Consider the following 57,671-nt stretch of genomic DNA (forward strand, 5'->3'; position numbering starts at 1 on the left):
ACCATTTAATTGTGATAAGTAGTTGCTGATAGCTATTTTAGCTTGAGTACGCAATGGTGAAGTTTTAGTTTGCGTTTGAATATCGCCAGTAATAAATGGAGAAGAAACATTTTGTTCGAACATATGATATAACTCTTTGTAAATTAAATAATTGTAAAAAATAAATAATCTTTACTTGGCTACAAACCTGTAAAGCTATCTAAGAATAAGTTAAGGGCGTCAAGCTGTTCACTTTCCGTCTCTAACCCATTAAATTTTGCTCTAAACACTTTGCCTTGGTCCTCAGTAAAAGACTCACTAAACCCCTCGTTTAACGCTGAGAGTGTTTGTATATACCAAGACACATGTTTACGGGCGAATCTCACACCCTTAAAATCACCGTAAAACTGATGCAACTCATTTACATGAGCTAACAAAATGGCACGTACTTCATCCAATGAAGGGGTTTTCAACTTATTGCCCGTTGCTAAGAAATGATTAATTTCTCTAAAAAACCACGGACGACCTTGAGCACCTCGACCAATCATAATGGCATCAGCTTGGGTATGGTTTAGTACCTGTTCGGCTTTTTCAACCGTGGTAATATCACCATTAGCCACCACCGGAATTGAAACTGCCTGCTTAATTGCCTTGATTGTGTCGTATTCCGCATGACCTTTATAAAAGTCATTTCGGGTTCGACCATGTACTGCCAAAGAAGCAATACCGTTATCTTGCGCAATTTTTGCTATTTCAATGCCGTTACGGCTATTTTCGCACCAACCTGTACGAATTTTTAACGTCACCGGTATATCTACCGCTTGCACCACAGACTTAACAATTGCTTCAACCTGTGCTGGCTCTTTTAATAACGCAGAACCCGCTAACTTCTTATTTACCTTTTTTGCTGGGCATCCCATATTAATATCAATAATTTGGGCACCACTTTGTGCATTAACTTTCGCAGCAAAGGCCATTTCTTCAGGACAACTACCCGCTATTTGTACTGAGCGGATGCCTGCCTCTTTGCTATGCACCATACGTTGCTTAGATTTGTCGGTATTCCAAACTTTAGGATTAGACGACATCATTTCTGATACAGCTAAACCTGCACCTAATTGACAACATAATTGTCTAAAAGGTTGATCAGTAATACCCGCCATTGGCGCAAGCATTACCTGACTATTTAATTGATACGGACCTATCTTCACACTGATGCTTTTTTGAGCTACTCGTCAAAAGGGCGCTAAGTTTACGTGTTTTTTTTTCAATTGAAAAGCATAGAATTTGAACAATTTTTAACTTTTTTCCACTTTTTAATATTGACATTTGCCAAACTTTTAAAGTGACCACAAAACGTACAATTACTTTACAAATATGTTGACATTAGTCACAAAAAAGTCTTTCAAGTATTTGCTCGAAATATACGCTGTACTGTGGCAAGGTAAAGGGATTGAGCATTTACAATAACTTAATAAAAAACAATAATATTATGCATACTCCACTACAATTACCCATTACAAATATTTATGGAAAAGGCGACTACAGTGTTGTAGTTCACTTAGGTAGCGAGCAAGCACCCGTTAATTTGCTGCTTGATACTGGCAGTAGCACGCTAGTAGTAAAAGAAGGGGTTTACCAAACAAAGCATGACAAGCAATTAACCCCTTCGGCTATTGCCCAAGAAGTTAACTACGGTATTGGCGGTTGGAATGGCCCAGTTATTAAAAGCGGCATTACCTTAAGTAATTACGATTTAGCCAATAAAAGCAAAGTTGGATCTGAGCAAATCACCTTAACTAAAGGCGATATTGCCGTTGTATCAGGTAAACAACAGGTTGCAACCTTTGGTGATGCCGATGGCATATTAGGCTTAGCGTATCACCACCTTAATAAAGGCTTTAACTTAACAAGTTATTTTACCCAGCAAAACATAAGCCCAGCTACGACCTACCCATGGCCCTTTAGCGATGCAAGCGAAACCTCTCCAACAAGTACCGACTTAAACGCCTTTAAAAAATTTTTATGGCAATATCCAGAACACGATATTGTGCCTTATTTTACTGAACTTGAAGAAGAACACTTAGTTGCCAACAAGTTCGCCTTTTATAGCAAACGCTCCAGCATATTCGTCGATGAAGCCAATAAAGACATTAATATTGCCACTAGTCCAATAGCAGACATAGAACCACTAATGCAACTATCCGAGAACCAAGGCGCATTAATACTTGGTGGTGGTGAAGAACAAACAGATTTATATCAAGGTGAATTTCAAAGCATTCAAGTGGAGCACGATGTTTATTACAACGTTGAACTTGTCTCGGTACAAGTGGGTGATAAGCCAGTTATAAAAGCTGAGCCTTTAGAACAAAGCCATGTAAAAAGCTATTTTACCAATGCCATTATTGATACTGGCGCAGGCGCGATAGTGTTAACTGCTACAATATATGAGCAAGTAATACGCGATTTAATTGCTATCAACCCAAGTTATGAAGCGTTACTAACTCCTTTCAAAGATTATAAAGAACAGTACACAGGAGTCGATGCTAGCTTGATAGAATTAGATAAGTGGCCAACCATTTACTTTAATTTTGTTAGCAATTCCAGCAACGCAAACGGTGAAGGCCACATAGATAATGAAGAAAAGCCAACAATACAGTTAGCTTGTACACCACAAACCTATTGGCAACTGAATTGCCCTACTTTTGGTAGAGCAAGCCTCAAATTATTAAGTCAGTTACCCCAATGGCCAAACCAATCCATTATTGGATTACCGCTATTGAATAACTACTATGTTGTATTTGATCGCAGTGAAGATACAAATGGCGTGATTAAGTTTGCAAAGCAAAAATAAGAAATAAGCTGTGTTAACTTATCACTTTAATAAGAATCTGATAAGTTAGCTCAAAATGAATAACAAATGAAAATAATGGAAAATAAGTATGTCAGGTAATTTAACGTGTGTCGGTACTGGCATGACCTTAGGTGCTCATGTTAGCCCTATCGCATTAAGCCATATTGAACATGCTGATGTGGTTTTCTCATTAATGGCTAATGGTTTCGCACAAAAATGGTTAGAAGGTATTAACGATAACGTGCATAGCCTACAACACTTCTACGAAGAGGGTAAAAACCGCAATATTACCTACAACGAAATGGTTGATACCATTTTAGACGCCGTACGAGAAGGTAAAAAAGTCGTCGCTGCTTTTTATGGTCACCCCGGCGTATTTGCTTGTGTTGCCCATCGCGCCATTAGAAAAGCCAAATTAGAAGAGCTACCTGCCACCATGGAGCCGGGTATATCAGCAGAAGACTGCCTTTATGCTGATTTAGGCATAGATCCTGGCAATACTGGTTGTGCACATTTTGAAACCAGCCAATTCATGTTTTATAAGCGTAAAGTTGATAATTCAGCCCATTTAATTTTATGGCAAGTAGCCTTAGCAGGTGATAAATCCTTAGGCAAGTTCTCAACAGGCAAAGCCTATCGCCAAGTCTTAGTAGACTTGCTACTAGAGCACTACCCTGCTGACCATGAAGTTATATTATATGAAGCTAAAGGCATAGCTATAGATACCATGCGTGCCGACAAAATTGCCTTAACAGAACTGGTTGATGCTGAGTTACACATGCACACCACCATGGTGGTTCCGCCAAGTAGAAAAATGCAGCCTAATGAAGAGGTGCTCGCTAGGTTGGCGCAAATAGATAAAAAAGAAGAGCGCGCTAAAAGTGGGCCTAAACTAACATTAGTGCTATAGCCTACAACGGTATAGATTTAAACTAAGAAAATTATGCATAGTTTTACCACCGAACGATTACTAATTCGTCCTTTCATACCTGATGATGAGGAGCTGTACTGTCAATTATTCACTGATGAAAAAATCATGAGGAACTCTGGCGGTGTTATTAAATTAGAGCAAACTAAGAAGAACTTTGCTAACTCGCTAAAAGCGATTGAAAAAAAGAAAAAAGCAGTACTTAATTGGGCAATAATTGAAAAAGAAAGTCTTGAACCAATAGGCTTTCAAGCCTTGTCATGGCTAAAGCCTAGTCACTCCCCGAAACCCAACAAAGAAGATATAAACCAAGTGGAAATTGGCATTATGTTGCTAACAAAAGCAAACGGAAAGCAATACCCAGAAGAGGCCATGGGGGCTTTAATGGAGTATGCTTTTAATTACCAAAACATTGATAGAATCAACGCATTTTATGCCAACAAGAATCTCGCCACCAAGCGTTTTTTAAAAAAATTACAGTTTACTTTTGAGGACGAACTACAACCCACAACAACTAAAAATAGTTATCAATACTTTGATAAACCCCAATGGCAGCAACGGTTAATCACTAAAGTTTTTGACTAACACTCTATCTATTATTTATAAAAAGTTATTCAAGTGTTGATAACGACATGAAAATTAGTGCTCAGAAAAACACATTGCTAATGCAAGACATAATCTGCTACTTTTAATTCTCTAAAAAATAGTGGCTCAGTTTTGTAACTCTCTAAACTACAAGTTGAAACTTAATAATTAAAATGGAGTAAACCTATGAACAAAGTAATAGAAATTTTAACAGAAATGGCTCAGAATGCATCAGCAGATATAGAACAATTAGCCGCTCAAGTGAGTTCTGAACAGGCTGAAGCAATTATCAATAAAGATATTACGGCACTTGAACGCCAATTAGATATTTGCCCCGATATTAAGTGCTTTCTAATACCTGCTGAAGATGAAGAACCAAGCAAAAAAGAGGAAGAGAAAGAAGAAGAATCTGATGTAAAGTCAGTTGTTAGCTTCTAAATATTAATATGATTTATAGCAATAAGTTCCTCATAATTTTTTTATTTGCATATTTATTGCTCTTCTCAATAACAGGCTTCACTGAAAGCATTTCAATCAAGTTAGAAGAGGCAGATAACGTTAAAAGTAGTAACCCTTCAAAGTTCTCAGAATTGTTAAGCTCATTGGAAGAACAAAAAAAACTCCTAGATAATGAACAAAGGTATTACTTGCGATACCTGCAAGCATATCAACTTGCCTTTTCAGGAAAAACCGAAAAATCTAAAACAATCCTTAAAGAAATATTAGGATCAGAGGCAAGTGAGACAATAAAGTTTAGATCTCGCTTAACACTTATAAATTTTTACGCATATAACAGAAACTGGGCTGATGGTTTATCTAATTTAACTGTACTCCTAGAAGAGCTCCCTAAAATCAATAACGAGCAATATCAAAATGACGGATTAGCTTTAGCTGCAATGTTTTATAATCAAATCGGTCAGTATTCTTTAGGGTTAACTTACGCAAATCAACTAGAAAAACAAACAAAAGATGCACGACAAAATTGTTTAGCTAAAATGTTTAAGTTTGAGTCAATTTTTTACACTACAGACTTAAAAGTTGATCCTATAGAAATTGAATCCGCTATAAATGCTTGTAATAAAGAGCCTATCGCGGCAAATTTACTACGTACATATGTTGCTGAAATGCATATTCAAGATGAGCAGCTTGAACATGCCAACACCTTATTATTAAAGTATATTCATGAAGTTGAATCAGTAAAGTATGTTAGGTTAATTGTAAGGTTTTACTCACTAATTGCTGAGACATACTTTAAACAAAGTGACTTTGAGAAAAGCGCTTATTACTCAAACAAAACCATTGAAAAAGCCGTTAATATTCCGACTACTCAAGGTGTTATCAATTCATATAAATTTCTCTATCATATAGCGAAAAAGCAAAGCGACTTTTCTGCATCACTACTTGCCCATGAAAAATACTCTCAATTAAATCAATCTTATATAGATGAAATAACAGCCAAGCACTTTGCATATCAACTTGCAGAGCATAAATCATTTGAACAACAAAGTAAGATAAGCTTACTTAATGAAAAAAATACTCTATTAGAAACAAAACAAGCTCTATCAGAAGCCGAAGTAGCCAATACCCGTTTAATCATTATGGTGTTGATTATCAGTCTGCTGTTATTCATCTTTTGGGCTGGTCGCTTATACAAAGCACACAAACGTATAAAAGAATTGGCTGAGTTTGACGCCTTAACAGGAATATTCAATCGTGGTCATTTTACCCAAGTGGCAACAAGTACGTTACGTTATTGTAAAAGTGCTGAACAAGATTTGAGTGTGATTATGTTCGATTTAGATTACTTTAAATCAATCAACGATAACTATGGTCACGCTACAGGCGATTGGGCGTTAAAAGAAACCATTAAAGTATGCCAAAATGTGGGACGTAAAAATGATATCTTTGCTCGGTTAGGCGGTGAAGAATTTTGTATTTTATTACCCAGCTGCCATATTCGTAGTGCAGCTTTAGTTGCTGAACATTGTAGAAGCGCCATCGAAGATATTGTTACTGAAGCTTCTGGGCATGACTTTAAAATAACCGCTAGCTTTGGCATCACAGATGCTAAGACCTCAGGGTTTGAGTTAGAAAAACTCCTTGCTGATGCCGATGAAGCTGCATATGATTCAAAAAAATCTGGAAGAAACCGCATTACCGTGTTTACGGTAGAAGAAGAACCAGAACAAAAGCAGCTAGACAGTTCATGGAGTATCACTTAACGCTAATCATCTTTGACCTTAATAAATGAACAGGTTTAACCATTACATACCTTGCTTGAAAAACACATTGCTAATAGCTGCTAATTTCTGCTAATTTAAACCTCCATATAACATTAGTACATTAATGTAACTCGTTAAGCGGTAAGTTAAAATTTAACAATAAAAATCGGAGTAAACCCTATGAGTGAAGCCATTCAAGTGTTAGTTGGCTTAGCAAGCAATGCCACGTTAAATAACCAAGATAATATTACCACTATGCTTGCAGAAGCAGACATTAGCTTAGAGCAAGAGAAAGCTATAAAAGCCAAAGATGCTAAGCGATTACTAGATGCTTCTGATGAGATTTCAAAAATTAAGTTTTTTATTCCAATTGCTCCTGCGGAAGATGACGAGCCTGAGGAAAGCAATGAAGAAGAAACTGAAACCAATAACCTACTAGCAATTATTGGTTAATTATATATAAAATGAAATTTATCAGCATGACCTCATACTGTCTGTGCATATACAGTTGCGTTATGCTGACTTCATTTGCCTTAAGTTTATTCCCCCAAATAACTCATGCTAATGAAGTTACAGAAGTAAGAGTACTCTCAGCCAAAAACATCTCAGATAAACTAAAATTAGCGGAGAAACACAAACGTACTAACCCAACAAAATTCAATGAACTAATTTATGAACTACAAGGCCAACCTAACCTCAAAAATGAACAAAAACAGCATCTCAATTTTTTAATTGCATTCTCCTTTATTTATAGTGGTCAATTTGACAAAGCAGCATCAAAATTACGAGCTCTACAAAAAGAAAAACTGAATAAATTGCTAAGGTACAGAGTTAATTATTCACTTATTGTTGTCGCTACAGCCACCAAAAATTGGTCCGAAGGATTAAAACACATCGCAATAAATAACGAAATTTTGCAATACATCGATGATATAGAGCAATACCAAAACGGTTTACTATCAGTGATAGTATTTTATAGTCAAATGAGGCAGTACCAACTCGCACTAAAATATATTGACAAGCTATCAAATCAAACACTATCACCAACAAATACATGTGCTCTCAAACAATTAAACTTAGAAGCAAGATTTAACCTAAAAGAATTGAAGCTAAACGATACAAACTTCAATGATGCTATTGATGATTGCATTAATGCTAATTTTCTGATTCCTGCACATATTGTGCGTTTACATAAAGCAAAGCTCTATTTGCGAAATGACATGCCCCAAGAAGCACTGGAGTTTTTATTAGGTCATTTGAATGACGCTAAAGCTACCCAATATCCTATGCTAATTGCTGAGATGCATAACGTGCTAGCTAGGTCTTTCATAAAAATAAACGACTTAGAAAGTGCTAAATCACAAGCACAGGCAGCTCTTGCAGTAAATAGTAACGTATCCAATCTGCTACAAGGTGTTGATACTTACCTATTACTTTATGAGATAGCCAAAGCAGAAAATAGCCCTACCTTGGCATTAGAGTATTACGAAAAATACGCAGAAATAGAAAGAGCTAACTTAGAAGGCGAGAAAGCTAAGCACTTAGCATTTCAGTTAGCACAACATAAAACTGCCGAACAAGAAACTCAAATAGCCCTGCTTAACGAAAAGAATGCCTTATTAGAAACCAAACAAGCACTGTCAGAAGCCGAGGTAACAAATACTCGCTTATTCATTACGGTGCTGATTATCAGCCTGTTGTTATTTACCTTCTGGGGTGGTCGCTTATATAAAGCCCATAAACGCATAAAAGAATTGGCCGAATTTGACTCCTTAACAGGTATATTCAATCGTGGTCATTTTACTCAAGTGGCTACTAGTGCATTAAACTATTGTGAAAGTGCAAAACAAGAGTTAAGTGTAATAATTTTCGACTTAGACCACTTTAAATCGGTGAATGACACTTATGGTCATGCCACAGGGGATTGGGCGTTAATCGAAGCTATAAGCGTTTGTAAAGATTTTGGTAGACAAAACGACATATTTGCCCGATTAGGCGGCGAAGAATTCTGTATATTACTACCAAGCTGCGACATACGAACGGCGGCTTTACGTGCAGAGCAGTGTAGACAAGCGATTGAAGGCATTGTCACTGAAGCCTCAGGGCACGATTTTAAGTTAACCGCGAGTTTTGGTGTAACCGACGCTAAAACATCAGGTTTTGTGCTAGAAAAACTACTTGCCGATGCTGACAGTGCAGCTTATGAGTCTAAGCATGCAGGTCGAAACCGTATTACGGTATTTACTATTGAAGAAAAACCTGAACAAAAGCAGCTAGACAGTTCATGGAGTATCACTTAATCTTAAACTAAATATTATTTGCCTAATTGGTCAACTACCGTTTTTGTTGTTTGGAGTGTTACTATTTTTACAAGGTGTAAGGAATATATCCCGACCTCTGTGTGGCTTAGTGTAGTTAGCTTTTTTCTTTTTTATTTTTTTGTACAGAGTACTAAAGTATTAGCTCAGGAGTCACTCAGCGAAGAGGTAATAACGGAACAGTTATCACTAGCAGACAATTCAAGATTAAGCGATCCTAAAAAGTTTAAAGAAACCCTCTATCGTCTCAAAAAACATCAGAAATTCTTTTCTAAAAGTCAAAATGATTTTTTTCAATATCTACAAGGGTACTTTTTTGCTTATTCTGGTGAGCATGTACAAGCGGAAAAAACCCTGACATCAGTATTACCATCAATAACTGATACAAACCTAAAATTTAGAATTAATTACACATTAGTTAACTTGTATGCCATAACCAAAAACTGGGAAGAAGGCTTAGCTTTTATTGAAAAAAATAATGTTTTAATACCTACTATTAAAGAACAAAAACTCATAGTAAGTAGCTTATTAACCGTTGTGATTTTTTATAGCGAAATGAAACAATATGAGTTAACACTTGAGTATATTAATAGACTAAAGAATTATGACGTTTCATTATCAAATCAATGTTTTATTGAACGTTTTCACGCTGAAGCTGCTTATAATATTAATCAATTAACTTCTGATAATGTAACCACAGATAAAGCCTTATCTATTTGCATCAAAGCTAAAAATAAATTAGGTGCTAACTCAGTTAGATTAATTCAAGCGAAACAATTGTTCGAAGCAAATAAACCTCAACAAGTACTCGATTTATTACTACCTCATATAGAAGAAGTAAAATCAACATTATTTCCTATGGGTATTGCCGAAACACATAACAGTATTGCTCAAGCGTATTTAGCATTAGAGATGTTAGCTCTCGCTAAAGAGCATGCTGACCTTGCTAAAAGCATCAATAAAAACAACACAGGTATCGAACGTGCAAGAGCAACCTATAGTTTACTTTATAAAATAGCTGAGCATGAAAACAACCTTGAACTTGCTCATACTTATTTCAAGGTATTTAGCGAACTAGACAAAGCTTACGTAGATGAGATTCACGCAAAGCACATCGCAGTTCAATTAGCACAACATAAAAGTATTGAACAAAAAAATCGTATTGAATTACTCAATGAAACGAATGCGTTACTCACTACAGAACAAACATTAGCTAAAAGTAAAATTACCAATATACAATTAGTGATTGTGGTATTAGTGCTGTCTTTGATTATTTTGTCGCTGTGGGGGATACGGTTATATAAAACTCATCAGGTTATTAAAGTGCTATCAGAATATGATGAGCTCACAGGTATTTATAACCGTCGTCACTTTAATCATGTCGCAAAAATTGCATTAAAATACTGTAAAAGTGCTCACCAAGAGTTAAGCTTTGTTCTATTTGATTTAGATTTGTTTAAGCAAATAAATGATACTTATGGTCATGCTATTGGTGACTGGGCATTACAGGAGTCGATCAAAGTATGCCAAGCAATTGGCCGAAAAAATGATATTTTTGCCAGACTAGGCGGTGAAGAGTTTTGTTTAGTGCTACCTAGTTGTGACATAAATGCCGCAATGGCAAGAGCAGAAGCCTGTAGAAAGGCAATAGAAAATATTAATACTGAAGCCGTAGGTTGCCACTTTACTATTACGGCCAGTTTCGGCGTAACCGATGTAATTCGTTCTGGCTTTGACTTACAAGCACTGTTGAAAGATGCTGATATTGCAACGTATCGCGCAAAAAATAGTGGTAGAAATAAAGTGTGTGCCTTTGAGATTGAGGCACCTCAAGAATAAAAGTAACTGAGAGAAAACGGGTAGTCTCAGTTACTTAATCAGTTAAACTAATTGCTTATTTTCGTTGTCCGTTTAATCTTACCCATTCTTCTTGTACGGTAACGGGCTCCATATCACACCATTGACCATAAATGCCTTGCAGTGTTTCTGCTTGTTCTTCTAATACACCTGACAACGCCAGCAAGCCCTTTTCACCAACGTAGTCCATAATAGTAGGCGCTAACTCACGAAGAGGCCCAGCTAAAATATTTGCCACAACAACATCCGCTTTAAACTTAGGCTGATCTTTTGGTAAAAATAGCTCAAGTCTGTCGGCAACATTGTTTCGTTCTGCATTAGCAAGACTTGCTTGTAGTGCTTGTGGGTCAATATCAATACCGATGACTTTTTTCGCACCAAGCTTTAATGCTGCTAATGATAAAATGCCAGAACCACAACCAAAATCTACTACCGTTTTATCTTTAAGATCTAAGCCGTCTAACCAAGTTAAACACAGCGCTGTGGTTGGGTGTGTCCCTGTACCAAAGGCAAGGCCAGGATCTAACATAACATTAACGGCATCTGGCTCTGGAATATCACGCCAGCTTGGGCAAATCCATAAGCGATTACCAAATTTCATCGGATGGAAGTTATCCATCCACTCGCGTTCCCAGTCTTTATCTTCTAACTGTTCAAGCTTGTATTGCATGTCTTGTTTGTCAGGATGAATACTACGTAAATAATTTAACACTTTGTCCATATCATGACTTGCATCATACAAGCCCATAACCACAGTATTCGCCCAATAAATCACTTCATCACCCGGTAAAGGTTCGTAAATAGGGGTGTCTTGGGCATCAATAAAGGTTACAGCTTGTGCGCCACAGGCAGATAACATATTTGAGTATTTTTCAGCGGTTTCTTCGTTGGCACTTAATCTAAGTTGTATCCAAGGCATGTTCGGTTCTCAGTGTTTATAAATATCAAAGCTAAATAGTAGCCATAAATAAGCTTGATGCTAGTTTACCATTCATTACTGCTAGAGTAGGAGTTAATTCACAACATTATGAGAAAAATGATGACGACACCAATGCTTGATTTACTTCCAGACCTGTTTGATGACCACGCTGATCAATTAACCTTAGTTCAGCCCTTATTTAAAGACTTCGGTAAGAAAAGGATTTTCTTTGGTGAAATTGTCACTGTTTCGTGTTTTAACGATAACTCAAAAGTTAAAGAGCTTGTGGCAACCAATGGTACAGGTAAAGTTATGGTAGTTGATGGCAAAGCGAGTTTAACCAATGCCTTGCTCGGTGATATGCTCGCTGAAAAAGCAGTAACTAATGGTTGGCAAGGCATTGTAATTAATGGCTGTATACGTGATGCAGGCACAATTTCCACCTTAGCTTTAGGTGTTAAAGCTTTAGGGTGTAACCCTATTAAAACTGAGAAGCTAGGCGTTGGTGAAGTGAATGTTCCACTTAACTTTGCTGGCGTTAATTTTATTCCAGGCCAGTTTATTTATGGTGATGACAATGGTTTAGCCGTAAGTGAAAAATTATTAAATAGTCATTTAGTCAAACTAGATTAAGGTTTTTGCTTTTTTCCTATGTTAATGTTTGCTTCATTGTAATAGCAAAGCAAAATTAATTAGGTTTATTAATGAAGTACTTTCCCGTTTTTCTTGATGGCGCGAAAATATCTGCCATGGTTGTTGGTGGTGGCGAAGTTGCAGCGCGTAAAATTGAATTACTACTAAAAACCACCACAAATATTACGATTATGGCGGCTGAAGTTAATGAAGCGGTTGGCCGGTTAATCAATGAAAACGAACTAAATTGGTTACAGCACAATTATGAAGCAGGTAAGTTAAGCGGTATTACCTTAGCGATTGCAGCAACTGATGATAAAGCAGTAAATGAAGCCATTTATCATGAAGCGGTGCAAAGCAATATTTTAGCTAACGTGGTTGACCAACCAGAGCTTTGTACCTATATCACACCTGCCATTATTGATCGTTCACCAATGATTATTGCCTTATCTAGCTCGGGCAGCGCTCCTATACTTATTCGTATGTTAAGAGAGCAAATCGAAAAAATATTACCTGAAGGCTATGGTCGTTTAGCTGACTTTTCATTGAAGTTTAGAGATCACGTAAAAGCGCGCATTAAAGGCTTACGTAACCGCAGAACCTTCTGGGAAAACACACTTCGTGGCAATATTGGTAAAGCCATATTAGCGGGTAATCAACATGATGCTGAGCAGCAATTAATCGCCAGTTTAAAAGAAGAAGTAGCTCCGCCTAAAGGTGAAATTACTTTTATTCACACCAAAGATGGAAACCCTGACAATTTGACCTTGAGTGCTCATAGAGCTATGCAGTTTGCCGATGCAGTATTTTATGATGAAGAGGTAAATATTGGTTTAATTGAATACATTCGTCGAGACGCAGAGAAGTTCCCGCAAAGTATTACCTCCAGTATATTAATTAATTATCGACATGCTTTAGAGCTAGCTGAAAAAGGCCAGCAAGTGATTTACTTACTCGCTGGTAATGAAGAATTACCTGCAAATTCAGCCCTTGAGCATAGTGCTATTTCTACTCAAGCTTTTATTTGTGGCGGCAATTAAGCTCTATTAGATCCTACCGAAATCAAACTTAACCCCCTTTATTCACATTGCTTATAAAGGGGCGCCTCTTCATTGTCAGCATTCTTTACAATTAGAGTATATACTCCACACCTAAAACTAATAAATTCCTTAGTTTTCACGCAAATAACTATTGTGGCGCAAACTATGCAATTAATAACCTGAATGGATTACCGCTTATAGTTGTAGAATTTTAATTAGTCGTACTGTTTTTATATCAGGCAATTCATCCGAAATAACTAATTAAAGGTGTATTTTAGATTTATACTGCAAAGGAGTAAAAAATGAACACGCTTAAAAAGATTTTAGTTACATTCACTTTTTCATTGCTAAGTATTGCTTTTACAAGTAATGCAACGCCGATTACTGCATGGGATTTTATTGTTGATTCAGCATTTACAGGTCCAACAGTTTATACTGCGGGTACTGGTACCCCTACAGAATCAAACACGAATATTTTCTTTGGAGCGCCAACAACGCTTGCATGGGGTGATCAAGTTACCCAAAGTTCTTTAGACATTTCCTCTGGCAACAATGGTAATGTTACAGGCTTTAATTTAGCTAACGGAGATTCAGCTCAAACGGCTCTGTTAGTACATAATAATATTGCTATTCCTGGTGCTTCGAGTGTTTTAGAAAGCACTGTACTTAGTACCGTATTACAAATAACACCGACAGGATTTCCATTTCCTATAACGCCACCGCCAGCAATTGCATTTGATATTTTCTTTAAAGAAACACCAAACGTTGCAGGAATTTGTGGTGGTGTTGCTTGCTCTAATGATATTTTTGTTATTACGATGCCAGCTGGTGTAATTTTCGACCAAGGCGAAGGCACGTTGAATCAACAGTTTGGTATTGGACAATACACTTACAACACTGAGTTAAGATTAATTAGCACAACAAATGGTTCTGGTTTAAGTGTGCTTAACAATACAATTTGTGACCGAGTTCCTGGTGCAACAAATGGCTGTATTGGTTTAACCACGGTTGAAGGTGAGTCTAACGAATTTCAAGTTATGATGAGAATTACTCAGGTTCCTGAGCCTTCTGGAATATTGCTAATGAGTTTAGCTTTATTTGGTATTTTCGCTAGTATGCGAAACAAACACATTTAGCAGTTAATGAGTTTTAATATAATTCATTAATGTGTTCTATAAAATAAAGTACACCTTAATTGAAGTAGAAAAAAAGCAGCGCTAAGCTGCTTTTTTTCTTTTCAATAGTTATCGATGGCCTGTTAATTGGCAATGGTTTAATATAGCGCTTTAACATTAAGCTATGCTCCCGCCCTTCCTATGATAGATGTCACTTTATTATCCCTTTTTATACCGACTTTCTTTTTAGTTAGTATTACGCCAGGTATGTGCATGACTTTAGCAATGACGCTTGGTATGTCAGTAGGTATTCGAAAAACATTGTGGATGATGTATGGCGAGCTACTTGGTGTTGCCATTGTAGCTATTGCAGCAGTTATTGGTGTCTCTGCTATCATGTTAAAATACCCTCAGCTTTTTAATGTTTTAAAGTTTATTGGGGCCGGTTATTTACTCTATGTTGGTGTAAGTATGTGGCAATCAAAAGGCAAACTTGCTTTATCTGCCGCTTCTGAAAAAACTACTCAAGTGATGAACAAGCAATTATTCATCCAAGGCTTTGTTACTGCCATTGCAAACCCTAAGGGTTGGGCATTTATGATATCGCTACTGCCTCCTTTTATTAATACCGAATTAGATCTAGCACCACAATTAAGTCTTTTAATTGCTGTTATTTTGCTGTCTGAGTTTTCTTGCATGATGATTTATGCAACAGGCGGAAAAACCATCGCTAAGTTATTAACTCAAGCTAACAATGTGAAAATACTAAACAAAATTTCAGGTTTGTTAATGATGTTAGTCGCGCTATGGTTAGCTTTGAGCTAGCGGCAAATTAATGCGTCAATAGCTAGTCTATTGCAAACTAATTTTACGCTGTAGTAAGGAAAATAGACTGCTATAAAGCAAGTTGTTATCCCGAGCTGAGATTCAATAATAAGCCATTACTCGAAAATGGCTAAAACGCCATAAACTAATGCGAAGATGGTTAAAACACATTAAAATATACTCCATAATTATTGTGTTTAGTTAAGTGCTAAACACTTCTATTTTTAATATTGTTAGTCGCTTATATGTCTCAAATTAGTATCCCCTCATGTGTTACCCCATATACCCATGATACCTCTGCAGTAATATTGCCCAAGCAATTTACCTATCCCTTTTGCTATAAGCCACATTTACTCGCCGAGATTGCATGTGAAGAGTTACAACAAAAACTTGAAATATTTCATCCATTAAGTTCAAAGCAAAGGGGCAGGATGTATGGTGTATTAGTTGTTAAAACACCAAAAGGAGAGTTAGGTTATTTATCAGCATTGTCAGGTAATACTAATGACTGCAATGCTGATGAAGAAAACAACATAAACTTTGTTCCGGCCATTCATCAAGTTAATGATAAATCGGCAAAAGAGGTAGCAAAGCAAGCACAGATAAATAATATAAATAGCGAAATAGCTCGCTTAGAAGCAAACCCAAAACTAACAGAACTAGCACAATTATTTACCAAGCAAAGCAAGTGTACTCAAGAGCAAATTGAACAACTGCAATCAAAGATGCGAGAGAACAAAAAAAAGCGCAAGGAGAAGCGTTTATGGTTGCAGAGCGCTAATTTAACTGAAAATGAATACCGTAGTATGAGTATTGAGCTTGCAAGACAAAGTGTCACTGATAAAAAAACATTGCTGGCATTGAAAGAAAGTTCAGGACAACAACTTAACGCCATTGAACTCGAATTAACCAAGTTAACCTTGGAAATTAACACGCTGAAAAAAACACGAAAGAAACTGTCTTCAAAATTGCAAAAAGAGTACTTTAAGCAATACCAATTACTTAATATTCAAGGAGATCAGAAAGATTTAGTTGAGTTATTTCGAGACACCATTGTGCAAAAACCTCCAGCAGGTAGTGGTGATTGCGCCGCGCCTAAACTATTGCAATACGCATTTTTGCACAGTTTAACGCCTGTGTGCATGGCTGAATTTTGGTGGGGAGAACAACCAAAATCAGAAATACGCAAGCATCTTCACTTCTACCCTGCATGCCAAGGAAAATGTCAGCCAATTCTTACCCATATGCTTAAGGGGATTGATGTTGAAGATAATCCATTATTAAGAAATCCCGCTGAAGGCAAAAGCTTAGATATTATTTATCGCGATGAACATCTCGTTGTGGTAAATAAACCTGCAGATTTCCTTTCAGTGCCAGGTAAAAGCATTCAAGATTCAGTATATAGTCGAATTAGAGAAATGTTCCCACAGGCAACAGGAAGTTTAGTTTTGCATCGTTTAGATATGGCTACTTCAGGTTTACTGTTACTCGCATTAAATGAACGAGCCCATAAAGACCTACAACATCAGTTTATTGATAAGAAAATCAGTAAGCGCTATGTCGCGATAGTTGATGGCTTACCGACAGAGAAGTCAGGTAAAATTACTTTACCATTGCGCGGTGACATTGATGATAGACCACGACAAATGGTTTGTTATCAATACGGTAAAAAAGCAGAAACACATTGGGAAGTTATTGAACAGGGCAACTCTCAAACCAAACTCTATTTATACCCTATTTCGGGTAGAACACATCAATTAAGGGTACATTGTGCACACCCTCAAGGGCTTAATATGCCTATTGTTGGAGATGGTTTATACGGTAAACATTCAACAAGGCTCCATTTGCATGCGCAACGTTTATCTTTTACACACCCTATTAGTAAAGAATTACTCACATTTGAAGTTGAGGCAGATTTCTAGAACAGTGTCTGCTTTTTTTACATGTGCATATTTTCTAAAAGCACCACTAAATGTAAATAACTGAAATGATTACCAATTATTAAAGAGGCATGTTCTTTGCTCTATCGTGCTCTTTTGTATAATTTGTAAGGGATAACTGTGTTATGAAAGTGTTGAAAGCAGCATTTATAAGTCTTTTTTTAGTGGTAAGTGGCATTGCTAATGCTGGGTTAATGGTTCAATCAGATCAACTTGAGCAAACAGAAGATTTTCAAGATTTTGGTTTTGATTGGGCTATTGATGATTGGATGGCTAATACTGACGCTAATTTAATAATAGAAGTACAAGGTGATCTTGGTTTTTCTAATCTATCGAGTGGTGAGACTTTTGACATTATTGTGGAGTCATTTGACTTAGGCACTCACGGTGCTTTTAGTAATGGATTAAACGGTTGGACAGAGTTAACCGCTAACATGGGCATTAATGCTTGGCATGCATCAAGAACTTTCAATATAACTGCTCTTCAAATGGCCTCTATTTTAAATGATAACTTATTCCAACTAGCAGTGAACTTCAATCAAGGTGTTCATGTAGCTTTTGGTTCATTGAATAATACAGCACCTTTTGTCAAAGCAACTCTTGAGTATACAGCGACTGAGGTTCCTGAGCCTTCTACCATCGCAATGTTCGGTTTAGCTTTACTTGGTTTAGCAGCTAGAAAATCAAAGAAAGCTTAACTTTTAATTATTTACCTAGTTAAAAGGTTAAGTTATCTATAAAAAAAGCACCTTAGTTGGTGCTTTTTTATTGTCTGTTTATGTATACCGCATTTACTTAATCACAAGCGCGACACCACGATGAGCATTACCTTGTTGCGAAGCTGCTTGATATTTCCCATTAACAGTAGAAATTAACTGTAGATCTCCAAACTCTCTCTGTTTCAGAGTGTACCCCTTACCACTTAAGCTGCTTAACGTGGCTTGCTCAATCCCTGCATAGTGTTCAATAACATCTTTAGGCCATAATTGATGGTGAAAGCGCGGTGTATTAACTGCACTCTTAGCACTCATATTAAACTCAATGCTATTAAGAATTGATTGATATACAGAGCTAATAATTGTGGTACCACCTGGGGAGCCCGTTACCATATTAACTTGGTTATTTTTAAGTAAAATCGTTGGAGACATTGAAGAGAGCATTCTTTTATTAGGCTGAATTTCATTTGCAGTACCGCCAAGAGCGCCAAAAACATTTGCTACACCTGCCTTAGCACTAAAGTCATCCATTTCATCGTTAAGAATAAAGCCTGCACCTTCAACAATCACCCCACTTCCAAAGGTGTAATTAATCGTAGTTGTATTGGAAACAGCATTGCCCCATTTATCAACGATAGAAAAATGCGTAGTATCTCGACTTTCTTCTAAACCTGGTGCAACTTGTTCAGAAATAGATATTTTATCTAATGATATTTCTTTGGCTCTTTGGCTTAAGTAGTTTTGATCTAATAATGAGGCTACAGGGACATTTATAAAGTCAGGATCGCCCAAATACTCTGCCCTATCAGCAAAAACCCGCTTTCCTATTTCGGCCAAAGAATGCATGTACTCCAATGAATTATGTTCATAGGTTTTATCACCTTTAACTAAATCATACATAGTTAACCATTGCAGTATAGCAATGCCACCAGAGCTTGGCGGGGGAGCAGTGATAACCGTATAATCACGCCAGTTTTTAACTATAGGTTTACGCCATTTTGACTGATATGAAGCAAGATCATGCTCATTAATAATTCCACCATTATCTTTCATAAATTGGCTAATGATTTTGGCCGTTTGCCCTCGATAAAAACCATCTCTGCCATGAGAAGAAATACGCTTTAGTGTTTCAGCTAGTTCAGGCTGTTTAAAGATCTTACTTGTTTGTGCTGATGAGAAGTATTTAGCAAAATTAACCTTAATTCCTTTGCTATTAAAACTATCAATACGCCAATTAATATTACTTTTCAGCGCAGGGTGAACAATAAACCCTTCTTGCGCTAATTTTATTGCTGGTGCCAGTAAAGATTGCCAGGTTTTAGAGCCATACTTTTTATGGGCTTGCCACATACCATCAACAGTACCCGGAACACCAGATGATAATATGCCATAAAGTGATAAATAAGGTATTACCTCACCATTTTTATCTAGGTACATATCTTTATGCGCTTTTTTGGGGGCTACCTCTCTATAATCTAAAAAATCAGTCTCACCTCCTTTATAAATTGTCATAAAGCCACCGCCACCAATATTACCTGCCTCAGGTAAAGTAACAGCTAGTACAAACTGTGCAGCAATAGCAGCATCAACAGCATTACCGCCACTATTTAACACTTGCTCGCTTACTTGAGCACTGTAGCTATCTGGCATTGCTACTGCAGCCTCAGGTGCGGCTTGTAACTGAAATGAAATACACAAGAATAGCGCTAAAAAGCCGGATAATAATAATTGTTTCATGATGAACTCTTGTTTACTTGAAGGTAAAAAATAAGAGTATGATGAATAAGTCATCGAATATAAACAAAAACCTAAAAATCATATTTTTTACTTGTTATGACACAATCATGTTTTCCCAGAGACTAACTTAATATCTAAATAAGAATGAGCTGATTTCAGATGCATAGAGAATTTGAACAAATGATAGTAAAAAGCCAAGGGCGAATTCGTTATATCGCTTCACGCTATTGTCATGAAGGCGAGTTTGACGATATGTATCAAGAAATATTATTACAGCTATGGCGAAGTTTTGATTCCTTTCAAGGACAAGCTAGCCGCGAAACTTGGGTGTATAAAGTGGCTTTAAATACTGCGTGTACTTTCGTTAAAAAGGCAGTTAAACACAAAGATTTAAAGCAATCTATTTCAAAAGATACCATAAGTGTAACTGAGCCTGCGCAAAACAATTGCCAAGCTGAAATTTTAAACACATTTATGAATCAATTAAATGATACTGACGCCAGCATTTTGATGATGTATTTAGATGGCTTGTCTTCAGACGAATGTGCCGAAGTTATTGGTATTAGTGCCAATGCTGTTCGCTCTCGAATCAAGCGTATTAAAGTTGAATTTGAAAATCAGTATATAGGAGATTAACCATGAAACTTGATGACCTAAAACAAGATTGGCAAGAAACCGTCGAGGCTCCTTTAACAACTGATGATTTTACTAAGGTAATAGCAATGTTAGAGCAACAAACAACCAAAATAGATAAAGAAATAAAACGTCGAGATATACTCGAAATATCCATCGCGGTGTTATTAATACCAGTATGGATTTATGGGTTATTTAATAGTGCAGGTACTTTACAGTCAGCAGGGTTAATAATCGCCGTATTATCGTGCATCTATATTCCATATAGACTACTAAAAGCGAAAAAAATTAATTCACCCAAGAGCACCAATATCAAATCATTTCTAGAGAATGAAAAGCAAAAAGTATCTCAACAAAAGCAACTACTAGAATCTGTCGCTACTTGGTATATTGCACCACTTACGGTCAGTATCATATTCATCACACTCGGTGCTACCGTTGATGAATCAGGCATGCCTCATTTAAATAGCCAGTTAGTAACTTACTACGGCTTTTTAGCTATGCTTGTAGTAGGTGCTTACTTCTTAAATAAACGATCAGCGAAAAAGAAATTCGGCCCACTATTAACCAAAATTGAACAGCGTTTATTAGAACTAGAATCACAGTAGTTTAAATTAACTAGTCAAACTTAGCTGAGCTTAAAATTATATAAAGCTCAGTTTATCCCTAATACCAATCAACAAGTATTTACTTTTCAATGGTTGCTTGCATAAATCAATCATAGAGGAGTTATTTCAAAAATTTAACAATGAGGATGATTATGAAAACTAAACAAAACCGCCATACTGCACTAACAACTATTTTACTGGTATTGTTTATTTGCATCATCAGTGCAGCTAATAGCTATGCGTCATCAAGCAAAGGGAAAATGATTAACATTATTAATCATACATTCAACTTCCCCTTTGGGGGTTAAACCATCACAAAAAATGGTATTCCACTGCGCTTTACGCATATAAACATTAGGCCTACTAGTTAAATTACCTCACCAACCGACGCCAAATAAAACGTTGATTATTAGAAATAATACATTTAGTCATTATCAATTAATCCTTCCAAACCTTTTTTGACAAAATTTGGTAACGCAAAAGAAGCACTATGTAAGGCGGCATTGTAGTAGTCAAAAGTTAATCCACTCGCCTCTACTCGTTCAGCACTAAAATCGTTTGTTGGGTGATGTTTTTTAGTCGCGAAGGTAAAACTCCATAATCCCCCCGGATAGGTTAAATTACTAAAACTGTATAAATAACTTTTTGGGAAAACTGTATTTAAAACCTTTAATAACGATTGCTGAATATCCATGGCATACCAAGAAGACTCGCCTTGCGAAACGACAATGCCATCGTCACTTAAACACTTATAAACATCTTGATAAAATTCTTCTCCAAATAATGGCTGAGCAGGGCCAATAGGATCGGTACTATCAACAATAATCACATCAAATTTTTCATCTGTGCTTTTCACAAATTCAACACCATCGCCAATGATTAAGGTTAATTTTTCATGATCAAGATCTTTAGCCGTCTGTGGAATAAACTCACGGCAAGCATCAACGACCATGCTATCGATTTCAACCATAGTGCATTTATCAACACTGCTATGACGCAATACTTCACGAGCTGTACCGCCGTCTCCACCACCAATAACTAGAACATTTTTCGGCGAAGGATGAGCAAATAAAGGTACATGCGAAATCATATCATGATAAGCAAATTCATCGCGTTCAGTTACCATCACTAAACCATCATTGAGCAACATTTTTCCATGCCCTTTCGTTTCAACGATATCAACCGATTGAAATTCACTCTGACCTGAAAATAGTACTTTTTCGACTTTAAATTTTAGACCTAAAAAATCTTCAAATTTCTCTTCAATCCATAAATTAGAGTTCATGATTTTCTCCTGCTACATCAAACTCAGTGGCTTGCGTAAATTGTTGTGTTGGTAAAATATAGTTAGCAAAATTAACCAAAAAACCGTTTGATAATTTTTGTTGTACCAGAGATTGGCTAACGTAACTTTGTGGCACATTCTTATCGGTGAGTGTTTTGAATTCAGTTTCATTGTAACTCAGCAAATCAAACGACGAAGGTTGCAACACCACTAAAATAATAGGGAGCAATTCAATTAAATTAATGTTTGATTCAAAGCTTACATAACTACTGTCTGCTTGCGGCGTTATATGTATAGTGAGATATTTTTTTCCAAATATAGCATTAACAGAATAACCATAAGGCTTAAAAACAAAGTCATCTATTTGGAAGTTAGGTATAAGTTGTTCAAGTCTTAAAAATTCACGAATATCGTTAGCTTCTAGCCCTTGCCGAGTTAAGTGATTTGAAGCTTCTTCGCTAATTTGATAGGCAAATATTTCATAGGTTTTATCATCAATAGATGCTTTAAAGTCATTATCTTGATGAAAAACAAAATTATGATGGCTGTCCATAGCGCCAAAGCGCATTGCTTTACCTGGCAGGTATTGAGTTAACCGTTTTACATCATCGCCAAAACAACTGGGCTGAGCATGAGCGAAGTATTCATTTTTACGCTGGTACGTTAAATGTTTAATTTTTTCTACGCCAAGTTGTTCAATAAAATATTCTACTGAGTTTACGAGGTTTGTTTCACCACAGGTTAAGATAAGAAAATAGTTGTCCCAAACAAACAGGCTTGATTCAGATAGTAAAAACGCTTTGCATTGTTTATTTGAAATACTTGATAGTATTTTAGCATGGCAGCGATGAACCAATTCAGCCCAAAATTCGTCACTAATATCAGTAAGCAGTGAGAATTTTTCATTATGAACTAGTACTTCAACTTTTTTTTCTGAACCTTCAAAAAACACAGGCTTTCCTAAAATAGAGTATTACTAAGACGTTATAAATATAAAGTAATGTGCGCTAAATAAGAGCACAAAAAATTGCGGTATTTTACAAAAAAAATTGTAGATATCAATAGTAAATTATGCAATTAAACAATCAATTCATTGATTGTTTATTCATCAATAAAAAGACTATACTTTATGGCGTTTTTCAGCATAATGCGACTTTTAATTCTAGCACTACATAACATGGTTTTAAGCGATGAATACTAAAGATGGTATAACAAGCGTACAGAAGAAAATTGGCGACTTAACGGTTAACTTTATTCAACCAGAAACAATTTTTGAATGTGCACAAACATCGAATTGCTTATTCGAAAATGCTATTTATCTATTAGGTTTTGAGTTTGATGGCACGGCTTGTTTTAGAAAGGGAACAAAAGCCGGACCAAATGCATTACGCGCGGTGTCTGACGGCATCGAATCATATTCGCCATACCTTGATGAAGATATTGATGATATTTGCTTCTTTGACTTAGGAAATCTATCAACTAAAATCACGTCAACAGCTGACAAACATAAAAATATTGAACAACAATGGCAAACTGCAACCGACGATTATTTCACACAATTTAGCCCAGAACTTTTTAGCGCGCATCAGATTAAAACATTAACCTTAGGTGGTGAACATTCGATTTCTTATGCGCCTATCACTACATATTTAAAAGCTTATAATGATTTGGTTTTATTGCACCTAGATGCCCATGCGGATCTGCGCGATGGTTACTTAGGTTTTCATTTTTCACACGCTTCCATTATCAAACGTGCCACTGATCACTTTACTAAACAACATCAGCTCATTCAATATGGCATTCGCTCAGGCACAAGAGATGAATATCAATGGATGCGCACTAACAACACCTTAAAAAATAGTCGTGAAGAATTTTTACAAGCTGTGGCTGAAATTGACGATAAACGCCCGATTTATTTAACTTTAGATCTTGATTATTTTGACCCAAGCTTTTTCCCCGGCACTGGCACACCCGAACCCGGCGGTGAAGACTTCCACTCTTTTATCAGCCTTTGTAAAATATTAAAAAGGAAGAATTTTGTCGGTTGTGATGTCGTAGAGCTATCACCAGAGATTGACTCCACGGGCAATAGTGATGTCTTCGCAGCCAAAGTTGTACGTGAACTTATTATTTGTTTAAACCATAAGTAGAGAACCGCTATTGAAAACTGTATTAACACCATGGTCGATTGATGACGCTGAAAATACTTACCATGTAAAACGTTGGGGCAACGGTTATTTTGACATTGGCGAAACGGGCGATATCAATGTTATCCCACGTTATGATCAACCAAATTTAAAAATTAACTTAAAAGAAGTTATCGAGGAGATGCAAAGCGAAGGTATACAGTTTCCTGCCGTCATTCGGTTTCACGATATTTTACGTTCGCAAGTTGAGCTATTGAACAAGACATTCAGGAACACTATTGAAGAAGCTAATTATGAAGGTCAATACTTTGGTGTTTTTCCGGTAAAAGTAAATCAAATGCGTGAGGTGATTGAAGAAATCGTTGATGCCGGTAGTCGCTATAATTATGGTTTAGAGGCAGGTTCAAAACCGGAATTAATTGCAGCACTGGCATATAATACCAATAAAAATTCGTTAACTATTTTAAATGGTTACAAAGATGAAGAATATCTACGTTTAGCGTTATTAGGCTTAAAAATTGATCGTAACATTATTATTGTTATTGAAAAGTACAGTGAACTGCTCAAGTTAGTAACGCTTGCCCAAAAATTAGATGTAAAACCCATTATTGGTTTACGCGTAAAAATGATGGTCAAAGGTCGCGGAAAATGGGAACACTCTAGCGGTGAGCGCGCTAAATTTGGTTTAAGTATTGCTGAAATACTTAACGCTGTGGCTTATTTAGAAGCTGAAGGGTTAACCGACTGCATTAAACTATTGCATTTCCATATTGGTAGTCAATTAACCGATATTCGTGCCATAAAAGAAGCAGTTCAAGAAGCCTCGTTAGTTTATAGTAAATTATTTAAATTAGGCGTACCGCTTGAATACGTTGACGTCGGCGGCGGTTTGGCAATAGATTACGATGGCTCCCAGTCTACCAACGATTCATCATGCAATTACAACCTAGCTGAGTATGTGTCGGATATAGTTCATGGGTTTAAGCAAAATTGCGACTTGGAATCGGTTCCTCACCCGCATTTAGTCAGTGAAAGTGGTCGAGCGATAACCGCTCATCATTCATGTGTTATTACCAATGTTATCGGTGAAATTCACCCGAGTGGAACACAATATTCTACACGTAAGTCAACCGGCGAACATATTATCGTCAGCAATATTCGTGAATTGGAAGTCGACTTAACGGCTGCTGAAAAAAAGGATAATCACCAAGAAATTTACAATGATGTCGTGCAATTAAAATCTCAAGCAATGCAGGCATTTAAACTAGGCATATTGAATTTAGATGAGTTAGCCAAAGTAGAAACTATGTATTGGCGTATTCTCAATGTAATTGAACAGCAAATGCAAAACCATGATTTTATTCCTGAAGAGCTCAATGATATTTCTGAGATGCTGTCGTCACAATACTTGGCAAATTTCTCTGTTTTCCAATCTGCCGCAGACTCTTGGGCGATTGATCAAGTATTACCGATAGTGCCTATTTCTCGTCTAAATGAAAAACCGGCAAAGCTCTGTAGTTTGGTCGATATCACCTGCGATAGTGATGGAAAAATTGATAAATTCATTGGTCACGACACAGTTGCAAACAACATTCCTATGCACAAACTTAATCAGGATGACGATTATTATATTGGCATATTTTTAACGGGTGCCTATCAGGATGTCATGGGTGATATGCACAATTTATTTGGACGGTTAAATGAAGTACATATTGTTAGCTATGATGATGATCCGAAAGATTTTTACATCGAAGAAGTTGTTAAAGGCTCTTCTGTCGACAATGTGCTTTCTACCATGCAGTATACGCCAGCCATTATGGCGCAAGTTATTAAAAAAGAAATAGACGTACAAATATCCCGAGGTAAATTAAAGCCACGTGAAGGTGTTAATTTAATTGATTTTTATGAAGATTGCTTGAATGGCTACACCTATTTAAAGCAATAAGAGAAATAATAATTACAAATGCACCAAGATTGACGCTTGATCTTTCTTGGTCATTTTACTCACTACTAGCATAAATGAATTATCTATCATGCGCTCAATTTCGCCTGGTGGCATTGAGCCATCTAAAATAACCGTGTTCTACTACGCTTCAAACATTAACACTGTTTTAATCATTAAAAAGGTAAGATAGTGCACATTGTTAACGTTAGGCTGTTAACACTAAAACGTCAGTTTCCTTGACAAAGTTGAGGTTTTTTCAGGGTTATTGAGCCAAATTTATGGAGTAGTATTGGTAATACTCGGACGTTTGACAATACTAATTTTTTGAATCGATTTGGTAGCCAGTCGAGTGCCCGCCATGCTTGGCTCTAGGCAAAATAAGCACAGCCTGCGCACCTTGAATGTCAGTACGATTTTTTAAAGTGATACTACCACCATGATTAAACAAAATTTGCTTACATAACGCTAAGCCAATGCCGCTACCTTGAGGCTTAGTACTATAAAATGGCACAAATAGGTTGTCCTGATTGGCTATCCCCATACCGGTGTCAGCTATAGTGATTTCAACGGTATTATCGATAATGTTACAACTTACGCTGATATTTTTTTCTAATGAATTCGCCATAGCTTCATCGGCATTTTTAAAAAGGTTGATCAATACTTGTTCAAATTGCTGTTTGTCTACATTCAGTGTGATTAATGGAAATGCTTCACTACTTGGAGATAATAATAGATTGAAACTTTCAAATAGTTGTGCGTTTTTTATCAGTATGTCTTTTAAGTTAAAGGTCGTTTTATTAGGCGAAGGCAAATGCGACAACTGGCTATAACTCGCGATAAAACTACTCAATGAACTAGCGCGTTCATTAATAATTTCTACTCCCATTAACAAGGACTCTCGGTTAAGCGGCTTGTCTTGGGTTTGTAGCTTTTGTTTTATTGACTGACTTACACTGGCTATTGGCGTAAGTGAATTATTCATTTCATGGCTTAATACTCGCAATAAGCTTTGCCATGCTTTACGTTCTTTTTCTAATAATAAGCGCTCTGCTGAAGTAATAAGATAAAGCTGATGTGGGTTTCCTTCACTTAGAAAGCTCTCCTTGAAAAGGAAATGTTCACCACGTAATAGCGGATGATTAAAATCAATAATGCCACTTTCAGCCTGGCTTATTTTTAAGCCTACTTCTAGTTGATTAAGTGGCAATTTAGCTTTTATATCATTATTTTTGAATAACAATTTCCGCGCAGAGTCATTTGCCATAACAATAATGCCATGATGATCCGTGGCGATCACCATAGCGTCCATTTGCTCCATTATACGCTCAAGTAATTGCCGACTTTCTTGTGCTTCAATTTTATGAAGTGACAAGCTATCAGCAAGGCTATTAACTAAATTCAATAACTCTTGAAAGGCAGGGTCGCTTGGCAACCTTCCCCTTAAGGTATAGTCACCAGAAATCATTGATTCTAAAATATTGGATAAGGTACGTATTTGATGCGCAGAATTCTGTTTATTGTTCACCACAACAAAAATACACAGTAATGATAAAACAATAACAATAAAAGCGATTAAATAAGCAGAAACTCCCGCAATGGCTAATGAAACAGTAGTGATCAATAAACAAGGTAAACACATTGCCCAAATAAGCATGCTTGAGTCATACTTGTTTCGTGCTTTTTTATCAATACGGGACGTTCTTTCCTGATGTTGAACAGACAAAAGGTTTTCCTTTAATATTTCATTAACAAATATACTAAATGAATAAACTAGACAAGCAAGTTAAACACTTTAATCCAGCCCGTATTTACTTAACCTTCGATAAAAAGCACTTCGGCTTAAACCTAGTGATTTAGCCGTTTCAGTCGCATTGCCTCGGTAATGTTTTAACCGATTAATTAAGGAAAATTTTTCAATGTCTTCCATTGATAAACTCGCATCGTCAATCGTTGCAGCATTTATCAATTTGCCGCTACTACTTTGTGCTCCAAGCCCTTCATCAAGCAGTAAGTCTCGCCCAGTAATTGTTGCCTTTTTACAAGTAAACAATATTTTTTCCATTAAATGACTAAGTTCACGAATATTGCCCGGCCAAGGATATTGCTGCAATTTATTAATCGCTTCAATCGACAATTGTGGCGCACTGATATTATATTTAACGCTGTATAATTGCAGGAAATGTTCAGCTAACGGTGCTATATCTTCCACTCGCTCTTTTAATGACGGCACTCTGAGTTGAATGGTATTAAGGCGGTAGAATAAGTCTTGTCTGAATTGTTGCTCAGTGATCGCCTTAGGTAAATCGCTGTTAGTGGCTGAAATAATACGGACATCAGCATGCTGCGATTTGCTTGAACCGACAACTTCAAACTTCTGCTCTTCTAAAACCCGTAATAATTTAGCTTGTTGTGCCATTGGAATATTAGCTAATTCATCCAAAAATAACGTGCCTTGCTCGGCCATTTCAAAACGCCCAATTCGATTTTCTTTAGCATCGGTGAATGCTCCTTTTAGATGACCAAACATTTCACTTTCAAACAAGCTTTCAGGTATAGCTCCCATATTCACGGGAACAAAAGAGTTGTTTGCACGGGATGAATGTTGGTGGACATAAGATGCCAACATACTCTTTCCGGTACCGTTATCTCCAGTGAGTAAGATGCTCATATCACTTTTTGCTAATTCATTAAGCGAAGACAATAATGTTTTCATCACTGGTGATTGGGCAATAATGCCGCTTTCTTGAGGGAAGGATTGTGCGCTAAGCAGTTTATTCTCTTGGCTTAAACGCTGTAGTTTTTTATCAATTTTGGCTATTTTTATTTGGGTATTTATTGCTGTAATTAAGCGCTCATTATTCCATGGCTTTTGAATAAAATCTTTTGCGCCAGCACGCATCGCATCAACCGCAATATCAATGGTTGCCCAACCTGTCATCACAATAATGGGCAATTGGTCATCTACTTGCTGTATAGCTTCAACAAGCTTTAATCCTTCCACACCTGAGGTTGTATCTTGCTGAAAGTTCATATCCAACAAAACCAAGTCGAAAGATTCTCTTTTTAAATTTTCTAATACTGCTTCTGGTGTCGTCATCGCTAAAATATCGAAATTTTCTTCCGATAACATATATTTCAAGCTAGCAATAATATTCAAGTCATCATCAGCGATAAGAATTTTTCTGTTTTTCAAGTTGTTACCTGTTACCCATTACCTGTTTCCGTTTCATAAAAAATTGAATGCTAATCTATCGCTCTATTTAGAAATAATAGCGGTAAAACGATAGACCAAGCAACCAATACCATTTATTCATATCTTAGCGCTGAGCTAGGCTCCATAACGACTGATCTACGCGTTGGAATATAAATAGCAACCATAACTATACAAGACAATCCTACGGTTACCGTTAATGCTAAGACTAAATAAAGTGACGTAGGGAATATGCCTTCAGACATTCTTATAAAACCATATGCCATGATTGAAAACAAAACTAAGGCTAGCCCCAACCCTTTAGCTAACTGCATACCACCTTGCTTTAGGAACATTTGGATTATGTGTTTGTCTGACGCACCTACCGCTCTTCTAATGCCAATTTCATGAGTACGTTGTGCAACAGAGTTTGCCGTTAAACCGTAAATTCCAACGAGTGCTAACATTAAAGAAAAGAAGCCCGTACCAAAGGTCAAGTTTGACGTTAATTTCATGATTTTACGCATCATACCGCGGTTTTCTGCCGCTGGCTGTACTGCATAAAAAAGTTCAATGCTGCGGTCAACTTGATATAAAGCCTGATAAAATATCTCTTCCGTTTTTGCTAGATCACCAATAATTCGATAATAAAGAATTTGAAAACTATCAACAAATTGTAAGCCTGAAACATAAATTTCATCAGCGCTATCTAAATTAGCAATCAAGGTTCTTGGATTTAATCGGTCAGTAACAACGCCAACAATAAACAGCTTTTCATTTTCAGTACCGTTTGCATCAGACATATCCACAGAAATGCTTTTTCCTAAGACATTTTCACCTGGCCAATAACGATTTACCATTGACTGGCTAATAATCGCCACTTTACGACTACCAATTTTATCTTGATGCGTAAAAAATCGCCCAGAGACTAAATTAACTCCAATAGTATCGGTATCACCAATAACACTAAGTACATCAGCTAAGTTTTGATTTTCTTCAGAGCCATTATCTTCACCATCAAGTGTCAGGGGCAATTCACCTAACCAATTATTTAACGTAACCCCATCTACTTTAGGGTGAGCATTAATACGCTCCATAATATTTTGAAAAAAGGCAACTTTTTGTTGTTTTTCAGGATATTTATCCTCTTGCAGACTAAAGCGAGCAGTCATTACATTACTGTAATCGTCACCCATATCAATATTGACAAACTTGTGAGAAATAAAAGCGGTGATAGAACCTAACAACATTAATAACGCGACTATAAAAACTTGAGTGGTTACTAAAAAGCGCGTTAAACGACCTGCTTTTTTCCCTTGAGCGCCTCGTGTGCCATCTCGCAATGTAGTATTTATGTCTTGATTAGCCGAGCGCCAAGCGGGTAAAAATGCTGAAAGAAAAATAGTCACCAAAGTGAATACAATTGCCATCAAAAAGGTAGGAATATCCATGCCCCACTTCCACCAGAACATTAAGCCGTTAGGTAGTTCTGAGTGCAGAAAAATGTTGGTGTAGTGTAAAGCCGCACCAACCAATAGTACGGATAACACACCACCTAGGGTGGTAATTAAAATGCCTTCCCACATTAATTGGCTCACCAGTCTTGTATTTGAAGCACCTAATGCGGCGCGAATAGCGGTTTCTTTTTGACGTTCAATTGAACGCGCTAATAATAAGTTACCGACATTAATACAAGCAAGTAACAAAATCATGGAAGCGATAGTGTTAAAAAAGACAAACATTACGGTACTGTCTCCACCCATTTGCGCCACAGGGAAGCTTACTAACTCAACTGCTTTGGTTCCTTTTTCAAAATCATATAACTCGACATTTTGTTGATAAATAGCATCGAGACTTTGACTCAATACTTTCTCAGCACTTTCTTTAGACACACCTTCTTTTAGGCGACCGTAAACATAAATATTCTCGCTTCTATCAGCAGGGCGCTGCAAAACTTCTTGCGAAAGTGGTAACCACAGCTTTTGCGCACCCGGCATTCTAAATCCTGGGGGCATCACACCAATAATCTCGGTAACAACATCATTGGCAACTATGGTTGAGCCTAGTATATTTTTCCGAGCTGATAATTCATTTTGCCAAACATGGTGACTTATCACGGCAACTGGGGTAGCACCTATTAAAGTATCCATTTTCTGGATAGTACGGCCCATTAAAGGCTTTACTCGGCTAAACTTAAAAAAACCTTCATCAACATAAGCACTGTAAATGCTAGCACCGCTGTCCTCAAACGAAAGCCGTATATCATTTTTTTCAATCGCACCAAACTCTGAAAATACCGTTTGCTGTTCTTTTAATTGCGCAAATTCATAGGATGACATTAATACAGATTCGTCATTTAGAAATGTGGTTGTTATTGCTAGTGCCGTTTTGCCCTCTGGTAAGGGTAAGTCTTTATACATTACCGTATATAGAAATGAGAAAGTAAATAAACTTAAAGACAAGCCACCGACTAAAACACTTAATGTCATCGCGGTGAATTTTGGCGCTTTTAGTAGCAATCTAAAAGCATATTTGATATCAATAAATACTGACATAACAAACTCCTAAACCGCAGCTAATTCAACGGGTGACTGGTTACTTACTTCAGATTCTTTATCATTGACTTGATCGGCAATCATCCGACCATCAAACATTTCTAAACAACGACTTGCACGTTTTGCAGAAGCAGGATCATGTGTCACCATACAAATAGTCGAGCCGTCTTGATGTAATTTATCAAACAGTGCTAACACCGCTTCGGCATTTTTAGAATCTAAATTACCAGTAGGTTCATCGGCAAGAATAATGGCAGGATCATTCACTAAAGCGCGAGCAACCGCGACACGTTGTTGCTGACCACCAGAAAGCTGAGAAGGAAAATGATTTTTTCGATGTGACATTTCTACTTTTTCTAATACTTGTGTCACCTTCTCTTCAATCACTTTTTTAGCTAAACCTGATTGATAAGTCAGTGGCAACATAACATTTTCAAAAACTGTCAAATCGGAAATCAAGTTAAACGATTGAAAAACAAAACCAATTTGTTCACTTCTTATTTTTGCTCGTTGGTCACGTGACAATGAAGAAACATCAGTATCGTTCAAGTGATAGCTACCCGTGCTAGGAGAATCAAGCAGTCCTAACAACGACAAGAGTGTTGATTTACCACAGCCAGATTGACCACTTAACGAAATATATTCGCCCTTTTTAATCATTAAATTCACACTATTAATTGCACGAGTTTCTATCTCTTCAGTTAAAAATGTTTTACTTATGTCTCTTAATTCAATCAATGCTTTCATATTTATCTCTTTTAAATTTGTTACGTTTTAATCTGTTTCATCTATAGGTGTTATTTCAAAATTCACTATTTCTAAATAATTAATTCTTCATTCTGTTAAGTTTTATGGTGACTTAATTGATCATCACTTCTTGATGTTCTTGATAATTTGAGGTGTCTGAAATTATGACGGTATCACCAACACTTAAGCCTGATAATATTTGGATTTGATTGACGGAACTTTGCCCCAACTTAACTTGCTGCTTTCGAGCAAACTGTTTATCTGAGTCCACTTTAAACAAACCTGCCTTGCTGTAGCGTGGCGCAAAAACTGGACGTTTTACATAAAGCGTCTCTTTAATGTTACTGACTTCAATTAAGCCATCTACCGTTAAATCAGGGCGTGCTTCATTCGGTAATTCACTGGTAATGTTAATATCAACTTGCACCATGCCAGCATTTACCGCAGGGTCTATACGAGAAACCGTGCCAAATATTTCATTGCTGCGAGTATCTATCACAACACTTTGCCCTATTTGAATATCGCTCACTTTCATTTCTTGTACTTGTAATTCAGCATATAAACTATGTTGATCAGCAATTAACGCCACACTAGCGCCCACTTGAGCTTGTTCACCCAGCTCTAATGAAACTTGTTGAACAACACCTGATGTTGTTGCTAGCACAGACAATGCTGCTACTTGGTCTTTCACCCGTTGATAATTATTTTCTACTAAACCTAAACGCGCTTGTTGTGCCTTTTTGGTTGCGGCTAAATTCGCTTTCATTTTCTCAACTTTCTGTTGTTGAGACAGCCAATACTGCATTTGTTGTTTAACCGCTAGTTGACTGCGTTGGTAATCAAGTGCTGAAACGGCTCCGTTTTTCTGTTCAAATAATTGCGTTTCGGCATCTAGTTTTAATTTACTGCTTTGATAACTGTATTCAGCTTCCACTACTGAGTTTTCTAAATCAACTAATTGCGATTCTAACGCAACAAATGCCGCATGATTTTCAGCTTTTTTAGCTTCAAATTCCCAGCGCGCCTTTTCTAGCTCACGACGTAGTTCAGGGTTAGATAACTGCATCAAAATATCACCGGCTTCAACAAGTGCTCCTGCTTTAACGAAAGCTTGTTCAACTCGGCCAGAAACTTGTGAAGAAACCCAGCGAATATTTAGCGGCTTCAAAACTCCCGTAGCACGCACATTAACTCGGAAGTTTCCTTTTTGAACTGTTGCCGTAACCAATTTATTTTCTTCAACAATAAATGAAGCATTGCCCATAACACTTTTAAATTGATATGTAGCTAAAACCATTAAGGCAACCACAGGTACATACCAATATTTACGCCATAAAGGGGTTGCTGCTATTTCTCGTTGTATATCCATTTTAGTTTCTTCATTTACAATAATTCTTACACTGTTATTACAAGTGTCGTACCAACTCAACACTATGTTAACAAGTTGTTTTTATTCGCTTTTATATTTCATTAAGAAAGCAAACAATAAGAGGTGTCCCACTTTTGACACAGTATTAAGATTAAAATGTAGCGGATGTGAGACAGTAACTCATTTGGCAAATAAGCAGTTGCTAGAAATAGAAATTAATGAATAGACTTTAGATTAGTGTTATTCGTTTACTAGCTAGCTACCCATCTAGAATTGTCTGATCAGATTTAGCGATCGCCGATGTCAGTAACGAGCAGGAACTGTCCCTTTGGATGCAAAGGATGATGTTGGTTCTGTGGAAAATGAAGAAATTATAAATGTACCAAGATAGATTGCTGATCTTTCTTGGTCATTTTGCTAACCACCAAGTTAAATGAGTTATCAATCATCCGCTCAATCTCACTTGGTGGAATTGAGCCATCTAGTATTACGGTATTCCATAACGCTTTATTCATATGATATCCAGGTATAACCGCAGGAAAAATGTCGCGTAACATTACCGCTTCTTCAGGATCACATTTTAGGTTCATCCACCAGTCTTGTTTGTCGCCATCACCTTTGCCCATTTTTCCTAGTGATAATGTCGCGAACATCTTTCCTTTCACTTTATATACATCAACACCTTCACCAAATGGTTGACCAACGGATGTTTCAGGTTTGCCTAATAAATATTCATTTGCCATATGATGGTCAAAGTTACTTGGCATAACAGTCCTTATTAAAAATTAATGCTTTTTGTTGAGTGATTTCAGTATAGTAAATCGAAATGCGATGAAAGATAAATATTGCGCTATTGTTCTACTATACTTTGAATAAGCGTCCACATTTGTAGGTGACTTTATGTGTAGCACTCCTAAAGCTAATCAGCAATTGAAAGCAAAGCGCACTGACAATGTCGTAAGTATCTTATCTGCCTTAGATGAAGATGCAAGGAAAGCTTTTACAGAGCGAGCAAATAAGGCTGCTGAAAAGCGGCTGAAAGATAGTGGCTACCTTGTTGAACACGCGCCTATTCGCAGTGTCTCTTTCAACGCAAAAAGCAACATTGATTTAGCACACTATAAAAGCGAAGAGTGCCATGAATCGCAAGGTGGAATCATGGCATTTATCAGTGGTATATTTGGTAGAATATTGCATCGCTAAGACGAATATTTATTACTAAACATTCCATTTGTGTTAGTTAAATTTGAAACCATTTTTTCAGAAAAGATTCTGCGATTAAGCCACTTTTTCCGTGAAATGTTGCATTAGGCTCAACAAAATAGCTTCGTGGTAATTCACCATACCAGCTTGGATCAATCATAAAGCGACTACTATCTGCTTCACCATCAGCAAAATAATAATTATTCAAATCATGAACATTAAACTGTGTCAGTATTTTCTCTGCTTCTTGCATGCTTTCTTCATCTGCATCTGTATTAACAATAACCACGGCTAAATCAGGCTTTGCTTTTCTTAACTTTTGAATCAAAGAGAGTTCTTTCATGCAAGGTGGACAATCTACTGACCACATTAACATTAACCAACGTTGCCCTTTATATTTTGATTTAACTTGTTCAAAGGTGTTTTTAGTAAAAATCTCTCCTTGAGCCAACGCAAGCTGACTAAAAGTGACCAGCATTAGCGTCAGAAACAACTGTAGCTTTAATTGCTTCATAGTTTACTCACCCAATGGCCTTGCTGATTTCTATGCCAAGAAATATAACGCTCAGCATTTCCTTTAACAATGAATGGCCTATCAGCTCCTTTGGTTGACGTAGCGATTATCTTTGCTTCACTAAAACTATTACCTGCATCATTTGATGCTTGGTACCACAATTGATGTTCTATACCATTATATTGAGTCCAAACGATATCAACTTTATCTCCCTGCGCGCTCACATGTGGGTGAGCAGCTTGTTTCAAATAGTCACCCAGAGCCATTGGTTTTGTTAACTGCTTACCGCCATTTTGGCTACGCGCATAAAAAGGGCCTTTGCCTTCATCGCCTAAGTTAAACCACACCATGTGATAGCGATTTTCATTATCAATAGATAAACCACCACCTTGATGTGGGCAACCATTAATTTTCCAATGGTCAAAACTTATTTGGTGTGGTGTCTCTTGTTCATTTACTGTGAGCAAGGCAAATTCACGAATATTATCACCGTAGATATGTCGCCATAACACAGCCAAATTGCCAGAGGTATTTTCATCAATAGCAACACGACAACAGACACAAGTGCCATTAGCCAAGGCTTGGTTGGTAAAGATCGTTTGTTGCTTTAATATATTCGCTTTACCAAGAAAAATAGCTGAGCCCTGATCGCCTTTTGCTTTATCTCTCAATCGTCCATCAAGCCAAACTATACTAATATCACCTTGTTCATTCACTAATAGTTCATTAAAACTATGTCCCGTTAGTAAATTATCATTGTTTACCGTAATGGGATTACTAAAGCTTTTGCCGTAATCACCTGAATAGCTAAAGCGAATATCTGCAGTGTATTTCCTCTCTCTTGGCATTGCCCAAGATAAGTACACACCTTGCTTATTATCAAAGGCAATTTTTGGTCTATTTTCATTTCTAGCTGATATTTTTTCAGCAGGAATATCGACTTTTTTAGCAGCTAAAAAGTGCTCACCTTGATCGGTAGATACTTGAAAATACATAGCTTGTTGCTGGCTCCATAACCGCCAAACATCACCATTGGGTGCTACTGCTAATGTCGCTGTTTTTGCACACTTAATATCAATAGCTTTACACACTTTCTTATCTACGGGCTTAGCCACTTTATGGTGCGTCATTGCGGGCTTACTTTCACTGTGAGCGAAAAGTGGTAAACATATACCAGTTAAACTTAAGGTAAAGCAAAGTGCTAACTTTGCTTTATGATTTGATTTACTTTTATGAAGACTTACCATTGGTAATTCACTCCAACGTACACAGTGCGTGGTGCGCCTGGGGCAATTGAATACTTACCATAGCGGTATTCTGCTTCTTGCGCGTAAACCTTATCGGTTAAGTTCAGCACTCTCGCGTGCAATGAGAGTTGAGAATTCACCTCATAACGTGCTTTAAGGTTAGCTATGGTATATCCGCCATAGATTCTTTCTAAACCTGTTTCTGGGTCAGTGCTATTAGTGTCATCCATCCAATATTCACCAATAGATTGCACTTCTAACATACCGCTAAATCCTGCAAGGTAACTTGGTAAATAACGTAATCGCGCATTGGCAATATAGTCAGGTGCCATTTTCATCTCATTACCCGAGTAATCTTCATGCTCGTCAAATTCGTGTTTGCTCTTACTATATGCAAGGCTAATATTGAATTCTTGAGAGATAGTCCAATCTAGTGCTGCTTCTAAACCTTTATGAATAACACGGCTTGCATTGGTTAAATAGCGTTGTCCGTTAGTGTTGTACGCATGAACAATTCCATCATCAACATCCATATAGTAGATAGCAGCATCAAAAATGATATTGTCAAAATTAGCTTTGTAACCTATTTCAAAGGTATCGGATGTTTCAGGATCAACCGCCTTTGCTTCGCCACTATCTTTAGTTGTTAAATGGTATAAGCTGCCTGCTGTAGGAATTCTAAAGCTGTTAGCATATCTAAAATAAGTACTTGATGTTTCAGATAAATGATAGTTTAAGCTCGCTTTAGGGCTTAAGTGAGAAAAGTCATCATCACGATCTTCAATGCTGATTTTGCCATGACCAATATCACCAAAGACTCCAAGGTGATTATCAAATTCATATTTTGCGTAGTCATATCGAGCGCCAACCGTAAGGTCAAGTCGCTCTGTTAACGCACGTTTATGTTGAAAATATGGAGATAAACTACTGTAACGCGTTGTGTCATCATAAAAAAGTTCCCCCTCACTAAAGAAATCTGTTTCTCCCTTCCAGTTTGGCTCTGTTTCATGATCAAGAGGCTGATAAGACAACTGATCTCCTTCTGTTAATTCTAAATCAAACCCGATTGTTGTTTCACTACTATCACTGTGTTCAAAATTCACTAAACCTAGTAGGCCAAAAGTAACAACTTGAGACTCTACTTTAGGCATGTTTTGATTCCACGTTGCTGTGTAATCATTAGTTCTATATCTAAGATATGGAATCATCGAATAATAGTTTTCATTATCATCGTAATCCCATTGACTTGATAGTTTCATGTATTGTGTTTTACGTAGTGGGTCACTCGCAAGTACTTCGTCTGATAACCCAGAGTCAGTCCAATCACTCTCAAATATTTTATCGAGTTCTTTATCTTTTAGTCCTGACGCCATTTCTTGCTCAAGATCAGAAGCAACGAATGAGGTTACTAATCGTTGCTTATTAGAAATCTCATATTCATGTCTTAAGTTGATTTCTGCGCGTTCTGAGCCGGTATGATCGCGCCAGCCATCATTCGTTAAGTATGACGCTGACGCCCTAAAGCCATTATCATCATTTATACGATTGCTATGACTTACTTGTACTTTTCCATAGCGATCTTCACCAAGCATTACATCCATAGACGTTTCAGGCGTATCAGATACACCTTCAGAAAGAATATTCACTGTGGCTGCAACGGCACCAGAACCATAAAGTGCAGTCCCCGCACCTTTAAGAACTTCCATACGCGCTACATTAGAATTAAAGCTAGACCACCATAAAGCGTTATGGTTAAAAAAAGCAGGGGATTGAAGAGGAACATTATCTTGCAAATAAAGGTAGTAACCACTGACGTTAATAGGCATTCTGATGGCCGCTTTATGACCTTGTCCGCCTGAAAGTTGATCAATCAAGACACCAGAAATACTATTTAACGACTCTGCTACATGCTGACCATTATCCATTTGCAACTCTTCTTTACCTATTCCGTGAACTGACATCGCTAAGTCTGTATCTAGGGTCTCTTTCCGAGTTGCTGTAACGATGATCCTTTCGACAGCGTTTTCTGCACCTTCATCACCATTTGGTAATGGTTGATTCACAGCAATGGCCTGATATGTATTGGCAAGTAATATGGCTAAAATTGAGAGTTTAAAAGACTGTTTCATGTAATTGCTTCAAATGATTAAATTAGCAATATACTAACAATTACACATGAGGTTTTGATGTGACACTTTGTCGCAATTTTAAAAATAACCTGTTGAATATATTGATTTATATCAACATAAAACAAAAACCCTGAACGTGCTGTCAGGGTTTTAATTAGCTGCGCTGTAATCGGTATCAAATACCGATTACAGCAAATAGAAGAGATTATTTAAAAAGAGTATGTTGCTTCTACCCAAGCACTTAAACCTTCACTTGGTAGTCTATTCATTACTGGCGTACCGACTTCTTTCACTCGATTATAACCACCTAAATGGTTTTGATATTCTCTATCAAGTAAATTATCAACACCACCTCGTAATGTTAGTGCTGAATTCACAAAGTACTCTACATCAAAGTTAACTAAACCGTAGCCTGATGTCGGCTTTTCAGTATTCGTTACTGAGACATTGTCTTGAGATGAAACTGCGACAAGTGTTAAATTACTGATAACACTATCATTATGGTAACTAACACTAAATTGACCATTTAACGGCGCAATTCTGTATAGATTGTCATTAATATCGCGACGCTCGCCTTTTACATAACTTGCAATACCAGAAAGCTGGAAGTTGTCACTGATATTGTAATACCAGTTAACATCAGCACCGTATAATCTAGCATCAACGTTTGAAAATTTTAATGGATTATCATCATTTGCCATCATAGAAGCCATCATTTTTGCTGACATGTCTTCCATTTCCATTGGCGTACCCTGAATGTAGTTATCTATATTTTGATAGAATACATGTGGTGCAATCATAAATTCACTAGATTGATACGTTAAACCTAAATCCGCTTGATATGCTGTTTCTGATTTAAGGTTAATATCACCAATATAAGTATGACCATCAGCTAAACCGCCTGTCGCTTCCATAGGCGTCCATAAGTATCTTTCTTGATAAGAAGGGGCTCTGTTTTTGATGCCTAAGCCAACATACAGTGATAATGGCTCTGACAATTGTGTTTGGGTGCTTAAAGCAATATCAACATTAGTGTCAGAAACTTTTCGATCTGCTTTATTAAAGTCGTCTTGTAAATCTCTTGCTAACTCACCCATGCTTGGCATTTCATCATCCATGCCTGAGCCCATATCCATGCCACCGCCCATGTTAGGCATAGACATCATTGCCATTGATGAACTGACTTCATCAGCATTTGCTTTCGCTTGTTTAACTCTAACCCCCAATTGAACCGTGGTTTGTTCAAACTTGTTTTGCCACTCGGTAAAAATCGCAACACGTTCGTCTTTAACATTATTAAAATTAACCACTTCAAACATTGGGTTATTTGGATTAGTAATGACTGAATCATGTGTAGCAAAGTAGCCATCGGTACCAAAGCTTAATTCACCAAAACTAAAACGCTTGCTCATAACAAATTTAAAATCAGTCGTATCAGCTAGAGCCGTATTCCTACGATGCTTCATAGGGTTACTATTTGCACGCATTAAAAAGTTTGTCATACCATGATCAGCGTCTAAGTAACCAAGCGACCATTCACCTTGCCAATCAGAAACTACAAATTCACCATCAAGATTGAAACGATGACTTTCGATGTACTCAATATCCATAGGTAAAGCAGGCGTACCTGAATCAGTCGTATCAGTGTAGTGGTAACTTAAGCCAACAGTATTCGCATCTGTTGCATGTCTAATATCAAAACCTGCTTGTACTTTGTCAAAATCAGTTGGCTCAATTAAGGTACCATCGCCGCTTTCCATGCTATCGCCAGCTTGACTATTACCATAAACAAGTACGGCAACATCACCTTTAGCAATATTAGCAACGCCAGACATTGTTGCAGCACTGTTATTGCTTCTATAACCCGCTTGAACATCACCACTAGCTTGTACGTTATCTGAATTCATTTTTTCAGCTTTACGCATTTGTACATCAATGGCGCCACCTAAGGTGTTCATACCAGCAGAAACTGGTGCAATGCCTCTGTACACTGTCATAGAGTCAACAATAAGTGGAGTAGAGTAACTTAACGGCGTATCCATAGCATTTGGGCCAGCACCTATCATTGGGTGGCCATCTAAAGTCGTTGCGACACGATCACCAAACAAGCCGCGGTATTGTGCAATACCCGTTACAGGACCATTACTGTTTACATTGGCGCCAGGTACTGATAAAAGCCAATTTGATAAATCAGCTTCGGTAGTTTTACCTTGCGCATAGCTTTGGTTATCTACCAAGGCATTATGTCGTTGATTAGATATAGTAATCACTTCTATATCATCAATTGCAACAGGAGCTTCATCGGCTAATGCGAGCGTTGAACAGCCCATAGCTGAAAGTAGAACTGCGTTTACAGCAATGGCTGATGGTTTTAAAGAAAAGCGCATAATAATATACTTACCCAAACAATTAAATTGGCAGTATTTTCAAGGCTTTCAGAACAGAAGACAAAAGGAAATAAGTAATATGCGACATATTGTCGCAGGGTAAAATCAGCTTACTTGCGCTATATCAAATAAGCTGATTATTTGGATTAATTAACTAATAATTTTTCATGCTCAGTTAAATGATACCTGCAGCTTTCAAATGGTTATAAGCGACTTTTTTGCGCAACGCTTTCATCTCAGGGTAGCTCGCTTTATTAAAGTTAAAGGCAAAAAAGTGAACACCCTGTGCATTTTCAACAAAACCAATATACCAACCAAGCATTGAACCATCGTTTACTTTACCGGCTCCTGTTTTGGCATACAGTTTATAATTTTCATTATCATCAACGAGCATGACTTCTTTTAAAGTGTTCACTGCCTGCTTATTGAATTGATAAGCGTTATGATAAAAATCTTGCAAGAATTTAATTTGTTCTTTCGCCGAAATCTTCATGCTTTTATTTAACCAAAAATCATCTAACCCTGAGGAAATATCTTGGTTACCGTAATGCATTTTATTGATATACGATTGCATATCTTTTTTACCTATATCCGTTGCTAACTGGCGATAAATAGCAACCATAGAAAACTTGAATGCTGTTGATAAGTTATATTGAGGTAATTGCCACACTTTAGGCCACCAAGGTTGCACAGGATATTTTTCTTTATCAAAGCTTAGTGTTTGCTTAGCGTCTTTGATAATGCCTTTATCTAAAGCAATTAAACTATTGGCTACTTTAAACGTTGAAAAAGGCGATAAAGGCATTTGAGCCCTTTTATTATTAATGATTGTTTCATGCTGAGCTTTATCAATTTCAGATAATAAAACAAAGGTACAGCTGCTATCACCTTCAACACACATTGTATCGTTCTGCGCCTCATTGACATGAGCTGACGTGAAGGTGCTTACCGTGGCTAAAGCTAAAAAACTAAAGCGTAATAGATTCTTTCTCAAAATAACCTCAAAAAGTGAAAGTTTAAGTCGAAAAAATGATACGCTCGTTTGCTTTAGCAAACAACATGAAATATCTACTTACCTAAAATCAACAGGCTAATTAAGCAAGCTAATGACAAAGCTATAAACAATGGCATAATAGGAATTACAAAAAAGGAAATGGACTTTACCCTTATTTGTCAGCATTTATCTAAATTATCATAGGATGTTTAATGAAATATATTTTTGCTTTTATAAGCCTTTTGTTCAGCCACTGCGTTACTGCAGCTGAACAAGCTGAAGAAATTTTTGCCCAGCTTACTCCTTCCCTTTATCAAATTAAGCTCATAGACAAAGCCAGTGGTGAGAAATCATCAATCGGTTCAGGTTTTCAGATTACTAGCGATGGTTTAATTGCGACTAATTACCACGTTATTTCAAGCTATGCTCGACATCCTAGCAAATACCGCATGGAGTATTTAGATCATCAAGGAAATACTAATACCCTAACATTAGAGAGCGTAGATGTTATCAATGACTTAGCTTTAGTTAAACGTGAAGTAACTGAGCCGATGGAGTTTTTTGTTATTTCTTCACAAACACCACACAAAGGCGAGAAGTTATATTCATTAGGCAACCCTCATGACTTAGGGATGATCGTAGTTCCAGGCACCTACAACGGCCTAAAAAAAGAATCATTTAGTGATCGCATCCATTTCACTGGCTCTATTAATTCAGGTATGAGCGGTGGCCCTGTAGTGAACAAACAAGCAAAAGTTGTCGGTATTAATGTCGCAACTTCTGGTAATCAAATTGGCTTTTTAGTGCCGCATGATAAGTTAGTCACTTTGTTTAACAGTTATCAGCAATCACCACCAGATAGTATTAAAGCTCAAATGGCTAGTCAGTTAATGACAAGTCAAAATAAGTTGATGTCGGCCTTACTCAATAGTAATTGGGAAAGTAAGTCTTTAGGTGGGAAAGGCGCAATTCCCATTATTGATGTACCTTTTATCCGTTGTTGGGGTGAATCTAATGCAGATAAACAAGATGCACTTATTCTAACTGCAGTGGCAAATTGCTCACTCGATGAAAATACCTATATTTCTTCTCGATTTTTCACGGGTAGTGTTGAAATTGAATTTAGGTATATGCAGGCAAAAGAGCTAGGTAGTAATAAGTTTTATCATTTATATCGCCAACAAATAGCGAGAGCTGGAGCTGGGAATAGAGCAGGAAAAGATGATGTCAGTGAGTATCAATGCCATCACGATATTGTTATGCCAAATAATAAAGCAATTAATAATAAAAGTGTTTTTTGTACACGTGCCTACAAGGATTTTCCTGATTTATATGATGTATTATATTTAGGAGCATCTATAGATAAGCAACAACAAGCATTAGTTAGTCACTTTACCATTTCAGGTGTTAGTCAAGAGAACTCGATGGCCTTTACCGAGAAGTTTCTGGAGGCTGTATCATGGAAATAACATCAATAAATCCGCAGCAAGAAAACCATAGCAGCGAAGAGTTACATCACGATATTGATGATATCAATCATAGTCATACTGATATAATCATTGAAGAAATCAGTCGTGGGCAGAAATTACTGCATCGACATAAAATGAGCAAACCCTCAATCAATATTGGCCGAGGATATGGTAATGATATCATTTTAGCTGATCCGCATATTTGCTCTGAACATTTGAAAATTCAATTAGTTAATGGTTTCTGGCAGATACAAGATCAAGAGAGTATTAACGGAACTTTCTTAGAAAACCCAAAAGAGAAAAAGAAACCTGCAGACAAACATATTCTAGAAGATGGCGATATCATTAGTATTGGTAAAAGCCAATTACGCATTCATTTTGTTGATCATCCCGTTGCTGAAACCGTTAAATTCAGCCCCTTTGAAAGCTTCATTAATTTAATGCGTCACCCTATAGCGCTATTAATAAGCGTAGCCTTATTTACACTAGTATCTGGCACTATTTTTTATTTGGACAAACCAATTGAGGTCAACTTTTCTCAATTATTAGTACCTGCCATAGGTATGAGTTTACTATTCTCTCTTTGGCCTGCGGGTATTGCTTTAGTTTCGCATTTAACCAAACACGATGCGAGAGTACTCACTCAATTAGGTATCTGTTTTGCCTTCTTTAATTTGATGTGGTTTAGTGATTTACTTGAAAATATTGTCGCTTTTAATTCTTCAAGCAACTCTATTTTCACTGTACTCATTGCCATACTCCCTATTGCATTAGCTTTTTGTATGCTTTGGCTCAATTGTTACATTGGTTTTCATATGACAGCTAAGCGTCGAATGGTCGTATCGATAGGTATTACCGTATTATTATTCGGCGGTAGTTACTTAATTAAATATTCTAACAAGCCTGATTTTAATGCCAGACCACAATATAATAGCGTTTTAATGACGCCAAGCTTTTTGTTAACACCAAGCGCAAGTGTTGACGAGTTTATTGAAGATAGTAATAGACTATTCGATAAGGCCAACAAAGCGGCAGCAAAAGAGTAGCCATAAAAAAGGGCGCTGATTGAAGCGCCCTTTGTACAAGTAGAATTGATAGCTATTATGGTCTTGGAATAAAGCCAATCGCATCATAAACAGAAGCCAACACTTGGCTAGCATGTGCAGATGCTTTTTCTGCACCATTTTTCATTACTTGCTCTAAAAAGGCTTGGTCTTCTCTGTACTGATGGAATTTGGTTTGTATAGGCTCTAATAAAGACACTACCGCTTCAGCAACATCTCCTTTCAAATGACCATACATTTTATCTTCATACTCTGGTACTAAATCAGCAACAGTACGACCTGTGGCACAAGAAAGTAAAGAAAGTAAGTTTGATACACCAGGCTTCTCCGCCACATCAAAATAAATTCTTGCTTGCTCATCAGAATCAGTAACTGCACGCTTAATTTTCTTGGCTATCTTCTTCGGATCTTCTAATAAGCCAATAAAGTTACCCGGGTTAGTATCTGACTTAGACATTTTTTTGGTCGGCTCTAATAAGCTCATCACACGAGCGCCATGCTCAGGGATGTATGGATCAGGTACCGTAAAAATATCACCGTATAAATTATTAAAACGTGTCGCTATATCTCGAGCGAGCTCTAGATGTTGCTTTTGATCATCACCCACAGGTACGCGATCAGCTTTGTAAAGTAAGATGTCAGCCGCCATCAATACCGGATAAGTAAATAAACCGGAGTTCATATTCGCTTCTGATTTTTGTGATTTATCTTTATATTGAGTCATGCGGTTAAGCTCACCCATTTGAGTGTAACAATTTAACACCCAACTCAACTGAGCATGCTCAGGTACATGTGACTGAATAAAGATAGTACTTTGCTCTGGGTTTACACCACACGCAAGATATAATGCTAAACCATCTAGTGTCGCTTTTCGTAAATCAGCGGCATCAGGACGAACTGTAATGGCATGTTGGTCAACCAACATGTAATAGCATTCATGAGTGCTCTGCATATCAACCCATTGCTTCAATGCGCCCAAATAATTCCCTATAGTTAACTCGCCTGATGGCTGGCAACCACTTAATACAATAGGTTTACTACTCATTTATTTTTACCTTTAATTAATATTCTTTTGCTACTTAACTTTGGCAAGCTCTACACGCATTTCATCTATAGCTTGTTTATAATCTGTTTGGGAGAAAATGGCCGAGCCTGCTACAAACATGTCTGCGCCTGCCTCAGCTATTTCTCTGATATTATTGGCTTTAACACCACCATCCACTTGTAATCGAATATCACGACCACTTTGCTTAATTTTTTCCTTCACCAAACGTAATTTATCTAATGTGGTAGGAATGAATGACTGTCCGCCAAAACCTGGATTTACTGACATAAGTAATATGACGTCAAGCTTATCCATTACAAAGTCTAAACAATGTAACGGTGTTGCAGGGTTTAGCACTAATCCCGCCTTACAGCCATTATCTTTTATTAACTGTAAAGTGCGGTCTATATGGTCGCTCGCTTCTGGATGAAAAGTAATAATATCAGCACCCGCTTTGGCAAAAGCAGGTACTAAACTATCAACAGGCTTAACCATTAAATGTACATCGATTGGCGCTGTAATCCCGTAATCTCGCAAAGACTGACACACCATAGGCCCAAAAGTTAAATTCGGCACAAAGTGATTGTCCATAACATCAAAATGAACAATATCAGCACCCGCTGATAATACTTTTGCCACATCATCACCTAAACGAGCGAAGTCGGCCGATAAGATAGACGGAGCGATAAGATAAGAAGACATGATTAAAATTACCTTAAAAAATAATGCCGCTATTATACCCAAGTCCGCATTAAATGCGAGTAACAGCTAAAAGTACACAGCAATGCATGTTTTCTCAATATTCTTTTTATAACGGTAAGCTTTATTGCACTTTTTAAGTTCAATAAACTTTATTTCGCACCAAAATTGCACACCTTCAACTTGCTAACAATATTCTCTTTTTTTAAAGACCTTATCCAACACTTTGTTTATTAAGACAAATACTCAAGACAATCAATATTCTTTTATCTGGGCACTAACATTGCTAATAACTTATTCAGCGCACTATAAAACCGAGTCAATGACTAAGGCTCAACAAATTATTTAAAACAATAAAGGGATAATCATGAAAAACATATTTACGACCGTTGCTCTTTCAACTTTACTTTCAACCGTAGTATCTAATAATGCTTTTGCTGTTGAAGGTTTATCTGGCAATGTAGCAGCCACATCAAATTACCTATGGCGAGGACTTGAGCAAACTGGCGGTGACGCAGCTGTTTCAGGCGGAATTGATTATGCTTCAAATAGTGGCTTTTATGTTGGTACTTGGGCATCAACGGCTAATTGGGCTGATGGCATGACCTATGAATTGGATTTATATGGCGGGTTTTCAAATGCTATTAACGATGATTTATCTTACGATGTAGGTTTCATCTATTTTGCTTACCCTGATGAAACTTCGGGTGACGCTAATTTTTCAGAAATTTATGGCAGCATTTCGTATAAATCATTGACTGTGGGGTTAGCCGTTTTGACCTCAGGTGAAGGAGCTGATGCTGGTGATACACTTTATGCTAATGCAGATTATGCGATTGATCTTGGCAATGATGCCGATATCACCCTACATATTGGTTCATATTCTGGAGATTGGCTTGCTGAAGACAGTATTGATTATAGTGTTTCATTGAATAAAGCGGGTTTCACTTTCGGTGCATCTGCTACGGACCTAGATGGCGCAGCAGGTGACGTGAAAGTTTACGTTGCATACAGCTTAGATATTGATTTATAAGATTAAAATCTGAAAAACTTCCTCCTAGGACATTAAGGTATTTCTTTGATACAATAAAGAGATACCTTTTTAAACGAATTCTAGGATATGCTCATGTCATCAGGGACTAAGACAAAGAACATCATCAAAATAATGAGACGCTATTTTTGGTTTGCCTCTTTCAGTATTGTTATATTGCTTTCTGGCTATCAACTTTCTGAGCAAGACAATAATGTTGCAAATAACAGTGACGCTTGCTTAATTGCTAAATCAAACTTACCTATGAATCATTATCAGCATCCATGCCATAAAGTTTCCCTTTCAAATAACAGCTGGTTATCATGGTTTTCTGGTAACAGTAAATCGGCTCAATTGCATATGCTAGATTTTATCGAATTGATTCATTACAGCTTTGACTAAAAAGAATGCTGCGCGTCATTAAAAGTATCTTAGCGGCGTTTATTGGTGTACAAAGTAACAAAAACCGCCTACAAGACTTTACTCATGGAAAAGCAAGCCACTTTATAATCGCGGGCATTATTGGTGTGGTATTATTTATCGCCTTTCTTGTGATCATCGTAAATATCGTGTTGAGCACAACATAGAGCGATTCAGGTTCGCTTATTAGAGTTTGTTACTTGTAGTATAATGCCAGTACTTCTTTCACTTTAATTCTCCCTTTCCCTTTTTGACTAATAGAGCGTTGTACTTGAAAAAGTGATGTTTTATCAGCCTTGCAATACAAAGCCTTGGTAAAGTCAACATAGTGGTTAGAGATTAAGGTAGGTACACCTAACTTCTTCGCATTCTCAGCACAAGCTACTAACCTTTTTTGATCGTCATCCGTGAAGGTGTTTCCTGCATAGGCAGTAAAACTCGACGTTGGATTGATAGGTGAATAAGGCGGATCGCAGTAAATAACATCATCAGCACGCATTTGTGAAAATGCCATGTCAAAATCCCCCTGAATAAAAGTCGCCTTTTTGGCTTTTTCCGCAAAAAACTCTAATTCTACTTGAGGGAAATAAGGGTGCTTATATCGGCCAAAAGGAACATTATATCCGCCACTTTTATTATATCGACACAGTCCATTATATCCATGTCTGTTCAGATATAAGAAGATAACAGCACGCTCATATGGATTTGATGATGCATTAAACTTGGCACGAAACTCATAATACTTTTCAGCTTGATTGTTAGTGCTTACAAACAATTTCTTAGCATCTCGAATAAATGCCTTAGGCTTATTTTTGATAATGTTAAATAAAGAAATAAGATCTTTATTCATATCAACAAGCAGATACTCATCAAAATCTAAATTGAGAAAAACAGAGCCGCCACCGACGAAAGGTTCAACTAAACGTTTTTTACCTTTTACGGGTAACAGTTTTTGAATATCGCCAATAACTCGTTTTTTCCCGCCTGCCCACTTTAAGGGAGACCTAATGTTAGTTTGCAATAACTCTTTACTCACTGTAGACCCTATTGCTATTGATACGATGCTATTGGCTTAATCTATTGGAAAATAGCGGATTATTTTTGCTCGTAGATCTTAGCAGGAATAAGGCGTATAAGTCTAATATCATATAAAGCAATTTATAATGTTATTGCTCTATATTCTCAAAATTTATTCATTGAGTATTAACTTAGACAGTGAAAAACATACTTTGTCATGGCGAGTTAGTTAAATGTTGCGATTTCACGTTTAATTGTTGCAATAGGCTTAATCCAAGGGTTTCTTTGTTTAATAGACTCAGGCATCGATTCCATAGCCATTTTAGCTTCATTCATTGATGCATATACCATAGAAGTTACAACAATGAGCTTGTCATTATTAAGCTCTCTTTGATAACTATATAACTCTTGCATTGGGTTAGCTAAAATAAAACCTTGCCATAATGTCACTTTTGAAAAGCCGGCAATTTGAATAACATACCCCTGATTCTTTGTTAAGTAATACTGCTCATCATATTCACTTTTAGCTTCAACAGATATAATCTTCTTTTTTTCTTCCTGAGTAGCTACATTAAGTGCATCAATAATATCATTAACTTGTGCTGGTATTTGTGGTTCAGCATTTACAGCAATTTGCATTAATGCATTATTGATATCAAGGGCTGATGCTATATCTTGTTTCACTGCCAGTTTATTTTCAGCTAAGTTAACAACCTTCTCCTCAACCTTTGCACTATTCTTATCTTGTTGAACAGCTAATATCTCTATTTTATCCCCTTTCACCAGCTCATTGGGTAAAGGCACTTTATTATTTTCCTTTGCAGGCTCTTTAACCTTCGGTAAATCAGCAAATGTTAATGCGCTATGGCTAGATAATAGGTAAAAACTCGCGAGCGAAATTAATACTACAATTGCTAAGACTGACGCGACTATTTTATGTTTTAACTGATTATTATCTTTTGCTTTCGTTTTTATTTTAGTGCTTGATAAACCGATTAATTGTCCTGTTTTACCATCTAAAATACTCAACTTTCCTTTAAATAACGACTTATTCGTTTTGATTTCTTCTGCTGCGGCTGTTGAACCAAATAACACGACATTAATAGTCAAATTATTCTTACTATTGATAGATACTAATTGTGTTAACTCATATTTTAACTGAAGCGATAATGACTGTGCGTGCTCAATGACGATGGTAATTGCTTGTTTATGATTTTTGGCTAACTTAGTAATGCTTACAACAAGTGATTGTTCAGGATCAAATAAGGTATTTGAGAAAAGCTGCTCTATTATTCTACAGCGCATTTGAATATCGTTTAACTTAGTCGATGCCGAAATATAAGCAACATTAAGTGCCATTAGTGAATTATCTTGATGATCTAAAGTGCCAAGAAATTGGCTTGCAGCAGAGGTGTATTGCTGAGTATTTTCATCAACGACAAGTGTTAAGTGCTTTGAAAAGCGCAAGATATAATCTATTCTTGCGCTGACACTAATTGAGGTGACATCGTTATGTTGAGTTGACTGTAATTCAATTGCTGCGGCACTCATACCTATTCCAAAACTGATAGTCGCAAAATATTACGACTTAATTGTTAAAGAATTTGCTGAAGTGTCTCTTGTGTTACATCACTACGAATTTCTGATTTGCCAATTGCTATAGGTATAATAAACCTTAATTGGCCGGCAATATTTTTCTTATCGCGCTTCATGTGCTTCATAAATTCATTAAAGCCCATGTTTTCTGGGGCTGCGATTGGCAAATCAAAAGCTTTCAATAAGTTTTCTATTCGACATAAATCTGACACTTCAATCAAATCCATTTCTACTGCTAATTTAGCAGCAAGGACCATGCCAGCTGAAACTGCTTCTCCATGCAACCATTTTCCATAGCCTTGTTCAGCTTCAATAGCATGACCGAACGTATGACCTAAATTTAAAAGCGCTCTAACACCAGCTTCTGTTTCATCTGAAGCAACAATATCGGCCTTAGACTGACAACACTTTTGAATCATCAATGTTAGCGTTTCTTCATCGTTAGCTTTTATGTCATCAATATGAGTTTCAAGCCATTCAAAAAATGCTTTATCTCCTAAAATCCCATATTTAATAACTTCAGCTATACCTGCATTAAACTCTCTTACAGGTAGGGTCTTTAGGGTATCAATATCAATAATCACAGCTTTAGGTTGATAAAAAGCACCAATCATATTTTTACCCAAAGGGTGGTTAACTGCAGTTTTTCCACCGACAGAAGAGTCCACTTGCGAAAGGACAGTCGTTGGAATTTGTATAAAGTCAATTCCGCGTTGATAACATGCCGCAGCAAAGCCTGTAATATCACCAATAACTCCACCACCAAGTGCAATAAGGCTAGTGTCTCTGCCATGCTCATTTGCTAATAGGTGCGTCATTATTCTTTCAAAGTTAGCTAAGCTTTTTTCAGCTTCACCATCAGGTAAAATAACTTCATCGATGTTATAACTTGCTAGCTGAGATTTAATACTTTCCAAATACAAAGGTGCTACAACATCATTAGTCACAATACATACCCGCGAGCCACGGATATGCTTGTCAAATAAATGAGGGTTTTGTATCAAGCCAGAATCTATATAAATAGGATAGCTTCGAGAACCGAGGTCTAGATTAAGAGTTGCCATATACAGTTAGCCGTACATTAATGAAGAGGGTTAATTAGAAGTCTAATCGTTCAATTATTTTATGAGCAACCACTTTAGCACTTTGATCGTCCGTTTTAACGATTATATCTGCAATCTCTTCATATAAAGGATTACGTTCTACGGCTAAATTCTCTAATACTGTACGCGGCTCTTCAGAGGTTTGCAGTAACGGACGACGACGATCACGCTGAGTACGGGCTACTTGCTTATCAATAGTTGTTTCTAAGTAAACAACAATCCCTCTGGCCGAAAGACGATTTCGAACTTGAGTACTTATTACAGAGCCACCGCCTGTTGCTAAAACAATACCTTGTCGCTCGCTTAAGTCGTCAATAACAGTCTCTTCTCTTTTACGAAAGCCTTCTTCACCTTCAAGATCAAAGACCCATGCAATATCAGCACCTGTACGACGCTCTATTTCTTGATCAGAATCGAAAAATTCTAGGTGCAGTCTGTCGGCTAATTCACGACCAATTGTACTTTTACCTGCACCCATAGGTCCTATTAGGAAAATGTTACGTTTTTCTGCCATTAGATTTACTTAATACTCGTTTAGTTAACAGTAGGTCAAAAGCATTAAAAATGCTGCTAAAAGTATTGCCTTTGACGCCATAGAGGTCTCCCCCGAAATTTCAAGGGCGTAATTATCGCAATTGTTGACTATAAAATGCAAGTACCATTGTCGTTAAGTAATGAAAAAGCTCATCACTTAACGAACAACAACACTTATCTGAGGTTAGAAATGTTCAGTTACTATACGAGGAGTAACAAAGATAAGTAATTCTTTTTTCTCATTTAATTGGCTAGTATTTCTAAACGCCCAACCAAAATATGGAATATCACCTAATACTGGAACCTTTGATACCGTACTAATAATAGCTTGCTGATAAATACCACCTAATACTATTGTTTCACCATTGTTCACCAATACTTGCGTACCAATGCGTTGTGTATCAATTGCAGGTGCTAAACCATTCTTCACTTCTGATACGGTATCTTGTGTTACCACTAGGTCTAATATAATTTTATCATCTGGCGTAATATGTGGAGTTACCGTCAAGCTCAACACAGCTTTCTTAAACTGAGTTGCTGTTGCGCCACTTGACGCAGCTTCTTGATATGGAATTTCAACACCTTGCTCAATATAGGCCTCTTTTTGGTTTGCAGTCGTAATACGCGGACTGGCAATTACTTCACCCTTATTTTCTTTTTCCATCGCTGAAAGCTCTAGATCAAGAATTGTACCATTGGCTAAACGAGCAACTTGAAATGCAATTGTACCCGCAGCCCCTGCAACAGGTAGATTGACATTCATACCATCAGTTATTGATGGAACTGTTGGTATTCCTGGTGTACTAGATCTTGTCCCATTTGCGGTACTGGTGCCTTCAATTGTACCTGATGTTGCATATTCCCCATCAGTATTTGTTATTCCCCAGCGAATACCTAACTCTTCATTGAGGTTATCTTTAACTGTCACCATGCGCGCTTCTATAACTACTTGGCGAACTGGAATATCTAAGATATTAACCATACGTTTAATATCTTCAATACTTTTTGCAGTATCTCTAATTAATAAAGTATTCGTTCTTTCATCAACTGAAACACTTCCTCGAGGAGATAAAATGCTAGTATCTTCGTTTTTGATAAGGTCGGCAAATTCAGCGGCTTTAGCATAATTTATTTGTACGTATTCAGAATATAATGGCGCTAATTCTTCAACTTGCTGTTGAGCCTGTAATGTTTGGGCTTCGCGTGCTGCTAACTCATCACTTGGGGCAACCATCAAGATATTACCTTGCATACGTTTATCTAAGCCCTTCACTTTTAAGATAATACTAAGCGCTTGATCCCATGGAACGCCGTCTAAACGTAGCGTAATATTACCCGTCACTGTATCACTAGTAATTAAGTTAAACTCATTATAATCAGCAATGATTTGTAGCACAGTTCGAACAGGTATATCTTGGAAATTAAGAGATATACTGCGACCGGTAAAATCATCAGTTTCACCTAAGTATGTAGGTGGCTTCTCTGCCATTCTTTTAACAGTTAAAACAAATAAATTTTCATCTTGTTGATGAGAAAACTCAAACTTAGTAGACACATCAATTACTAACTTAGCGTTACGCCCGTCTTTAAATGTTTCAATGCCTGTTACAACAGTGCCAAAATCAGTAACATCTAGTTTGTAAAGTAAATCATCAGATATTTCTGTATTATGGAACTCGACGTTAATTTTGCCTAATTTATCATGTACATCAACTGCAAGCATACTATCATCTAGGTAAACTAACACTTGCCCTTCATCATTTTCATTCAATCTAAAGTCTATAGAACTAACATTATTGATAAAATCTTCACCTGCGGGACTTAAAGCTTCAATAGTTCTAGCAGAGTCACCATAATTAAAGGTAATAGCAAAGTCTTTATCATTAAGAGCCACATCAAATACAGATAGTTTTTCTAAGTTAATTTTCGCTATTACATTACCTCGTGTAGAGTCTAGTTTTACCGACTTAACACCTGCATGATTTACTAGAACCTCTTTAAATTTGTCATCAAACGAACCGGCATCAAAACTGATCTCAACGTGTGCAGGATTCATTGATGTTTTTACTTCTGGTAACTCAGTAATTGACTCAGAAAATGAAAACACAAGTTCAATTTGATCACTTTGAATTGTGTTATATGAAGTTTTAACTAACTGGTTAGTGTGCGTACCATTCTCGGCGTTTGCCATAGGCACAGCAATAATTGCAGAGATTAAAACGGCAATAGTTAACCAGAGTTCTTTTACTGCAGTAAAGCCTTTATAATTTTTTGTTCGATTAAATAGCATTATGATGTCCTTTACTTATTTGGCTCTGATTTTACAAGTTTTAATTCGGCTGCTCTTTCAACCCAACACCCAGCACCGTCTGGCGATAACTCTATTATTTTCACTGTTTTTGCATCCACTTCTGTAATCCGACCGTTATAAAGCCCAAGATAGTTTCCTATCGCTACCCTATGTAATGTTAAATCAGATGCTTCAACTAGTGCCCAAAGAGCTCCAGAATCACCCATAGTGCCACGCATCGTTAAATCAGAAAGAGAGTATTTTTCTAACGGTTGTTTTCTTCTTCTTACGTCAGGGCTCAAACAGCCTGACATCTGTTGCATTTTTTGTTGAATAACTTCCGCTTTAGGTAATACAAAAGGGCTTCGCAAGTCATCTGCTGAATATTCAATATGATGAAATGGCTTCACCTCAGGCATTGGTTCAATATAGCTAGTCGTTGTTGCCTTAACATGTTCCATATGCGCTTTAATTTCACTGGTATCATCAAAACACGCTGACAATAATGTCAAACCAAGAACAGGAATTGCTTTATAAATAAATGGCTTCATTATTGGGCTACCTCCCCTTGTTTACTAACTTCTTCTTGATAACGATAGGTCTTCGCCTGTAGCTTCAAGTTCAGCGTTTCATTGTCCGATTCTGCAATATTAATTTTAAAATCATGCAAAGTTACAATTCGAGGTAGGCCCGCAATCTTACTTACGAATTGGCCAAAGGAATGATATGGACCGATAACTTCTATATCGATTGGTAGTTCGATATATATTTCTTTACTAATCTCAGGTTGCCACTCTAACTTAACAAAGTCTAAGCCACTAGTTGTACCAATAAAGGTAATATCATCTAGTAAACCAGGTGTTTCATGACTATTTGGCAGACTACGAAGTTGATTTGCAAAGGTATCTTCAGCTTCAACCATCTGCGCTCTAAATAAATCTAAATTAGCCGCAATATGGTACTTTGTTTTATATGAGTCTTTTAATGTGATTTCTTCTTGAAAAGCTCTATCAAGACTCGCCATTTTATCTTTAATAAGGCCAAAATAGCCCAAGAACAAAACAGCAACAGCCAAAAAGATAGCTAACACTAATTTTGCGGCTGCAGGCCACTGGCCAATATTATCTAACTCAAGATCATTAAACTGTGATGCATCAAACTTCATTGCATCCTCCTTTTGCTTTAATTATCTTAGGGAAACTAAATAATTTCATAATTATCCCCCTCCCTGAGTTGTGCTTGCTAAAACCGCATTAGGGTCATTAACTAAACCTTTAATCTTAACTTTCATTTTGAACTGACTTAACAGTTTAGGAGAGCCATCATCTGCAGTAATTGACTCAGGTGTTGCATCTGCAAACAAATCTGACAATTCAATCGCTCTAATCATATTCGCTAGGTGGTTATTCGATTCACTTTTACCCACTAACTGTAGCGTATTACCTTGCTTTTCTAATTCTATAATGTAAATACCACTAGGTATTATTTTTGCTATTTCATCAAGAACTTGAGTGCCCACATTTCGGCTTCGTTGTAACTGCTCGATTACATCTATCCGTTTTTGTAGTGCTGCTTTTTTGTCATTTAATGTTCTAATTTCAGCTATTTGAATATCTAATTGAGCTATCTCATTTTTTAAGTATTGGTTTTTACTATTTTGACCATCAATATGAGCTTGATAATAGAAATTAACCATTAACACCAATACAAAGGCCAAAATGCCAACTGCGGCAAGTATGGTAAAGTATGCTTTTTGCTGTGCCTTGAGCGCTGCTTCACGCCAAGGAAGCAGGTTTATATGTGCCATGGCGTAAAACTCCTTAAAGCCAGTCCTGTTGCTACCATTAATTGAGGAGCAACTTTTGAGAGCTCAGTACTATCTATAGAACTAGATAAGTTTATATCATTGAATGGATTTGCAATAACTGTGTGAACACCTAATTCTTCAGATAGTAAAGACTCAACACCCTCTAATGAGGCCGTACCACCAGAAATTAAAAGATAATCAACCTTTTCTTGACCGCTAGTAGTTAAAAACATTTGAATCGCTCGACGAATCTGCTGCATCAAAACGGTGTGGAATGGAGCTAATACTTCAAACGTATAGTTCGGTGGTAACTCATTCGTTAACTTTGCCTGCTCTGCATCATCAAAGGATTTATTATAATAAGAAACAATAGAACGAGTGTATTGCTCACCACCAAACATTTGATCACGACTATAAATATGTTTGCCAGCATCAGTAGCAGAGAATAAAGTAACAGTTGCGCCTATATCAACAATAGCTACAACCTTATCTTTTGCGTCATCGGGTAAAAGAGGTAAGCATAAATCATAAGCCCTACCTACAGCATAAGATTCAACGTCAATAACTTTCGCGGTAAAGTCACCAGCATCTAATGCCGCCACTCTCGCTTGAATCGACTCTGTTCGCGCAGCACTAAGCAAAACATTCATTTTACTTGGATCAGATTCGTTAACATCCAATGATTCAAAATCAAGGCTTACTTCATCAAGAGGGTACGGGATTAAACTATCGGCTTCGACCTCTATTTGGCTAGCTAACTCTTCTTCAGAGAGAGATACATCCATATAAATCACTTTGGTTATAACAGTTTGACCAGAAACAGCTGCAGCAGCATCAGTTGCTCTGTTCGATATTTTCTTCCTGATCTTTTCTATTACATTACCTACAGCTTCAATATCCTGAATCTCACGATCGATTACTGCACCACGTGACATTGGTTCAATAGCATAATCTTCAAGAATAAAACCATCCGTCC

At 37.0% G+C, this 57,671-nt stretch carries 53 protein-coding genes and 1 pseudogene (2 of these 54 running past the window's edge); 25 read left to right on the plus strand and 29 right to left on the minus strand.

Annotated features, from left to right (window positions below):
• Nucleotides 1-123 carry the 5' end (the start) of a DNA-binding transcriptional regulator Fis gene (gene fis / locus EPA86_RS10090; RefSeq protein WP_118958520.1) on the minus strand. 165 nt of this gene lie to the left of the window's left edge, so 123 of the gene's 288 nt are visible here — the first part of the coding sequence; its start codon is at nt 121-123; its stop codon lies off the left edge, out of view.
• A 56-nt stretch (nt 124-179) separates the two neighbouring features.
• Complete coding sequence (gene dusB, locus EPA86_RS10095) at nt 180-1,190, minus strand: tRNA dihydrouridine synthase DusB (protein WP_140603314.1); 1,011 nt, start codon at nt 1,188-1,190, stop codon at nt 180-182.
• A gap of 242 nt (nt 1,191-1,432) precedes the next feature.
• On the opposite strand from dusB, the gene EPA86_RS10100 reads away from it, so the two are divergent.
• From EPA86_RS10100 to EPA86_RS10135, 8 genes are all read left to right on the plus strand, one after another.
• Nucleotides 1,433-2,833 (plus strand): pepsin-like aspartic protease, encoded by a 1,401-nt coding sequence (locus EPA86_RS10100; RefSeq protein ID WP_140603315.1) that lies wholly within the window; start codon nt 1,433-1,435, stop codon nt 2,831-2,833.
• Nucleotides 2,834-2,921: 88 nt separating this feature from the next.
• Nucleotides 2,922-3,743, plus strand: a complete 822-nt coding sequence (locus EPA86_RS10105; protein ID WP_140603316.1) for an SAM-dependent methyltransferase — start codon at nt 2,922-2,924, stop codon at nt 3,741-3,743.
• A gap of 33 nt (nt 3,744-3,776) precedes the next feature.
• On the plus strand, nt 3,777-4,346 hold the full coding sequence (locus EPA86_RS10110) for a GNAT family N-acetyltransferase (protein WP_140603317.1): 570 nt from the start codon (nt 3,777-3,779) through the stop codon (nt 4,344-4,346).
• A 186-nt stretch (nt 4,347-4,532) separates the two neighbouring features.
• A complete protein-coding gene (locus EPA86_RS10115; protein ID WP_140603318.1) occupies nt 4,533-4,784 on the plus strand; it encodes a hypothetical protein in 252 nt (83 codons plus the stop codon).
• Between the two features lie 56 nt (nt 4,785-4,840).
• Entirely contained in the window at nt 4,841-6,568 is a 1,728-nt protein-coding gene (locus EPA86_RS10120) for a GGDEF domain-containing protein (RefSeq protein ID WP_170309620.1), read from the plus strand.
• A gap of 180 nt (nt 6,569-6,748) precedes the next feature.
• On the plus strand, nt 6,749-7,021 hold the full coding sequence (locus EPA86_RS10125) for a hypothetical protein (protein ID WP_140603320.1): 273 nt from the start codon (nt 6,749-6,751) through the stop codon (nt 7,019-7,021).
• 62 nt (nt 7,022-7,083) lie between these two features.
• The gene (locus EPA86_RS10130) at nt 7,084-8,868 is read left to right on the plus strand and encodes a tetratricopeptide repeat-containing diguanylate cyclase (RefSeq protein WP_170309621.1); all 1,785 of its coding nucleotides are present in this window, start codon (nt 7,084-7,086) and stop codon (nt 8,866-8,868) included.
• Nucleotides 8,869-8,967: 99 nt separating this feature from the next.
• Nucleotides 8,968-10,725 (plus strand): GGDEF domain-containing protein, encoded by a 1,758-nt coding sequence (locus EPA86_RS10135; RefSeq protein WP_140603322.1) that lies wholly within the window; start codon nt 8,968-8,970, stop codon nt 10,723-10,725.
• A gap of 55 nt (nt 10,726-10,780) precedes the next feature.
• Here the strand turns inward: EPA86_RS10135 and prmA are convergent, their stop codons facing one another.
• Entirely contained in the window at nt 10,781-11,662 is an 882-nt protein-coding gene (gene prmA / locus EPA86_RS10140) for a 50S ribosomal protein L11 methyltransferase (protein ID WP_140603323.1), read from the minus strand.
• 132 nt (nt 11,663-11,794) lie between these two features.
• Between prmA and EPA86_RS10145 the strand changes: the two genes are divergently transcribed.
• The 6 genes from EPA86_RS10145 to EPA86_RS10170 all read left to right on the plus strand — a co-directional run bounded on the left by EPA86_RS10145 (nt 11,795) and on the right by EPA86_RS10170 (nt 17,913).
• Entirely contained in the window at nt 11,795-12,295 is a 501-nt protein-coding gene (locus tag EPA86_RS10145) for a putative 4-hydroxy-4-methyl-2-oxoglutarate aldolase (protein ID WP_140603426.1), read from the plus strand.
• Between the two features lie 71 nt (nt 12,296-12,366).
• Nucleotides 12,367-13,335, plus strand: coding sequence for an NAD(P)-dependent oxidoreductase (locus tag EPA86_RS10150; protein WP_140603324.1), 969 nt, complete (start codon nt 12,367-12,369; stop codon nt 13,333-13,335).
• Between the two features lie 302 nt (nt 13,336-13,637).
• Nucleotides 13,638-14,471: a THxN family PEP-CTERM protein gene (locus EPA86_RS10155; RefSeq protein WP_140603325.1), complete on the plus strand. Its 834-nt coding sequence runs from the start codon at nt 13,638-13,640 to the stop codon at nt 14,469-14,471.
• Between the two features lie 180 nt (nt 14,472-14,651).
• Nucleotides 14,652-15,275 carry a LysE family translocator gene (locus tag EPA86_RS10160; protein ID WP_140603326.1) on the plus strand — a complete coding sequence of 208 codons (624 nt, stop codon included), beginning with the start codon at nt 14,652-14,654 and terminating at the stop codon, nt 15,273-15,275.
• A gap of 245 nt (nt 15,276-15,520) precedes the next feature.
• Complete coding sequence (locus EPA86_RS10165) at nt 15,521-17,197, plus strand: RluA family pseudouridine synthase (RefSeq protein WP_140603327.1); 1,677 nt, start codon at nt 15,521-15,523, stop codon at nt 17,195-17,197.
• 143 nt (nt 17,198-17,340) lie between these two features.
• Nucleotides 17,341-17,913, plus strand: a complete 573-nt coding sequence (locus EPA86_RS10170) for a PEP-CTERM sorting domain-containing protein (RefSeq protein ID WP_140603328.1) — start codon at nt 17,341-17,343, stop codon at nt 17,911-17,913.
• A 93-nt stretch (nt 17,914-18,006) separates the two neighbouring features.
• On the opposite strand, the gene ggt is transcribed toward EPA86_RS10170, so the two are convergent.
• Entirely contained in the window at nt 18,007-19,668 is a 1,662-nt protein-coding gene (gene ggt, locus EPA86_RS10175) for a gamma-glutamyltransferase (RefSeq protein ID WP_140603329.1), read from the minus strand.
• 159 nt (nt 19,669-19,827) lie between these two features.
• Here ggt and EPA86_RS10180 point away from each other — a divergent pair, with 159 nt between their 5' ends.
• The 3 genes from EPA86_RS10180 to EPA86_RS18210 all read left to right on the plus strand — a co-directional run bounded on the left by EPA86_RS10180 (nt 19,828) and on the right by EPA86_RS18210 (nt 21,217).
• Nucleotides 19,828-20,304 carry an RNA polymerase sigma factor gene (locus EPA86_RS10180; protein WP_140603330.1) on the plus strand — a complete coding sequence of 159 codons (477 nt, stop codon included), beginning with the start codon at nt 19,828-19,830 and terminating at the stop codon, nt 20,302-20,304.
• A gap of 2 nt (nt 20,305-20,306) precedes the next feature.
• Nucleotides 20,307-20,909 carry a hypothetical protein gene (locus EPA86_RS10185; RefSeq protein ID WP_140603331.1) on the plus strand — a complete coding sequence of 201 codons (603 nt, stop codon included), beginning with the start codon at nt 20,307-20,309 and terminating at the stop codon, nt 20,907-20,909.
• Between the two features lie 152 nt (nt 20,910-21,061).
• The gene (locus EPA86_RS18210; protein WP_170309622.1) at nt 21,062-21,217 is read left to right on the plus strand and encodes a hypothetical protein; all 156 of its coding nucleotides are present in this window, start codon (nt 21,062-21,064) and stop codon (nt 21,215-21,217) included.
• A 116-nt stretch (nt 21,218-21,333) separates the two neighbouring features.
• Here EPA86_RS18210 and speE read toward each other — a convergent pair whose 3' ends face one another.
• Together speE and EPA86_RS10195 are read right to left on the minus strand one after the other, a co-directional pair.
• Entirely contained in the window at nt 21,334-22,194 is an 861-nt protein-coding gene (speE, locus tag EPA86_RS10190; RefSeq protein ID WP_140603332.1) for a polyamine aminopropyltransferase, read from the minus strand.
• Nucleotides 22,184-23,146 (minus strand): adenosylmethionine decarboxylase, encoded by a 963-nt coding sequence (locus EPA86_RS10195; RefSeq protein WP_140603333.1) that lies wholly within the window; start codon nt 23,144-23,146, stop codon nt 22,184-22,186. Before EPA86_RS10195 ends, speE begins: the two co-directional genes overlap by 11 nt.
• 238 nt (nt 23,147-23,384) lie before the next feature.
• Here EPA86_RS10195 and speB point away from each other — a divergent pair, with 238 nt between their 5' ends.
• Both speB and speA read left to right on the plus strand, forming a co-directional pair.
• Complete coding sequence (gene speB, locus EPA86_RS10200) at nt 23,385-24,344, plus strand: agmatinase (RefSeq protein WP_140603334.1); 960 nt, start codon at nt 23,385-23,387, stop codon at nt 24,342-24,344.
• Nucleotides 24,345-24,354: 10 nt separating this feature from the next.
• Complete coding sequence (gene speA / locus EPA86_RS10205) at nt 24,355-26,286, plus strand: biosynthetic arginine decarboxylase (protein WP_170309623.1); 1,932 nt, start codon at nt 24,355-24,357, stop codon at nt 26,284-26,286.
• A 12-nt stretch (nt 26,287-26,298) separates the two neighbouring features.
• Here the strand turns inward: speA and EPA86_RS18365 are convergent.
• The 7 genes and pseudogenes from EPA86_RS18365 to EPA86_RS10235 all read right to left on the minus strand — a co-directional run.
• Nucleotides 26,299-26,424 (minus strand): annotated as a pseudogene (locus EPA86_RS18365) (MmcQ/YjbR family DNA-binding protein); the annotation flags it as partial.
• Between the two features lie 178 nt (nt 26,425-26,602).
• On the minus strand, nt 26,603-28,009 hold the full coding sequence (locus EPA86_RS10210; RefSeq protein ID WP_246058341.1) for a sensor histidine kinase: 1,407 nt from the start codon (nt 28,007-28,009) through the stop codon (nt 26,603-26,605).
• A 69-nt stretch (nt 28,010-28,078) separates the two neighbouring features.
• Nucleotides 28,079-29,479, minus strand: coding sequence for a sigma-54-dependent transcriptional regulator (locus tag EPA86_RS10215; protein WP_140603336.1), 1,401 nt, complete (start codon nt 29,477-29,479; stop codon nt 28,079-28,081).
• Nucleotides 29,480-29,592: 113 nt separating this feature from the next.
• Nucleotides 29,593-32,031, minus strand: a complete 2,439-nt coding sequence (locus tag EPA86_RS10220; RefSeq protein ID WP_140603337.1) for an ABC transporter permease — start codon at nt 32,029-32,031, stop codon at nt 29,593-29,595.
• A gap of 9 nt (nt 32,032-32,040) precedes the next feature.
• On the minus strand, nt 32,041-32,778 hold the full coding sequence (locus EPA86_RS10225; protein ID WP_140603338.1) for an ABC transporter ATP-binding protein: 738 nt from the start codon (nt 32,776-32,778) through the stop codon (nt 32,041-32,043).
• Between the two features lie 112 nt (nt 32,779-32,890).
• The gene (locus tag EPA86_RS10230) at nt 32,891-34,147 is read right to left on the minus strand and encodes an efflux RND transporter periplasmic adaptor subunit (RefSeq protein ID WP_140603339.1); all 1,257 of its coding nucleotides are present in this window, start codon (nt 34,145-34,147) and stop codon (nt 32,891-32,893) included.
• Nucleotides 34,148-34,518: 371 nt separating this feature from the next.
• Nucleotides 34,519-34,914, minus strand: a complete 396-nt coding sequence (locus EPA86_RS10235) for an MmcQ/YjbR family DNA-binding protein (RefSeq protein ID WP_246058342.1) — start codon at nt 34,912-34,914, stop codon at nt 34,519-34,521.
• 133 nt (nt 34,915-35,047) lie between these two features.
• Here EPA86_RS10235 and EPA86_RS10240 point away from each other — a divergent pair, with 133 nt between their 5' ends.
• Nucleotides 35,048-35,350, plus strand: a complete 303-nt coding sequence (locus tag EPA86_RS10240) for a hypothetical protein (RefSeq protein WP_140603340.1) — start codon at nt 35,048-35,050, stop codon at nt 35,348-35,350.
• 37 nt (nt 35,351-35,387) lie between these two features.
• On the opposite strand, the gene EPA86_RS10245 is transcribed toward EPA86_RS10240, so the two are convergent.
• From EPA86_RS10245 to EPA86_RS10265, 5 genes are all read right to left on the minus strand, one after another.
• Nucleotides 35,388-35,864 (minus strand): TlpA family protein disulfide reductase, encoded by a 477-nt coding sequence (locus tag EPA86_RS10245; RefSeq protein ID WP_140603341.1) that lies wholly within the window; start codon nt 35,862-35,864, stop codon nt 35,388-35,390.
• The gene (locus EPA86_RS10250) at nt 35,861-37,111 is read right to left on the minus strand and encodes an exo-alpha-sialidase (protein ID WP_140603342.1); all 1,251 of its coding nucleotides are present in this window, start codon (nt 37,109-37,111) and stop codon (nt 35,861-35,863) included. Before EPA86_RS10250 ends, EPA86_RS10245 begins: the two co-directional genes overlap by 4 nt.
• On the minus strand, nt 37,105-39,240 hold the full coding sequence (locus tag EPA86_RS10255; RefSeq protein ID WP_140603343.1) for a TonB-dependent receptor: 2,136 nt from the start codon (nt 39,238-39,240) through the stop codon (nt 37,105-37,107). Before EPA86_RS10255 ends, EPA86_RS10250 begins: the two co-directional genes overlap by 7 nt.
• 209 nt (nt 39,241-39,449) lie before the next feature.
• A complete protein-coding gene (locus EPA86_RS10260; RefSeq protein ID WP_140603344.1) occupies nt 39,450-41,627 on the minus strand; it encodes a TonB-dependent receptor in 2,178 nt (725 codons plus the stop codon).
• Between the two features lie 175 nt (nt 41,628-41,802).
• Entirely contained in the window at nt 41,803-42,621 is an 819-nt protein-coding gene (locus EPA86_RS10265; protein WP_140603345.1) for a penicillin-binding transpeptidase domain-containing protein, read from the minus strand.
• Between the two features lie 212 nt (nt 42,622-42,833).
• On the opposite strand from EPA86_RS10265, the gene EPA86_RS10270 reads away from it, so the two are divergent.
• Complete coding sequence (locus EPA86_RS10270) at nt 42,834-44,090, plus strand: S1 family peptidase (protein WP_140603346.1); 1,257 nt, start codon at nt 42,834-42,836, stop codon at nt 44,088-44,090.
• Nucleotides 44,081-45,136 carry an FHA domain-containing protein gene (locus tag EPA86_RS10275; RefSeq protein WP_140603347.1) on the plus strand — a complete coding sequence of 352 codons (1,056 nt, stop codon included), beginning with the start codon at nt 44,081-44,083 and terminating at the stop codon, nt 45,134-45,136. The genes EPA86_RS10270 and EPA86_RS10275 overlap by 10 nt, the downstream gene beginning before the upstream one ends.
• A 55-nt stretch (nt 45,137-45,191) precedes the next feature.
• Here EPA86_RS10275 and trpS read toward each other — a convergent pair whose 3' ends face one another.
• A complete protein-coding gene (gene trpS / locus EPA86_RS10280; RefSeq protein WP_140603348.1) occupies nt 45,192-46,199 on the minus strand; it encodes a tryptophan--tRNA ligase in 1,008 nt (335 codons plus the stop codon).
• A gap of 30 nt (nt 46,200-46,229) precedes the next feature.
• Entirely contained in the window at nt 46,230-46,901 is a 672-nt protein-coding gene (gene rpe, locus EPA86_RS10285) for a ribulose-phosphate 3-epimerase (protein WP_140603349.1), read from the minus strand.
• A 364-nt stretch (nt 46,902-47,265) separates the two neighbouring features.
• Here rpe and EPA86_RS10290 point away from each other — a divergent pair, with 364 nt between their 5' ends.
• The 3 genes from EPA86_RS10290 (at nt 47,266) to EPA86_RS10300 (ending at nt 48,515) form a co-directional block, all read left to right on the plus strand.
• The gene (locus tag EPA86_RS10290; protein ID WP_140603350.1) at nt 47,266-47,931 is read left to right on the plus strand and encodes a TorF family putative porin; all 666 of its coding nucleotides are present in this window, start codon (nt 47,266-47,268) and stop codon (nt 47,929-47,931) included.
• Between the two features lie 93 nt (nt 47,932-48,024).
• On the plus strand, nt 48,025-48,330 hold the full coding sequence (locus EPA86_RS10295; protein WP_140603351.1) for a hypothetical protein: 306 nt from the start codon (nt 48,025-48,027) through the stop codon (nt 48,328-48,330).
• A 5-nt stretch (nt 48,331-48,335) separates the two neighbouring features.
• Entirely contained in the window at nt 48,336-48,515 is a 180-nt protein-coding gene (locus EPA86_RS10300; RefSeq protein ID WP_140603352.1) for a DUF2970 domain-containing protein, read from the plus strand.
• Between the two features lie 29 nt (nt 48,516-48,544).
• Here the strand turns inward: EPA86_RS10300 and EPA86_RS10305 are convergent, their stop codons facing one another.
• From EPA86_RS10305 to EPA86_RS10345, 9 genes are all read right to left on the minus strand, one after another.
• Nucleotides 48,545-49,384 (minus strand): Dam family site-specific DNA-(adenine-N6)-methyltransferase, encoded by an 840-nt coding sequence (locus EPA86_RS10305; RefSeq protein ID WP_246058343.1) that lies wholly within the window; start codon nt 49,382-49,384, stop codon nt 48,545-48,547.
• A gap of 206 nt (nt 49,385-49,590) precedes the next feature.
• Nucleotides 49,591-50,916, minus strand: a complete 1,326-nt coding sequence (locus EPA86_RS10310; protein ID WP_140603353.1) for an SPOR domain-containing protein — start codon at nt 50,914-50,916, stop codon at nt 49,591-49,593.
• A 44-nt stretch (nt 50,917-50,960) separates the two neighbouring features.
• Nucleotides 50,961-52,025 (minus strand): 3-dehydroquinate synthase, encoded by a 1,065-nt coding sequence (aroB, locus tag EPA86_RS10315; RefSeq protein WP_140603354.1) that lies wholly within the window; start codon nt 52,023-52,025, stop codon nt 50,961-50,963.
• Between the two features lie 34 nt (nt 52,026-52,059).
• Nucleotides 52,060-52,578 (minus strand): shikimate kinase AroK, encoded by a 519-nt coding sequence (aroK, locus tag EPA86_RS10320; RefSeq protein ID WP_140603355.1) that lies wholly within the window; start codon nt 52,576-52,578, stop codon nt 52,060-52,062.
• Nucleotides 52,579-52,782: 204 nt separating this feature from the next.
• Nucleotides 52,783-54,888, minus strand: coding sequence for a type IV pilus secretin PilQ (locus tag EPA86_RS10325; protein ID WP_140603356.1), 2,106 nt, complete (start codon nt 54,886-54,888; stop codon nt 52,783-52,785).
• An 11-nt stretch (nt 54,889-54,899) separates the two neighbouring features.
• Nucleotides 54,900-55,439 carry a pilus assembly protein PilP gene (locus EPA86_RS10330; RefSeq protein WP_140603357.1) on the minus strand — a complete coding sequence of 180 codons (540 nt, stop codon included), beginning with the start codon at nt 55,437-55,439 and terminating at the stop codon, nt 54,900-54,902.
• Nucleotides 55,439-56,053, minus strand: coding sequence for a type IV pilus inner membrane component PilO (locus tag EPA86_RS10335; protein ID WP_140603358.1), 615 nt, complete (start codon nt 56,051-56,053; stop codon nt 55,439-55,441). The genes EPA86_RS10330 and EPA86_RS10335 overlap by 1 nt, the downstream gene beginning before the upstream one ends.
• Before the next feature lie 51 nt (nt 56,054-56,104).
• The gene (locus EPA86_RS10340) at nt 56,105-56,695 is read right to left on the minus strand and encodes a PilN domain-containing protein (RefSeq protein ID WP_140603359.1); all 591 of its coding nucleotides are present in this window, start codon (nt 56,693-56,695) and stop codon (nt 56,105-56,107) included.
• On the minus strand, nt 56,683-57,671 hold the 3' portion of the coding sequence (locus EPA86_RS10345) for a pilus assembly protein PilM (protein WP_140603360.1). Its footprint extends 91 nt past the window's final position; the window shows 989 of its 1,080 coding nt (coding positions 92-1,080); its start codon lies beyond the right edge, outside the window; the stop codon is at nt 56,683-56,685. The genes EPA86_RS10340 and EPA86_RS10345 overlap by 13 nt, the downstream gene beginning before the upstream one ends.

The sequence above is a fragment of the Litorilituus lipolyticus genome, assembly GCF_006439335.1.
GTDB classification, from domain to species: Bacteria; Pseudomonadota; Gammaproteobacteria; order Enterobacterales; family Alteromonadaceae; genus Colwellia; species Colwellia lipolytica.

Excerpts from the sequence above, each read along its gene's own strand:
- EPA86_RS10105 (WP_140603316.1), top strand. The coding sequence starts at position 2,922 with ATGTCAGGTAATTTAACGTGTGTCGGTACTGGCATGACCTTAGGTGCT.
- EPA86_RS10110 (WP_140603317.1), top strand. The coding sequence starts at position 3,777 with ATGCATAGTTTTACCACCGAACGATTACTAATTCGTCCTTTCATACCT.
- EPA86_RS10115 (WP_140603318.1), top strand. The coding sequence starts at position 4,533 with ATGAACAAAGTAATAGAAATTTTAACAGAAATGGCTCAGAATGCATCA.
- EPA86_RS10125 (WP_140603320.1), top strand. The coding sequence starts at position 6,749 with ATGAGTGAAGCCATTCAAGTGTTAGTTGGCTTAGCAAGCAATGCCACG.
- EPA86_RS10130 (WP_170309621.1), top strand. The coding sequence starts at position 7,084 with ATGCTGACTTCATTTGCCTTAAGTTTATTCCCCCAAATAACTCATGCT.
- prmA (WP_140603323.1), bottom strand. The coding sequence starts at position 11,662 with ATGCCTTGGATACAACTTAGATTAAGTGCCAACGAAGAAACCGCTGAA.
- EPA86_RS10145 (WP_140603426.1), top strand. The coding sequence starts at position 11,795 with ATGCTTGATTTACTTCCAGACCTGTTTGATGACCACGCTGATCAATTA.
- EPA86_RS10150 (WP_140603324.1), top strand. The coding sequence starts at position 12,367 with ATGAAGTACTTTCCCGTTTTTCTTGATGGCGCGAAAATATCTGCCATG.
- EPA86_RS10155 (WP_140603325.1), top strand. The coding sequence starts at position 13,638 with ATGAACACGCTTAAAAAGATTTTAGTTACATTCACTTTTTCATTGCTA.
- EPA86_RS10160 (WP_140603326.1), top strand. The coding sequence starts at position 14,652 with ATGATAGATGTCACTTTATTATCCCTTTTTATACCGACTTTCTTTTTA.
- EPA86_RS10165 (WP_140603327.1), top strand. The coding sequence starts at position 15,521 with ATGTCTCAAATTAGTATCCCCTCATGTGTTACCCCATATACCCATGAT.
- EPA86_RS10170 (WP_140603328.1), top strand. The coding sequence starts at position 17,341 with ATGAAAGTGTTGAAAGCAGCATTTATAAGTCTTTTTTTAGTGGTAAGT.
- ggt (WP_140603329.1), bottom strand. The coding sequence starts at position 19,668 with ATGAAACAATTATTATTATCCGGCTTTTTAGCGCTATTCTTGTGTATT.
- EPA86_RS10180 (WP_140603330.1), top strand. The coding sequence starts at position 19,828 with ATGCATAGAGAATTTGAACAAATGATAGTAAAAAGCCAAGGGCGAATT.
- EPA86_RS10185 (WP_140603331.1), top strand. The coding sequence starts at position 20,307 with ATGAAACTTGATGACCTAAAACAAGATTGGCAAGAAACCGTCGAGGCT.
- EPA86_RS18210 (WP_170309622.1), top strand. The coding sequence starts at position 21,062 with ATGAAAACTAAACAAAACCGCCATACTGCACTAACAACTATTTTACTG.
- speE (WP_140603332.1), bottom strand. The coding sequence starts at position 22,194 with ATGAACTCTAATTTATGGATTGAAGAGAAATTTGAAGATTTTTTAGGT.
- speB (WP_140603334.1), top strand. The coding sequence starts at position 23,385 with ATGAATACTAAAGATGGTATAACAAGCGTACAGAAGAAAATTGGCGAC.
- EPA86_RS10220 (WP_140603337.1), bottom strand. The coding sequence starts at position 32,031 with ATGTCAGTATTTATTGATATCAAATATGCTTTTAGATTGCTACTAAAA.
- EPA86_RS10225 (WP_140603338.1), bottom strand. The coding sequence starts at position 32,778 with ATGAAAGCATTGATTGAATTAAGAGACATAAGTAAAACATTTTTAACT.
- EPA86_RS10230 (WP_140603339.1), bottom strand. The coding sequence starts at position 34,147 with ATGGATATACAACGAGAAATAGCAGCAACCCCTTTATGGCGTAAATAT.
- EPA86_RS10235 (WP_246058342.1), bottom strand. The coding sequence starts at position 34,914 with ATGCCAAGTAACTTTGACCATCATATGGCAAATGAATATTTATTAGGC.
- EPA86_RS10240 (WP_140603340.1), top strand. The coding sequence starts at position 35,048 with ATGTGTAGCACTCCTAAAGCTAATCAGCAATTGAAAGCAAAGCGCACT.
- EPA86_RS10245 (WP_140603341.1), bottom strand. The coding sequence starts at position 35,864 with ATGAAGCAATTAAAGCTACAGTTGTTTCTGACGCTAATGCTGGTCACT.
- EPA86_RS10250 (WP_140603342.1), bottom strand. The coding sequence starts at position 37,111 with ATGGTAAGTCTTCATAAAAGTAAATCAAATCATAAAGCAAAGTTAGCA.
- EPA86_RS10255 (WP_140603343.1), bottom strand. The coding sequence starts at position 39,240 with ATGAAACAGTCTTTTAAACTCTCAATTTTAGCCATATTACTTGCCAAT.
- EPA86_RS10260 (WP_140603344.1), bottom strand. The coding sequence starts at position 41,627 with ATGCGCTTTTCTTTAAAACCATCAGCCATTGCTGTAAACGCAGTTCTA.
- EPA86_RS10270 (WP_140603346.1), top strand. The coding sequence starts at position 42,834 with ATGAAATATATTTTTGCTTTTATAAGCCTTTTGTTCAGCCACTGCGTT.
- EPA86_RS10275 (WP_140603347.1), top strand. The coding sequence starts at position 44,081 with ATGGAAATAACATCAATAAATCCGCAGCAAGAAAACCATAGCAGCGAA.
- trpS (WP_140603348.1), bottom strand. The coding sequence starts at position 46,199 with ATGAGTAGTAAACCTATTGTATTAAGTGGTTGCCAGCCATCAGGCGAG.
- rpe (WP_140603349.1), bottom strand. The coding sequence starts at position 46,901 with ATGTCTTCTTATCTTATCGCTCCGTCTATCTTATCGGCCGACTTCGCT.
- EPA86_RS10290 (WP_140603350.1), top strand. The coding sequence starts at position 47,266 with ATGAAAAACATATTTACGACCGTTGCTCTTTCAACTTTACTTTCAACC.
- EPA86_RS10295 (WP_140603351.1), top strand. The coding sequence starts at position 48,025 with ATGTCATCAGGGACTAAGACAAAGAACATCATCAAAATAATGAGACGC.
- EPA86_RS10300 (WP_140603352.1), top strand. The coding sequence starts at position 48,336 with ATGCTGCGCGTCATTAAAAGTATCTTAGCGGCGTTTATTGGTGTACAA.
- EPA86_RS10310 (WP_140603353.1), bottom strand. The coding sequence starts at position 50,916 with ATGAGTGCCGCAGCAATTGAATTACAGTCAACTCAACATAACGATGTC.
- aroB (WP_140603354.1), bottom strand. The coding sequence starts at position 52,025 with ATGGCAACTCTTAATCTAGACCTCGGTTCTCGAAGCTATCCTATTTAT.
- aroK (WP_140603355.1), bottom strand. The coding sequence starts at position 52,578 with ATGGCAGAAAAACGTAACATTTTCCTAATAGGACCTATGGGTGCAGGT.
- EPA86_RS10325 (WP_140603356.1), bottom strand. The coding sequence starts at position 54,888 with ATGCTATTTAATCGAACAAAAAATTATAAAGGCTTTACTGCAGTAAAA.
- EPA86_RS10330 (WP_140603357.1), bottom strand. The coding sequence starts at position 55,439 with ATGAAGCCATTTATTTATAAAGCAATTCCTGTTCTTGGTTTGACATTA.
- EPA86_RS10335 (WP_140603358.1), bottom strand. The coding sequence starts at position 56,053 with ATGAAGTTTGATGCATCACAGTTTAATGATCTTGAGTTAGATAATATT.
- EPA86_RS10340 (WP_140603359.1), bottom strand. The coding sequence starts at position 56,695 with ATGGCACATATAAACCTGCTTCCTTGGCGTGAAGCAGCGCTCAAGGCA.